Origin of the sequence: Paraburkholderia sp. EG287B (assembly GCF_040965595.1) — a bacterium.
Lineage (GTDB): Bacteria > Pseudomonadota > Gammaproteobacteria > Burkholderiales > Burkholderiaceae > Paraburkholderia.
Genome location: NZ_JBFRCG010000007.1, coordinates 228,197 through 285,607, shown reverse-complemented (window position 1 = coordinate 285,607; position 57,411 = coordinate 228,197). Strand labels below are relative to the sequence as shown.

Below are 57,411 nucleotides of genomic sequence, written 5' to 3'. Positions count from 1 at the left end.
GATTTTGGCGATCGCTTCGGCGAGGGTTTCGGCCGCGGCTTCGGCGGTTTCGGCGACGGCGACGGTTTTGGCCGTGGCCGCAAGTTCACGTCCGAAGACCTGCAACTCATGCTGCTCGTGCTGCTCGCCGAGCGCCCGAGCCACGGCTACGAGCTCATCAAGGCACTCGACGCGCGTTCGAACGGCTTCTACAGCCCGAGCCCCGGCATGGTCTACCCGGCCCTCACGTACCTCGAAGAACTAGGCAATGTGAGCGTGACGCTCGAAGGCAACCGCAAGCGCTACGAGCTTTCGCCCGAAGGCCGCGCGTACCTCGAGACCAACCGCGAACGCGCGGACCTGATCCTCGCGAAACTCACGCACTTCGGCCGCAAGATGGAAGTCATGCGCCGCGCCATGGCCGGCGAAGATCCGGCCGAAGGCAGCGGCTGGGTGCGCGAGCTGATCGAGGCGCGCCGCGCGCTCAAGCGCGCGCTGCTGCGCCGCACCGACGTCGCGCCGGATGAGCAGCGCCGCATCGCCGCGATTCTTGCGCGCGCCACCGAGGAAATCGAAACCGGCAGCGACAACAGCGACGTTTGACCGTCCGCTTGCACGCGCCACGCGGCGGCCCGCGCCGCGCCACCCCAACATCATCGGAGCCCTACATGCAGAACCCGTCCCAACTCGAAGTCGTCCGTGTGCGTCACCCGCTGAAGTTCCGACTGTTGCGTGTGGCGCGCGTCACGGCGCTCTCGCCCTCGCTCGTTCGCGTGACGCTCACGGGCGATCTAAGCGACTTCGTCTCGGCGTCGTTCGACGATCACATCAAGGTGTTCTTTCCCGCCGCCGGCGAGGAAAAGCCAGTACTGCCAACTTTGGGTCCCGACGGCGTCGTGTTCCCCGAAGGCGTCGAGCGCCCCGCGGCGCGCGACTACACGCCGCGCCGCTTCGATACGCAGGCGAATGAACTCGATCTGGAATTCGCGCTGCACGAAGCCGGCCCGGCCACGGCATGGGCGGCACAAGCGCAGCCCGGCCAGTATCTCGGCGTGGGCGGCCCGCGCGGCTCCATGGTGATTCCCACGGGCTTCGACTGGCATCTGCTGATCGGCGACGAAACGGCGCTGCCCGCCATTCAGCGCCGCCTCACGGAGCTGCCGCCCGGCGCGCGTGTAGCGGTGGTCGTCGAAGTGGCGAATCGCGAGGCCCGCATCGAACTGCCCACCGATGCGGATCTCTACGCCACGTGGTGCTATCGCGACGAGAGCGAGTCGGAGCATCCGCTCGTGGACGGCGTGTCCGAAGTTTGGCTGCCGCCGGGCGAGGGCTACGTCTGGGCCGCCGGCGAAGCCTCGGCGATCCGCGCGGTGCGCGCGCATCTGTGCAACGAGCGCGGCGTCGAAAAGAAGCGCATTCGCGCTTCCGCCTACTGGCGCCGCGGCGCGCAGGGGGCCCACGAAACGATCGACGACTGATCGATCACGCTGGCGCGGCAACACTGCCGCGCCTTTTTACTTTCAGGCGCCAAGCCCATACATGACCACTTCTCTCACACCGCTGCGCGAACGCACCCTGCTCTGGCTGCTGGCGCTCACGCAGTTCACCGTCATCATGGATTTCATGGTGATGATGCCGCTCGGCCCGCAGATCATGCACGCGTTCGCGATCACGCCCGCGGCGTTCGCGACGGCCGTGTCCGCGTATTCGCTCTGTTCGGGTCTATCAGGACTCCTTGCTGCGACGTATATCGACCGTTTCGATCGCCGCCGCCTGCTGCAGGTGGCCTACGCGCTGTTCGCGCTCTCCAATCTCGCCTGCGCACTCGCCACGAACTTTCATCTGCTGCTCGCCGCGCGTGCGTTCGCGGGTCTCACCGGCGGCGTGCTCGGCTCGATCGTGATGGCGATCGTGAGCGACGTGATTCCCGCCGCGCGGCGCGGCGCGGCCACGGGCGTCATCATGACGGCGTTCTCCATCGCCGCCATCGCGGGCGTGCCGGCCGGCGTGCTGCTCGGCGCGCACTACGGCTGGAGCGCGCCGTTCATGTTGCTCGTGGTGCTCTCGGTGGCGATCTGGCTCGCGGGCTCGCGCGTCGTGCCGTCGCTCACGGCGCATCTCGGCCAGCGCACGCCGCTCGCGCACGTGCTGCCGAACCTCTGGCGACTGCTCACACTGCCGCGTCACCTGAAGGCCTTTGCGCTCACCTTCACGATGATGGCCGGGCACATGCTCGTGATCCCGTTCATCGCGCCGATGCTCGTCGGCAATCATGGCATCGCGCCGCAGCAGCTCTCGTGGCTCTATATGGCGGGCGGCGCGGCGACGTTCGTGACCTCGCGCGCGGTGGGCCGTCTCGCGGACCGCTACGGCAAGCGCCGCGTGTTCCGCGTGATGGCACTCGTTTCGCTCGTGCCGGTGCTGTTCGTCACCCATCTGCCCACGCTGCCGTTCCTCGCGCTGGTGGCGTTCTTCGCCCTGTTCATGATCTCGATGTCGGGCCGCATGGTGCCGATGCAGGCCTTGCTCACGACGATTCCCGAGCCCGCGCGGCGCGGCGCGTTCCTGAGCGCCAACAGTGCGGTGCAGGCGCTCGGCACGGGCATCGGCGCGTGGCTGGGCGGCCAGTGGCTCACGAATGGCGCGCATGGCGCGATCATCGGCTTCGGGCAGAACGGGTGGATTGCCGCGGCGCTCACGTGCGTGGCGGTGCTGTGGGTTTCGCGGGTGCGGGGGGCATCGGAAGACGTGCCGAATGACGTCGCCGTGTCGGCAAGTGCAGTGCCTGCGGCTGCGACCGCTGCTGCGGCAGCCGCAAAATCCTGAGCCACAAAAGAAAACCGGTTCGCAGCCGTGGCGCGCCTCATGAGCGCGCCACGCACCGCGAACCGGTCGTGCTTCAGGTAGAAAGCGGATGAAACCGCGGGCCTCGGGTAGATTCGCCCGCGTGCAGCGCGGGACCCGACCGGCCGATCGGGTTCCGCGCTGCGTCGCTCCACGAGGGAGCGAGCCAACGATGCTTAGAAGCGGTGACGCAGACCCACCGTTGCGGCGACCTGGTTCTGCGAGGTCGACGGCGACAGCGTGTTGATCATCGCAACGTTCGCGCCGGCGTCGCCGAGTTCGCCCGAAGCGTGCTGGTACACAGCGCCGGCGTAGACGTCGGTGCGCTTCGAGAGCGAGTAGTCAGCCGTCAGCGAGACGGTGTGCCACTTCGGATCGCCCGAACCGTTCGAACCCGTGACCTTGCCGTCCGTGAACGTGTACGCCGCGTTCAGGGCGAGAGCCGGCGTCAGTGCGTAGGCGCCGTTCAGCTCGAAGTTGTCGAGGTGCAGGTTCGTGCCCGTGGGGATCGAGAACGTCGTGCCGCCCTGACCGCCGGCGATCAGGTTCTGGTACTGCGTGTGCGTCCACACGAAGCCAACCGTTGCCGGGCCGTAGTTGTAGTTCGCGCCTGCGCCGAACGTGCGTTGCGTTTGCGCCGACAGGTTGAAGTTGTTGCCGTTCGATGCCGAGCTCGCGCCGTTCGTGTTACCGGTGCGCGTGTTGTTGATCTGCAGGTAGGCAGCCGAGAAGTTCAGCGGGCCGTTGCCGTACGATGCGCCTGCGCTCCATGCGCGGTTGTTCGCGAACTGGCCGGCGTCATTGCTGAAGCCATACAGGCCGCCAAATTTGAAGCCCTGGTAGTTGACGCTCTGGTACTTGACCGAGTTCTTGATCGAGAACGAGTGGTCGAGGTTGTCGTTGTCGAACGGGTGAGCCGCGAGGTTGTTGCCGTAGCCGCTGCCGGTTGCCGAGAGCGGTGCCAGGTAGTCGACCATCGAGTCATACTGGCGGCCGAGCGTCAGCGTACCGAAGCGGTCGCTTTGCAGACCGACGAACGCCTGGCGGTTGAACATCGTGCCGCTCTCGGTGTCCTTGCCGTTGTTCAGGTTGAAGCCGTTTTCCAACGTGAAGATCGCATGCAGACCGCCGCCCAGGTCTTCGCTGCCCTTCAGGCCGAAGTACGTGTCGCCGACGGTGCCGCTACCCTGGTTCCATGCGGCGTGACCGCCTGCATTGTTCGCGTAGACGATACCCGCATCCAGTGCGCCGTAGAGAGTAACGCTGCTTTGTGCGTGAGCGGAGGCTGCGAATGCGCCGAGGACGCCCGCGATAATCAAAGTATTCTTCATGACTTTCCTTATGACATTCAGACCGCGCTGACGCGGCTCCGGGTATTGGAGCCACACCGGCAATCCCGGGCGAAGTCTACGTGTCAAAGGCTTTAAATCGCCTTGGCAAACGATGTAACAGTTATTTGCTGAATCTGGAAATATCGGAATAGTAATCCGTAAGTCATTGTGGCAAATAGGAAATACGGAGTAATACTCAGACCGGCCCGAACAGGCCGTGTGGCAAGCACGCGACGCCCGCTTCAGCGTGGAAAATCGATTATTGTGGAAACTGGATTAATCGCAGGCGATTTCGCGAGATTAAAATCTTCGCGGCCGATGAAACTTTATGACCATGATCTTGGTCATATCGCGCGCGTGCATTATTGCTATATACGGCGATTATTATTGCGCGAAATCACGATTAACAAACGGATGATTTTCGGCCTCCTCTACGGTGCTCGCCGTCGCCCCTCGCGCGGCACGCGCGCGGGCGCGGGCGCGCGCATCCGTTAAAATCCCGGAACGCGCGCGCACCGCGAGCGCGCCATCCGCATCGACGCCACTTCTACCGAACGGCCGCGTCGCCCTCACCCGTCCGGCGCGAGACCCCGTCATGACAAACAAAGCCACTCCTACGCAAGCCCAGCCCTTCAGCGAGCTGCCGCTCGCGCCCGCCATGCTCGAGAACCTCACGCGCCTCGGTTACGTCGACATGACGCCGATCCAGGCCGCGAGCCTGCCCATCGCTTTCGCGGGCCACGACCTGATTGCCCAGGCCAAGACCGGCAGCGGCAAGACGGCGGCCTTCTCGCTCGCGCTGCTGTCGCGCCTCGACCCGCGCCGTCAGGACGTGCAGGCGATGATCCTCTGCCCCACGCGCGAGCTGGCCGACCAGGTCACGCAGGAAATCCGCCGCCTCGCGCGCGCGGAAGAGAACATCAAGGTGCTGACGCTGTGCGGCGGCACGCCCATGCGTCCGCAGGCGGCGAGCCTCGAACATGGCGCGCATATCGTCGTGGGCACGCCGGGCCGCATCATGGACCATCTGGAGCGCGGCAACCTCGCGCTCGGCGCGCTCAATACGCTCGTGCTCGACGAAGCCGACCGCATGCTCGACATGGGCTTTTTCGACGACATCGCCACCGTGGCGCGCCAATGTCCCAAGGAGCGCCAGACGCTGCTCTTCTCGGCGACCTATCCCGAAGGCATTACGAAGCTGAGCCAGCAATTCCTTCGGAACCCGAAGGAAGTCAAGCTCGAAGAGCATCACGACGACAGCAAGATCCGCCAGCGCTTCTATGAGGTCACGGAAGACGAGCGCCTGCATGCCGTGGGCATGCTGCTCAACCACTTCCGCCCCGTGAGCACGCTCGCGTTCTGCAACACCAAGCAGCAATGCCGCGACCTGCTCGACGTGCTGCGCGCGCAAGGCTTTCACGCGCTCGCGCTGCACGGCGAGCTCGACCAGCGCGAGCGCGACCAGGTGCTGATCCAGTTCGCCAACCGCAGCTGCTCGGTGCTCGTGGCGACCGACGTGGCCGCGCGCGGGCTCGACATCGCGCAGCTCGAAGCCGTGATCAACGTGGACGTCACCCCCGACCCGGAGGTGTACGTGCACCGCATCGGCCGCACGGGCCGCGCCGACCAGGACGGCTGGGCGCTCAGCCTCGCGAGCATGGACGAGATGGGCCGCGTGGGCGGCATCGAGCAGGCGCTCAAGCGCGAAGTCGAGTGGAGCCCGCTCGCGCAACTGAAGCCCGCCAGCAACGAGCCGCTGTTGCCGCCGATGGAAACGCTGCAGATCCTGGGCGGCCGCAAGGAAAAGATCCGACCCGGCGACGTGCTGGGCGCACTCACGGGCGAAGCCGGCTTCAGCGGCTCGCAGATCGGCAAGATCAACGTGACCGACTTTTCGACCTACGTGGCCGTGGAGCGCAGCATCGCGCGCGACGCGCTGCGCAAGCTCAACGCGGGCAAGGTCAAGGGCAAGAAGGTCAAAGCCCGTATGATGGACGAATGAACTGACGAATCCTCCCCGCCGGGTGCGCACGCTGCTTGCGCACCCGCGCTGCACCGCGCCTCAGTTGCCCGGCGTTCAACCGGATCAGGAAAGCCATGAAACAACCGCTCAGAATCGATTTCGTCTCCGACATCGCGTGCCCGTGGTGCGCCATCGGCCTCTCGTCGCTGAACCTCGCACTCGAACGGCTGCGCGACACCGTCGACGCACAGATCGTCGTGCACCCCTTCGAACTGAATCCGCAGATGGGCCCGGGCGGCGAATCCGTGGTCGAGTATCTCGGCAAGAAGTACGGCCGCACGGCCGAGCAGATCGCCGAAACGCAGGCCATGATCGGCGAGCGCGGCGCGAGCGTCGGCTTCGCGTTCGGGCCGCGCGAGCGCGTCTACAACACCTTCGACGCGCACCGTCTGCTGCACTGGGCCGGCATCGAAGGCAAGCAGTTGCCGCTCAAGCTCGCGCTGTTGCGTGCGTATCACGGCGAGGGCAAGGATACGAGCGACCACGCGGTGCTCGTCGCGGCGGCGCAGTCCGTGGGGCTCGACGCAGACAAAGCGCGCGCCGTCCTCGAAAGCGGCCAGTATGCCGACGAGGTGCGCGCCGAAGAGCACGAATACCAGGCGGCCGGTGTCCAGTCGGTGCCGGCGATCATCTTCAACCAGCAGTATCTGGTCAGCGGCGGCCAGCCCGTCGAAACCTTCGAGCAGGCGATCCAGCAGATCCTGGCCGAGAGCGCCAAGGCCTGACGGCTCAGGCGCCTGAAGCCCCCGCGCGGCGCGGCCTCGCGCCCGCGGGCGCCGCGCTTTCACGAGCCGCCGCGCCGTCGTTCCGGCGCCCGGCAGACGGCCGATGCCGGCCGCCCCCTCGCGGGCGTGTAAACTAGCGGGTTTTTTGCCCAGGTGGAAAAGTGCTAGCCCCGCAGCGCCTCGCGTTGAGCGGCCCGACGCTCGTTCGCTTACTTGCCCGCTTCGGCGACGCCGAAGTGCCCGAATCCCGGCAATCGATCTCGGACCAGCTGAGCCAGTGGCTCGGCTGGACGGACGCCATCGCGCTTTCAACGGCGCTGAGCGTCCAGACGCCGGGCGGCGAGCCAGCCACGCGCGTGGGCGCCAGCGCCGAACAAAGCCAGAGCGAGCGCGTGCGCGCAACGCTGAGAAAGGCCATTGCGGGCGAAGGTGCGCCTGCGCGGCGCGACGGACGACGCACGCAGGCCGCCAGCCAGCCTGCCGATGTGGAACCCGATTTCGCGGATTTCCGCCAGCGCTACCTCGCCCTGCAGCAGGCGATGGAGACCGACATCGCCACGCTGCGCGCCCGCCTGCGTGCCGCGTTGGCCGCCCGTGCGCCTGCGCTCGCGCGCCTCGCGACGGTGGACGCCGTGATGGAGCAGGCGCTCGGCACGCGCGAGCGCAGCCTGCTCGCCGGCGTGCCCGCGCTGCTCGGCGCGCATTTCGAGCGGCAGCGTGCAGCCGCAGCGGCCGCGGCGGAGTCCGCCGGAGAAAGCGCGGCGCCGCACGCCTGGCTCGCCGGCTTTCGCAAAGATATGCAGAGCGTGTTGCTCGCCGAACTTGAGATTCGGTTTCAACCGGTGGAGGGGCTGCTTGCCGCCCTTCGCACCAGCTAACCCAAACGCTATGTCCCGCGCTATGTCCCGTTTTCGCATTGAACCTGTTGTCTTCGTCGTCGGTCTCGCCGCCGTGTGCTGGATCGGCGCCGGCTACGCGGTCACGAACCCGCTTGCGAGCGCCGTCACGCTGCTGATCGGCGCGTGCTATGTCACGGGCGCCTGGGAGCTTTATCGCTTCCAGCAGGCCACGACCACGCTCGCCCGGGCCGTCGCGCAACTGAACGCGCCGCCCGCGCGCCTGGCCGGCTGGCTCGACACGCTGCATCCGGGTCTGCGCAACGCCGTGCGCGCGCGCATCGAAGGCGAGCGCGTGGCCCTGCCGGGCCCGGCGCTCGCGCCCTATCTCACGGGCCTGCTCGTGCTGCTCGGCATGCTCGGCACGCTGCTCGGCATGGTCGTCACGCTCAAGGGCACCGGCGCGGCGCTGGAAAGCGCCACCGACCTCGATGCCATCCGCGCGTCGCTCGCCGCGCCGGTGAACGGCCTCGGCTTCGCGTTCGGCACCTCGATCGCCGGCGTGGCCACCTCCGCCATGCTCGGCCTGCTCTCGGCGCTTTGCCGCCGTGAACGCATCGAAGCCGGGCAGCAGCTCGACGTGAAGATCGCGACGACGCTGCGCGCCTTTTCGCCGGCCCATCAACGCGAAGCCTCGTTCAAGCTGCTGCAGCGCCAGGCCGACGCCATGCCCGCGCTGGTCGACAAACTCGGCGCGCTGATGACGCTGATCGAACGCCAGGGCGCCGCGCAGCACGAACAGCAGATCGCGACCCAACAGGCCTTTGCCGCAAACGCCGAAGCCGCCTGGAGCCGCCTCGCGGCTTCCGTGGGCCAGTCGCTCAAGTCGAGCGCCGCCGAAAGCGCACGCGCCGCGGGCGCGGCGCTGCAGCCCGTAGTCGAAGCGACCATGGCGGGCCTCGCGCGCGAATCGGCATCGATGCAGGGCGCGCTCACGCAGGCCGTGCAGCAACAGCTCGAAGGGCTCTCGCGCGGCTTCGAGGCGTCGACGACAAACGTCGCCGAGATCTGGAGCCGTGCGCTCGCGCAGCACCGCCAGACCAATGAGACGCTTGCCGCCGACCTGGGCGGCGCGCTGGAGCGCTTCAACGCAAGCTTCGAGCAACGTGCCTCAGGCCTGCTCGATGGCGTGTCGACGCGCTTCGAAAGCGCATCGGGAACGATGTCGCAGGCGTGGCAGGCAGCGCTCGAACAACAAGAACGCGCCGGCGAGAAGCTCGCCGCGGGCAACCAGCAGGCGCTCGCCACGGCAGCGGCCGCGTTCGAACAGCACGCGGCGTCGCTGCTGCGTGCGGTCGATGCATCCCACGCGGACCTGCAGACGAAGCTCGGCGCGCGCGACGAAGCGCGCCTCGCGAGCTGGGCCGAAGCGCTCGCGGCGATGGCCGCCACCTTGCGCACGGAGTGGGAAGCGACCAGCGCGGTGTCGGCGCAACGCCAGCAGGAAATCTGCGCGACGCTCGCGCAAACCGCGAACGACATCGCCGCGCAAGCGCAGCAGCACGCCAGCAAGACGATCGCCGAGATCGATCGCCTGGTCGAAGCTGCCTCTGAAGCGCCGAAGGCCGCAGCAACCCTGCACGCGGAGATTTCCGCGCGCGACGATCAGCGCATCGAAACGTGGACCGCATCGCTCGCGACGATGGCCGCCGGGCTGCGTAAAGAGTGGGAAGAAACCAGCGCGGCAACCGCCCAGCGTCAGCAGGAAATCTGCGCCACGCTCGCGCAGACCGCGAACGAAATCGCTACGCAATCGCAGCAGCACGCCAGCAAGACGATCGCCGAGATCGATCGTCTGGTCGACGCCGCCGCCGACGCGCCGAAGGCCGCCGCGAACCTGCACGCGGAAATCTCCTCGCGCGACGAGCAACGCCTCGAGGCATGGAGCGCGTCGCTTGCCACGATGTCGGCCGCCTTGCGCGAGGAATGGGAAGCCACGAGCGCGGCCACCGCGCAGCGCCAGCAGGAAATCTGCGCAACGCTCGCCCAGGCCGCCAGCGACATCACCACGCAATCGCAGGCTCATAACGCCAGCACGATCGCCGAAATCGGCAGCCTCGTGCGGGCCGCGTCGGCCGCGCCGCAGGCCGCGGCCGAAGTCATCGCCGAGCTGCGCCAGAAACTGTCGGACAGCATGGTCCGCGACACCGCGATGCTCGACGAGCGCAACCGCCTGCTCGCCACGCTCGAAACGCTGCTCGACGCCGTGAACCGTGCCTCCACCGAGCAGCGCTCGGCGATCGACGCGCTCGTCTCCACGTCGTCGGATCTGCTCGAGCGCGTGGGCGGCCAGTTCAGCGCGAGCGTCGAAACCCAGAGCGGCAAGCTCGGCGCGATCGCCGCGCAGGTGAGCGGCAGCGCCGTGGAAGTGGCGAGCCTCGGCGACGCGTTCGGCGCGGCCGTGAGCGTGTTCGGCGAATCGAACGACAAGCTCGTGGCGCACCTGGAGCGCATCGAGGCCGCGCTCGACAAGTCGCTCGCGCGCAGCGACGACCAGCTCGCCTATTACGTGGCGCAGGCGCGTGAGGTCATCGACCTGAGCATGCTGTCGCAGAAGCAGATCGTCGAGAACCTGCAGCAGCTCGCGAGCCAGCGCGCCACCGCCGGAGCGGACGCGGCATGAACGACGAAATCGACGGCGGCGCGGCCCCCGCTGCGCCGGTCTGGCCCGCGTTCGCCGACCTGATGTCGGTGCTGCTGGGCGCGTTCCTGCTGATCCTCGTGGGCGTGGTCGGCATGCAGCTCGAACTGTCGAGCCGGCTCGCCAACGAAGTGAAACAGCGCAAGGCCGAAACGGCGCGCCGCAAGACGCTCGAAGAGGCGCTCGCGGGCCCGCTCGCGGCGGGGCGCGTGACGCTCGTGAACGGACGCATCGGCATTAGCGGCAGCGTGCTGTTCGCGCTGAACTCGGACCAGCTGACGCCGCAAGGCCGCGATCTGCTCAAGAGCCTCGCGGGGCCGCTCACGGCGTATCTGAAGAGCCGCGACGAAATCCTGATGGTGAGCGGATTCGCCGACGACCAGCAAGTCCACGCAGGCAACCGCCGCTTCGCCGACAACTGGGAGCTTTCGGCCGAACGCGCGCTGACGGTCACGCGCTCGTTCATCGACGCGGGCGTTCCCGCGTCGTCGGTGTTCGCGGCCGCGTTCGGCTCGGAGCAGCCGGTGAGCGCCAACACGGACGAAGCCGGCCGCGCGAAGAACCGCCGCGTGGAGATCGCGCCGGTGCCGCGGCCGACCGTCGGCGAGGGCAAGCATGGTCAATGATGCGGGCCTGCAGGTCGAACGAACCGCTGCGCCCGACGCCCGCGCCCTGCTCGATGCCTGGCGCGCCCGCGGCGCCGACCAGCTCGACCCCGTGCGCTTTCACTTCATCGAGGCGCTGGAACGCCGCGCCTCCGCACACGCGGGTGAAGCGCGCCGGCTCCTCGACGCGCGACTCGCACAACTACTGAAAGCCTTTTCAGACGACCTCGCGCGCGAGGCATCGAAAATCACGCACGGGCTCGACACAGATACGCAGAGAAGCGAACTGGGCCGCCTCGTCGATTCGCTCGCGCGTGTGGAACCGGCCCAACCGGCGACGCGTGTGCGGCACGAGCCGGACCCGGAGCTGGTCGAATACTTCCGGCAGACGTGGTCGCGCGTGCGATCAGAAAAGCAGCTGCGGCAGTCGCTGGACCAGGTGCCGAGAAACGCGGGGCCGCTCAATTCGAGCAGCCTCGTGCATCGCGCGCTCTCGCTGATGCGCGAGGTTTCGCCGGGCTACCTGCAGCAATTTCTCGCCTATGCCGATGCGCTTTCGTGGCTCGAGCAATTGAATGCGAGCGTGGGAGTGGCGGCGCCGGTGAAAGAGGCGCAGCGGGCAACGTCAGCGAAGAAAGGCTCGCGCAAGGGGCGCTAGCGCCCTCACCCCGCCTTGCGGCGCTCGCGCACGGCCTGGGCCAGCCCATCGAGCACCGGGGCCGTCTGCGCCCAGCTGATGCACGCATCGGTGATCGACACGCCGCGCTTGAGCGGCACGCCCGGCTTCTGGTCCTGGCGCCCCTCTTCGAGATGGCTCTCGATCATCACGCCGACAATGCGCTTGTCACCGCCCGCCAGCTGCTCGCCGATATCGCGCGCCACCTCGATCTGGCGCTGATGCGCCTTGTTCGAGTTCGCGTGCGAACAGTCGATCATGACCTGCTCGCGCAGCCCCGCCTTCGCCAGCGCCGCGCAGCACGCCGCCACGGAAGCCGCATCGTAATTCGGCCCGCTCTTGCCGCCGCGCAGGATCACGTGGCAGTCGTCGTTGCCGCGCGTTTCGAAGATGGCGGCCATGCCCATCTTCGTCATGCCCATGAACGCATGGCTCGCGCGCGCCGCGACGATGGCGTCGGCGGCCACCTGCACGCCGCCGTCGGTGCCGTTCTTGAAGCCGATCGGGCACGAGAGGCCCGAGGCGAGCTGCCGGTGGCTCTGGCTTTCGGTCGTGCGCGCGCCGATCGCGCCCCACGCCACGAGGTCGGCGATGAATTGCGGGCTCAGCAGATCGAGGAATTCCGTGGCCGTTGGCAGGCCGAGCGCGTTGATGTCGAGCAGCAGCTGGCGCGCGGCGCGCAGGCCCTCGTTGATGCGGAAGCTGCCGTCCAGACGCGGGTCGTTGATATAGCCCTTCCAGCCCACCGTGGTGCGCGGCTTCTCGAAGTACACGCGCATGACGATCAGCAGGTCGTCCTCGAGCGTATCGGCCTTCGCCTTGAGCAGCTTCGCGTACTCGATCGCCTGGTCGTGGTCGTGGATCGAGCACGGGCCCACCACCACCACGAGCCGGTCGTCGCGCTGCGCGAGCACCTCGGCGATCTCGCTGCGGCTCGTTTCGACCAGCGTTTGCGTCTCCTGCGGCACCGGCAGCTCGTCGAGCAGCAGCGCGGGCGAGATGAGCGGGCGCACGGCGCCGATGCGCGTGTCGTCGATGCGGGTCGTGTCCTGGGTGGCGTCGGCCACGCCGACTTCCTGGTCGTGCTGCGGATTGTCGATACGGCTCAAGATGTTCTCCAACTGCGCTTTTGACGCGCGCATCATGCATGCGTGGGGGATGAATGCGCGATTATCGCATCCGGCACGCCGTCGGTATCCGGAAACGTCATCCCGAAACGCAACGAGGCGGCCCGAAGACCGCCTCGCACGAGGAACTCCAACGAACGCCGCGCAGCTCAGCGCGCCGCGTCCCCCAGCGGATACCCCTTGCCCGCGAGGCGCCGCGCGATGCGCACGAGCGCGAACCACTGCTGCGCGAGCAGGCCTTCGCCATAGTTCGCGCCCCGGCCGTGCGGCGCGGGCAACTGGTCGCGAATGCCGGTCGGCTCATGCTCCTTGTTCCACGACGCCGTGCGGAACATCACGTCCCACCACGGAAACAGCACGCCGAAGTTGCAGCCGTAGCGCGTGCCTTCGTGGCCATAGCCGATCGCATGATGGCGGCGATGAAACGCCGGGCTCACGACGATGCGCTCAAGCAGCCAGCCAAAGTCGAGCCGCGCGTTCACGTGCTGCACGCTCTGCATGAAGTTGCTCACGGCCACGAGCACGACGAACTGCGAGGGCGGCACGCCGATAAAGAGCGAGATGCCCGCAAAGAACGCGGCCTGAACGATGTCGTCGAGGAAGTGGTTGCGATCGTCGCACCACAACGACATCTGCTGCTGGCTGTGATGCACGGCGTGCAGTTCCCACCACACGCCGAAGCGATGCTGCCAGCGGTGATACCAGTAGCCCGCGAAGTCGAGCACGACGAGATAGATCAGGAACGACACGATTGGCTTGTCGGTCAGGCCGGGCCAGAGGCCGTCCACGTCGATGTTCGGCACGCTGTAGATCGCCATCAGGCTCTGCCAGTGATTGAACACGGGCGTGAGCAGAAAGAAGAACGCGATGTTCAGAATGCCGAGTTTCGCGATCCACGTGTACCAGACGTCGGCGCGCAGCGCGCGGCGATCGCCCCAGTCTTCCGCGGGCCGCAGCGCTTCGAGCGGGCGCAGCAGCACATACGAGGCGCAAATCTGCAGCACGCCGACGATCACCCAGTAGAGCGCGTCATAGGTGTCCTCGTCGTAGCCCATCAGGCCGACCTTGTAGAAGATCGGCTGCACCACGTCCACGTAGACGAGCGTCTGCAGCCACGAAACGAGGTTGTCGGCCTGCGAAATCAGCGTATCGAGCATCGAGACTCCTCAATCAATCCGGGTTCGGCGCGTACACCGGCGCGCTGTTCGCGAAGTAGATACCGTGCGGCGAGCGGCCCACCGCGATCGTATCGATCAGTTTGCGCGTATTCAGGTCGATGATGCCCACGTGCTTCGCGAAACGGAACGTCACCCAAAGGTAACGCTTGTCCGCCGAAAGTTCCATGTCGTCGGGACCGGGGCGCAGGCCCGTGATGTCGGCGACTTTCGTGAGCGTCGTGTAGTCGAGAATGCTGATCGTGCTCTCCACGCGATTCGACACGGCGATATGTTTGCCATCGTCCAGATTGCGGAAGTTATGCGCGCCGCGGCCGGTCTGGATCTTTTTCACGACCGTGCGGTTGTGCCAGTCCACCACGGCCACGTTGTCCTCGCCCGTCATGCCCACGAGCAGGTACTTGTCGCCCGGGGTCATCCACAGGCCCGCGGGCGTGTTGCCCACGTGCAGCTTCCAGAGCACCGTTTGCGTCGGCAGGTCGATGGCGGCCACTTCGCCCGTGTCCTGCAGCGTGACGAATGCCGTTTTGTTGTCGGAGGCGAACGTGATGTGGCTCGGCGTTTTCCCGAGCGGAATGCGCTTGGCGATCGTGAGGTTCTTGCCGTCGTAGTGATAGACGTCCACGCGGTCGAGTCGCAGGCCCGCGGTCACGAACCATTTATGGTCGGGCGAAAAGCCGAGCTGGTACGGATCTTCGATCCCTTCGAGGCGGCTCTGCACCTGCCCCGTATGCGGGTCGAGGAACAGCAGGTCGTTCGACACCGAATCGGCGACGATGAGCGACTTGCCGTCGGGCGTGATCATCAGGTGGTGCGGTTCCTTGCCCGTGGGCTCGGTGCCGACCACGGTGCGGCTTGCCTGGTCGATGAGCGAGAGCTTCGCCTCGCCCGAGTCGAGCACGATGACCTTGTCGTCGGCGTGGGCGAGTGCGCCCCATGCGAGGCCGCCCATCAGCAGCGCAGTCGCGAACGGTTTCTTCATACGGACCGGTGTAAACGAAAAGATCGGGAATTCAGGCATTTCGTAAGGGAAAGAGAGCAGCGAAGGCGCGGCGCGCCGGTTTGTGCTGAGATAGCGCCAAGGCAGGCGCGCGGATTGCCTGCTTAACGCGTGAGGGCCCGATTCCGATGACGCACTTTCAACGTATTCACAAATGCTCGATGCGTGCCACAGGGCGATGGGCTGCGCCATCAGACCCCGGCACGCGTGAGAAGTTGCATGGATCATCGCGCCCGCGATGACGAGGTGCAGCGCGCCCCCGACGGCCTCACCCGCAACACGGCCGCCGCGGTGCGCGAAGCGCTCGAAGGACGCCGCCGCGGCGTCGCCCTTCTGCTGCCGCTCGCGGGTCCGGCCGTGGTCATCTCGGTGGCCTATATCGACCCCGGCAATATCGCGACCAACATCCAGGCCGGGGCGCGCTACGGCTACGCGCTGCTCTGGGTCGTGCTGCTCGCCAACGTCATCGCCATGCTGTTTCAGGGGCTTTCCGCGAAGCTCGGCATCGCCACGGGACGCAATCTCGCCGAGCTGTGCCGCGATAGCCTGCCTTCGCCGCTCGTGTGGCTCATGTGGGGCGTGAGCGAGATCGCGGCCATGGCCACCGATCTCGCCGAATTCCTCGGCGGCGCGATCGGCCTTGCGCTGCTCTTTCATCTGCCGCTGTTCGCGGGCATGGCGGTAACCGCCGTCGTGACCTACGCGCTGCTGTTTCTCCAGCGCGCGGGCTTCCGGCCGCTCGAACTGCTGATCGGCGCGCTCGTGGGCGTGATCGGCATCTGCTACATCCTGGAGCTTTTCATCACGCCGATCGAGTGGCAAAGCCTGTTGCGCCACCTCGCCACGCCACGCCTGCCCGACGCGCAGGCCGTGACGATCGCGGTCGGCATCATCGGCGCCACGGTCATGCCGCATGCGCTCTTTCTGCACTCGGGGCTCACCCAGGCGCGCGTGCTCGCGCGCAACGACGCCGAGCGCAAGCGGCTCGTGAAGTTTTCTAACGTCGAAGTGGTGGTCGCGCTTTCGGTGGCCGGGCTCATCAACATGGCGATGGTGGTGATGGCCTCCGGCGCGTTCCACCAAGGCTACGCGGACGTCGCCGAAATCGGGACCGCCTACCGCACGCTCGCGCCGCTGCTGGGCGCGGCGGCCGCCAGCATCTTCCTCGTTTCGCTGATCGCCTCGGGCATTTCGAGTTCGGTGGTCGGCACGCTCGCGGGGCAGATGATCATGCAAGGCTTCGTGAACTTTCGCATTCCGCTGTGGCTGCGCCGCGCGGTGACGATGGTGCCGAGCTTTGTCGTGGTGGCGCTGGGCGTGAACGCCACCGACGCGCTCGTCATGAGCCAGGTCGTGCTGAGCCTCTCGCTGCCGTTCCCGATGGCCGCGCTCGTGTGGTTCACGTGCCGCGGCGACGTGATGGGGTCCCATCGTAACCGCGCGCTCACGGCTGCGGCAGCCGGGGCGGGTGCGGCGGCGGTGCTCACGCTCAATGTCGTGCTGGTGCTCACGACCTTCGGCGTGGCGGTGCCGGGGCTCGGGTAAGGATCGGCTCGCTACCGCGCGATGGATGCATGAACGGCCGGTCGGTTTATCGACGACAGGGCGTCTCGCGCGACGCCTCGTTCGCGCCATGCGTGCAAACTCGCGCGAAACCATGCACCATTAGCGTTTTCGCCGCGCCCCGCTCTTGCGACCGGTGCGGGTTCTGCAACCGCGCGCTAGCGGTCGTGCTCAACCACGTTGCCCGAGCGCGCGTCACCTCCGACCTGCCATGACGAATCAGCCTGCCCAAGCCTTGCCCGAACAGCCCGTCGACATGATCATTTTCGGCGGCGGAGGCGACCTGGCCGCGCGCAAACTGCTGCCCGCGCTCTACATGGCGCACCTGCACGGCAACCTGCCGCCGGAAACGCGCATCATCGCCGTGGGCCGCAAGAACTGGACGATCGACGACTATCGCAAGTTCATGGAAGAGCAGTCGCGTCCGTTTATCGACGCGAAAGCGTTCGATGCGCAAGCGTGGGACCGCTATCTGAACCTGTTCCAGTACGTGATCATCGACGTGAACGATCCCGGCAACTACGCGAACCTGAAGGCGGCGTCGCGCGAGCATGCCCTGCGCGTGTTCTATCTCTCGACTTCGCCGGAACTGTTCACGACGATTTGCGACAACCTCACGGCGGGCGGCCTGATCGACGGCAGCTCGCGCGTAGTGCTCGAAAAACCGCTCGGCCACGATCTCGCCTCGGCGCAGGAGATCAACGAGTCGGTGGGCCGGCATTTCTCCGAATCGCAGATCTACCGGATCGACCACTATCTGGGCAAGGAAACGGTGCAGAACCTGATGGTGCTGCGCTTCGGCAACCCGATCTTCGGGCCGCTGTGGCAGGCGCCGTATATCCGCAGCGTGCAGATCACGGTGGCGGAAACGGTGGGCGTGGGCAGCCGCGCGGGCTTCTACGATCACACGGGCGCGCTGCGCGACATGGTACAGAACCACCTGCTGCAACTGCTGTGCATCGTGGCGATGGAGCCGCCCGTCTCGCTCGACCCAGACGCCGTGCGCGACGAAAAGCTCAAGGTGCTGCGCTCGCTGCGTCCCATGTCGCTCGCCGATATCGCGCGCGACACCGTGCGCGGCCAGTACGCGGCGGGCGCCGTCGACGGCCAGCCGGTGAAGGGCTATCTGCAGGAAGACAACGTGCCGCCCGACAGCAAGGCGGAAACGTTCGTGGCGCTGCGCGCGCACATCAACAACTGGCGCTGGGCCAACGTGCCGTTCTTCCTGCGCACGGGCAAGCGCATGCAGAAGCGCCAGTCGGAAATCGTGATCGAATTCGCGGACCTGCCGTTCTCGATCTTCCCGAGCGGCCCGCGCAATTACGGCAACCGTCTCGTGATCCAGCTTCAGCCGGAAGAGTCGATCCAGCTGCAGATGCTCGCGAAGGAGCCGGGCAGCGGCATGAACATGCTGCCCGTGAGCCTGAATCTCGACCTGCAGCAGGCCATTCCCGAGCGCCGCGCGGAGGCCTATGAGCGCCTGCTGATCGACGTGATTCGCGGCCGTCTCACACACTTCATGCGCCGCGACGAACTGGAAGCCGCATGGACGTGGGTCGAGCCGATTCTCGACGGCTGGAAGGAACTGAACGACCGCCCGCGCACTTACACGGCGGGCACGTTCGGACCGGCGGCATCGTCGGCGCTGCTCGCGCGCGAGAACATGTCGTGGGCCGAAGAGATGTAATGTGAAGGACCGCGAGCGCCGCGCTGCATGCGGGGCGCTCGCAGCATGTTTTTGGCATTACTGATCGCCCGAATCCGGACGAAAAAGGTCGAAGCCGGCGAATACGATCACACCGCTGAGCGCCATCAACGGCACTGAATGACGCCCGAGAAAAAGAACCGCGGCTGCAAGCCAGGTTGAAAGACAGAAAGCGCCGATGCGCCGCATGATGCCACTCCCTACTCTTTAATGCCCTTCTGAAGCGTGGCTGCGCATAACGCGTGCCGCGCGATTTCAACCCAACATCAGCCCAATGTCGCGCGCGCCGTGCGCAGACGCGACACCGTATCCACGAACGCCTCGCCGCCGAGCGTGCGCTTCAGGCGGCTCGCGACCGTCGCGCTCGCCGCATTGAGCGCCTCGCGTATCGCGATGGCCTGCGCCGTGGGCACGATCGCCACTTCGCGGCCGTCGCCATCCGTGCGCTGGCGCTCGACGTAGCCGCGCGCCTCCAGGCCGTCGAGCACGCGCGTGGCCGTGGGCCGCGCGATGGAGAGCAGCTCCGCCAGTTCGCGCTGCGGCAAACCTGGACGCTCCAGCACGGCGCGCAGCATGAAACCCTGCGGCGGCGTGAGTTCGAAGCGCTCGAAGGCTTGCGCCCATTCGCGCTCCAGGCGCCGCGCGAGCGCCGTGGTGTTGAAGTAAAGGCAATGATCGAACATGGGCACAGGATAACCCAATATAGTTAGCTATGCAACGATCTGCGCAGAAAGCGCATGTCTGCCCGCTGACAAATCAAGCGCACAGCAGCACAAAATAGAACGACCGGACGAATTTAGATCGCATCGGCTATGATGCAAAGACGCCGCAATCGTCTGGGCGGGCATGGCCGCCGTACACAACACTCACGGAGACATCGATGCAAATGCGCTGTTACTGCGTTATCCATCACGGCAAGCCGCTCGAACTGGTCGAGCGCGACGTGCCCGAGCCCAAAGGCACCGAGGTATTGCTGCGTGTGAAGGCCGCGGGCCTGTGCCATTCCGATCTGCACATCTGGGAAGGCTATTACGACCTGGGCGGCGGCAAGAAGCTCTCGCTCGCCGACCGCGGCATCAAGCTGCCGCTCACGCCGAGCCATGAAATCTGTGGCGAGGTCGCGGCGCTCGGCCCCGACGCGCAAGGCGCGCCGGAGGCGCTCGCGGCAGGCACGGCGGCAGTCGTGCATCCGTGGATCGGCTGCGGCGCATGCGCGGCCTGCCAGCGCGGCGAAGAGAATATCTGCGCGAAGCCGCAGTCGCTCGGCGTGCTGCGCGACGGCGGCTTTGCGGATTACGTGATCGTGCCGCATCCGCGCTATCTCGTGGATCTCGCCGGCCTCGATCCCGTCAAGGCCGCGCCGCTCGCCTGCGCGGGCGTGACGACGTATTCGGCCGTGAAGAAGTTCGGCGCGCGCATCCACGAAGGCCCCGTGGTCGTGATCGGCGCGGGCGGCCTTGGCATGATGGCGCTCGAAGTGCTCAAGGCGATGGGCGCACTAGGCGCGATCGTCGTGGACGTGGACCCCTCCAAGCGCGAAGCCGCGCTGGCGGCGGGCGCGCTCGCGGCCATCGATGCGCGCGCGGAAGACGCCGTGCAGCAGATCATCGCGGCAACGGGCGGCGGCGCACGCGCGGTGCTCGACCTCGTGGGCGCGACGCCCACTGTCAAGCTCGCGCTCGACGCCTGCGCGCGCGGCGGCCACGTGGTGATCGTCGGGCTGATGGGCGGCGACCTCACGGTCTCGCTGCCCATCATCCCGATGCGGCCGCTGAAGATCGAAGGCAGCTACGTGGGCACGCTGCCCGAGCTGCGCGAACTCGTGACGCTGATGCGCGAAGGCAAGATGCAGCCTTCGCCCGTCTCCACGCGGCCGCTCACGGAAATCAACGAGGCGTTCGAAGCGCTCGTGCAGGGCAAGGTGGTCGGGCGGCAAATCCTGGTGCCCTGATGCATCGCGCGCGGCCCGGTGCGGCGCGCGCGATGTTGAATCGTTCGGAATTCGAATCAATCGAGGAGATCGGCTCACGGTGACGATCTCCCGTTCTACGCGCGCAAGCGCCCCCGAAGCCCTCCTACGGTCTACCCCCGGTGCTCGCTCCATTTTGCAAGCCATCTGCAAGCTTTTGCGGGCCAGATGCGCTTATCGCCCGAATAAGCGCACCGGATGCGCTCAATTCGCGCCGTTGACTGAGCACGAGCTGTCGTAATCTCGACACTGCCGCATTGTCCGTGTCGCCCACGCGCCGCGCCCCGTCTCTTACGATTTTCACTGTGACCATTTCGACGCCCCTCGCGCCCGCCCTCGACGACATCCTGCGCGCAGCCAATGCGCACTGCGAAGCGCACCGCTTCGCCGACGCGCTCGCGTTGCTCGAACCGCATGTCGGCGGCCAACCCGGGGCAACGGACGACGCCGCGCTCGCGCCGGCGCTCAATCTCGCGGCCCTGAGCGCGATGGGCACGGGCGACGCGGCGCGCGCCCAGGCGCTGTGGCAGCGCTGCCTCGCGGCAAAGCCCGACTTCGCGCAAGCGTACAGCGGCCTCGCCGCACTCTTTGCGGCGCTCGGCGTCCTCGATCAGGCCCAGGTGCTCTATGAACGGCTGCTGAGCCTCACGCCCGCCGATGCCGACGCACGCAGCAACCTGGGCGTCGTCCTGCAGCGCCAGACGCGCCACGCAGAAGCGGAAGCCGCCTTTCGCGCCGTGCTCGCGCACTGTCCCACGCACGCCGACGCCCACTACAACCTCGGCCTCCTGCTGCAGGGACAAGGCCGCCACGCAGAAGCCGAAAGCGCGTTTCGCGGTGCCATCGCCGCGAATGCGCGCCATGCGAAGGCGTACAACGCAATGGGCACCCTGCTGCGGGATCAGGCGCGCGGCGATGAAGCCGCCGAGGCCTTTCGCCAGGCCCTGCTGATCCACCCGCAGTATCCGGAGGCACTCAACAATCTCGCCACGCTGCTCAAGGCGTCCGGCAAGCTCGCCGAAGCGGAACTCGCGGTTCGTCTGGCGCTGCAGATTCGCCCCAACTTCATCGATGCGCTGAACAACCTCGGTTGCGTGCTCACCGACCTCAAGCGCGTGCCCGAGGCGGAGGTGGCGTTCCGCCAGACGCTCGCACTCGCGCCGAATCACGCCGAAGCGCAGTACAACCTCGGCGTCGCGCTGCATACGCTCGAGCGGCTGCCCGAGGCCGAGGCGGCGTACCGCGAAACGCTGCGCCGCCTGCCGGGCCGCGTCGAGGCCTATAACAATCTCGCCTGTGTGCTGATGGCGCTCGGGCGCCGCGCCGAAGCGTTCGAGGTGCTCCACGAAGCCGTGGCCGTGCGGCCCGATTTCGCCGAGGCGCACTTCAATATCGCGAGCCTGCACAAGGAGTACGGCCGGCTCGACGAAGCGGAGGCCGGCTACCGCCGCGCGCTCGACGCGAACCCGGAATACGGCGATGCGAAATTCCGCCTCGCCACACTGCTCATCAGCATGGGCCGCTTCGTAGAAGGCTTCGCGCGCTACGAATGCCGCTACACCATGCCCGGCTTCGTGCATCACGCGACGCAGCGTCTGCTGCAGTGTCCCGCCTGGCAGGGGGAGCCGCTCGCCGGCAAAGCGCTGTTGCTGTGGCAGGAGGACGGCCTCGGCGACATGCTGCAATTCGGACGCTATGCGCGCGTACTCAAGGAACAGGGCGCGGCGCACGTCGCGTTCGCCTGCCAGCCGCCGCTGCAGCGGCTCTTTCGCGGCGTGGACGGCATCGACGTCGTGCTCGGCCATGAAGCCGGCGCGGCGGCAGCCGGCCAGTTCGACTACTGGGTGAGCCCGATCAGCGTGCCCCACCGCCTGGGCACGACGCTGGAGACGATCCCCGCGCCGCTCGTCTACATGCCCGAGCCGGCGCTAGTCGAGCACTGGGGCGCGCGCCTCGCCACGCTCGCGCCGGGCCCGCGCATCGGCATCGTCTGGAAGGGCAACCCGAAGCATTTCAACGACACGCACCGCTCGCTGCCCTCGCTGGCCGCGCTCGCCCCGCTCTGGAACCTGCCGGGCGTGCAGTTCGTGAGCCTGCAAAAAGGCCAGGGAGAAGACGAAGCGCAGAATCCGCCTGCGAGCCTGCCGCTGCTGCACCTCGGCAGCGACGTGCACGATTTCGTCGACACCGCGGCGATCATCGCGCAGCTCGATCTCGTGATTTGCGTGGATACGTCCACGGCGCATCTGGCGGCGTCGCTCGGCAAGCCGTGCTGGGTGCTGCTGCCGCAGTACGACCTCGACTGGCGCTGGATGCACGAGCGCGAAGACTCGCCGTGGTATCCGGGCACGATGCGCCTGTTCCGCCAGCGCATGAACGAAGCGTGGAGCGCCGTCGTGGAGCGCGTGCGCGCGGCGTGCGCGGAACGCTTCGGCGTTTGAAACTTCGCGGGATTTCGGGGGATGAGGGAGGCGCTCGCGCGCCTCAATCCCAGATGTTGCGGAACGCCACGGCGGCGATCACCGGCACGCACATCACGAGCGGAATGGCGAAGTACGGAATCTCCAGATCGACGACCCACTTGTAGACGATCCAGCCGATACCCAGCGCGAGCGTGAGCACGCCCACGAGCGCCGTGAGGGTGTTCAGCAGCCACGTGGGCGGCTGCTTGCGCGCGGGTTTATTCTCGGGTGACGGGTTCATGGCGGCGATGGCGGAAAGCGAAGGCGTCTCGATCCGGAGTGCGGATGGTGGGTATTTTACCCCGCGGCACGCCTTCAGCCTAAGCCCGCCGCACCCGCGGTCTTTACCTCCCAGGTAATCGATTCCGTGCCCGGCGCGCCCTATTCTCGCAAGCGTGGCCCCACCCTTTCACGCTCACGAGACCTGCCATGACCGCCTACGCCATTGCCCACCTGCGCGACGTCGAACCCTGCCCCGCCATCGTCGAATATCTGGAGAAGATCGACGCCACGCTCGCCCCTTTCGGCGGCCGCTTCATCATTCACGGAGGCCGCGCGGAGCGGCTCGAGGGCAAGTTTTCCGGCGACCTCATCATGATCGAATTTGCGAGCCGCGAGATCGCGCGCGCGTGGTATCGCTCCAGCGCCTATCAGGCGATCCTGCCGCTGCGCGCGGAGCACTCGCGCGGCGAAGTGTTCCTGATCGATCAGGTCGAGATGCCGCATCGCGCGACCGATGTGCTGCGTCCCGCTCACGAAAGCGACTCCGCAAAGTGAAAGCATTTCGTTAGCTCGCAACCGACAGCGAATGCTTTCCGCGTAGTCCGTTTGCAAAGGAAATTCATCGCATGCAAACGTTTTCGTACGTTTCACAATTCTTTCTTCATCGACGGCGAAACTGTGCGCGACCCATCCCCACAGAACGGATGCGCACATGAGAATACGCCTTCAAAACCGCGTGTCGACGACCCTGTCGACCGCGGCGATCGTTGTACTCGCAACCATCATGCTCGATGCATGCGGCCCGGGCTACGGCTCGTCGGCGGCTTCGTCGACGCCGGATCCATCGGAAAGCCAGAGCGCCGCAACGCAATCGCCATTGGCGAACAGCGCGCGCATCACGCCGCTGCCGACCGACACGAACACGGCGGCGAATACGTCGGCGAATGCATCGACAAACACCTCTGCGAACCCGAGCGCCATACCCGCTTATGGCGCGAACGCGGCAACCGCCGCGAACACCGCGAGCGACCCCGTGCAAGGCGCACAGGCCAGCCTCGCCGCCGACAGCGACCAGGTCACGCCGGTCCTGAGCTACGCGCCTGGCGACAACGCGCAGACCCAGGCCAGCAACGGCAACGATTCCAGCAGTCCCGCAACATCCAGCCATTGAAGCATTGCACCTGCGTGCCCTTGCGCCAGTGCGCCGTCGGGGCACGACACTCCAACCCCAAGCAGAAAGGTGAGCAACAATGACGTCAAACAGCCGTCGCCGTTTCCTGCAGACCGTCGCGCAATCGGGCGCCGCCGCCGCAGCGATGACCGTTCTTCCCGAATCGATTCGCAATGCGCTGGCCATTCCGGCCAATTCGCGCACGGGCACGATCCGCGATGTCGAGCACATCGTCGTGTTCATGCAGGAGAACCGTTCGTTCGACCACTACTTCGGCCATATGCGCGGCGTGCGCGGCTATAACGACCGCCTGCCCATTCCGCTGCCGGGCGGCCTGCCGGTGTGGTATCAGCCGTCGAAGGAAGACGCCACGAAGCCCGTGCTGCCGTTCCACCTCGACACGTTCAAGACGAGCGCGCAATGCGTGGGCGACCTCGACCACTCGTGGTACCCGACGCAGTACGCGATCAACAACGGTCTGTACAACCAGTGGCCGCAGTACAAGACCGACATGACGATGGGCTACTACCTGCGCGCGGACATTCCGTTCCACTACGCGCTGGCCGACGCCTTCACGGTGTGCGACAACTACTTCTGCTCGCTGCCTGGCCCGACGCACCCGAACCGCTCGTATCTGATGACCGGCATGGTCGATCCGACCGGCACGATGGGCGGCCCGCTGCTGGACAACAACGACTACGTGGATGGCGACGTGCCGCCCACGTACCAGGAGCTTTCGTGGACGACCTACCCCGAGCGCCTGCAGGCAGCCGGCATCTCCTGGCAGATCTACCAGCAGGGCACGAACGGCAGCGACCCGCTGAACGGCAACTACGGCACCAACATCCTGCAGAACTTCGCGAACTTCATCAACGCGCAGCCCGGTTCGGCGCTCTACCAGCGCGCGCAGACGGTGCGCACCATCGCCGACCTCAAAAACGACGTACTCCAGAACAATTTGCCGCAAGTCTCGTGGCTGCTGCCGCCCGCCGCGTTCTCGGAGCACCCGAAGTACACGCCGGCCTATGGCGCGGAATACACCTCGCAGATCATCGAAGCGCTGACTTCGAATCCCGATGTGTGGAGCAAGACCGTGCTCTTCATCATGTATGACGAGAACGACGGCTTCTTCGACCATATCGTGCCGCCGCAGCCGCCCACGACGTCCACGCAGGGCAAGTCGACGGTGAGCGTGGACGGCGAAATTCACAACGTGATCAACCCGGCGGGCCGCGGCGGCAAGTACACCGCCGACGGCCTGCCCTACGGCCTCGGACCGCGCGTGCCGATGACGGTCGTCTCGCCGTGGACCAAGGGCGGCTTCGTCTGCTCGCAGGTGTTCGACCACACGTCGGTGATCCGCTTCATCGAGGCGCGTTTCGGTGTGCAGGAGCCCAACATCACGGCGTGGCGCCGCGCGGTGTGCGGCGACCTCACCACGTGCTTCGACTTCCGCACGCCCGACGCCACGATGCCGACGCTCCCCGACACGAGCAACTACATGGCGCTCGCCGACAACCAGTGTTCGGCCAACTCGGCACCCACGGTGCCGGCCACGCCGCTGCCGATCGACGCGCAGGAGCCCGGCGTGCGCTACGCGCGCGCGCTGCCCTACGAGCTACATGTGAACGGGAAGGCCGAAGCGCAGAACAACACGCTGTCGATCACGTTCGCGAACAAGGGCCGCCAGGGCGCGCACTTCTACGTTTACGGCACGAACCGCAGCGACGGCCCGTGGCGCTATACGGTCGAAGCCGGCAAGGCGCTCGACGAGACGTGGGACCTCACCGTGACGAACGGCGTCTATGCGTTCGAGGTGCATGGCCCGAACGGCTTCGTGCGCCGCTTTGCGGGCACGGCCGCGCAATCGGGTCCGGGCAGGTCGGGCCGCGCCCCGGCGCCCGCCGTGACGGCACACTACGACGTGGCCAACGGCAACCTCTTCCTCAGGTTCTCGAACGCGGGCAGCAGCGTCGCGCACCTGAACGTGAGCGACAACGCCTATGGCGCGCACGAGCGCAACGTGGTCGTGCCGGCCGGCGCGCAGATCGACGAAGTCTGGGTCCTCGCCTCGAGCCATCACTGGTACGACCTCACGGTCACGAGCCGCGACGACGCGACGTTCGCCTGGCGCTTCGCCGGACACATCGAGAACGGCCGGCCGAGCATCAGCGATCCGGCGGCCGTTGCGCCGGTCACAAAGCTGAACTGAGCCCGACGCAAGCCACGGTTTGACGATTTCTTTTCTGTTTCCCTGGTTGCGGCGCCTTCGGGCGCCGTTTTTTTTGCTTTCGCGCAGCGGATCCGCTCCGTCTCAAAGTGTGGGTAAAAGGGGCCAACGACACCTTCGCGATGGCATGCCCTGCAGCCTCGGCAAACCAGTGGCACAATGGGCGCTCCGCATTTTCCGGCGCCCGCCCGCGCGCATTGCCGTGCGCGCGGCGGGCGCCTGTCGTTGAACCGTTGACAAGGATCGTCCCATCATGAGTTCCAGCGTGAAGCCCTATCCCGACACCCAGATCTACATCGACGGCGCATGGCGCGCCGGCGCGAAGACGATTGCCGTGATCGACCCCGCGACCGAAGCGGAAATCGGCCGCCTGAGCCTCGCCAGCGAGCAGGATCTTTCGGATGCGGCCACCGCGGCCGAGCGCGCCTTCCGCGAATGGCGCAAGGTCTCGCCGCTCGAGCGCAGCAAGCTCATGCGCCGCGCCGCGCAGCTGCTGCGCGATCGCGCGGACGACATCGCTGCGATCATGACGCGCGAACAGGGCAAGCCGTTCGGCGAAGCGAAGCTCGAAACGCTCGCGGGCGGCGACACGATCGACTGGTTCGCCGAAGAGGGCCGCCGCACCTATGGCCGCGTAATCCCGTCGCGTTCGGACGCCGTTCGCCAGATCGTCACGCGCGAGCCGGTGGGTCCGGTCGCCGCGTTCACGCCCTGGAACTTCCCGCTCAACCAGGCCGTGCGCAAGGTGTCGGCCGCACTCGCCTCGGGCTGTACCGTCGTGCTCAAGGGACCGGAAGAAACGCCGGCCAGCTGCGCCGAACTCGTGAAGGTGTTCGCCGACGCGGGCCTGCCCGCCGGCGTGCTGAACCTCGTGTTCGGCGTGCCCGCGGAAGTGTCGTCGTACCTGATCGCGCATCCGGCGATCCGCAAGATCTCGTTCACGGGCTCGACGCCGGTGGGCAAGCTGCTCGCCTCGAAGGCCGGCGAGCACATGAAACGCGCCACGATGGAGCTGGGCGGCCACGCCCCCGCCATCGTGTTCGCCGACGCCGACGTGCCGCGCGCCGCGAAGCTGCTCGCGAGCGCGAAGTTCCGCAACGCGGGCCAGGTGTGCATCTCGCCCACGCGCTTCATGGTGGAAGACGCTGCGTACGACGAGTTCGTCGAGCACTTCGTCGCGACGACGCGCGCGATCAAGGTCGGCAATGGTCTCGAAGACGGCGTGCAGATGGGCCCGCTCGCGAACGACCGCCGCCTCGCCGCCATGGAACGCCTCGTGGCCGACGCGCGCGAACAGGGCGCGAAGGTGCTGACGGGCGGCGAGCGCGTGGGCCGCGAAGGCTACTTCTTCGCGCCGACCGTGCTCACCGACGTGCCGCTTTCCGCGCGCATCATGAACGAAGAGCCGTTCGGCCCGATCGCACCGATCTCGCGCTTCTCGAGCTACAAGGACGCGATCGCCGAAGCGAACCGTCTGCCGTACGGTCTCGCCGCGTATGCCTACACGCGTTCGAGCGCGACCTCGGCCGCACTTTCCGACGACGTAGAAACCGGCATGCTGTCGATCAACCATCACGGCCTCGCCCTGCCGGAAACGCCGTTCGGCGGCGTGAAGGACTCGGGTTACGGCTCGGAAGGCGGCAGTGAAGCGATGGAAGCCTATCTCGTCACGAAGTTCGTGACCGAGCATCGTTGATCGCTTCACGCTGAAAACGCGCGCGCTTCTCTGGCTTACGGCCCGGGAAGCGTACGCGGATATTGCGGCAAGCCGTCCGCGAGATGCACCCAGGCCAGCTTTTGCGAGGTCCAGCTGTGATTTTCGGGCGGCGCGTCGTCGGGACGATCGAGCGTGCCGGTCGCGACGTCGATCTCGCCCGCGAACGCCGCATGCCGGTAGGTGAGCGGCGTGCCGCAATCGGCGCAGAACGCGCGCTCGACACCGGGACTCGACACATGCGTTTTCGTTGCGCCCGCAACGAGCTGGAATGCACTCCACGGCACACTGAGCCAGCCGACGAACGGCGCACCCGTTGCGCGCCGGCAATCCGCGCAATGGCATACCGTGCTGCCAACCGGCGCAGCCGAAATCTGGTAGCGGACCTTGCCGCATAAACAGCCGCCAGTCAGCATCGCTCTCTCCTTCGCGCATCTGTTTCGCTTAACACTTTCAGCGCTGCAAACCCGCCCGCCCGAGCATCGTTGCACGATTTCGATTTGGGCATGGAATAAACCGCAGTGACGTGTTGTTGACGCCAGTAACGCCCCTCGCGGGCCATCGACTGGATCCATCATGCATACACTCGCACACTTTTCGCTTTCGCATGCGTTGCAGCACGCGGGCAGCGGAGCCCGCCCGTGAACCGCGCCCCGATCTGCGTGCCATGCCGGCTCGCGGCCATTGCGGTGGTGGTGGGTTGCGCTGGCGCGGCATTTGCATGGACGGCCGGTTGGCTCACGCCGAAGCGCGTCACCGCGCCGCATATCATCAATACGTTCGAGTCGAACTACGGCATCCATACGGGCTATCGGCGCAATCACGCCAAGGGGCTCTGCGTGGAAGGCTGGTTCGAAAGCAACGGCAACGGCGCGCAGGTCTCGCGTGCGGCCGTGTTCGCACCCGGACGCACGCCCGTGATCGGACGCTTCGCCATTCCCGGCAGCAACCCGGCCGCGCCGGATGCAAGCACGCCCGTGCGCAGCATGGCGCTGCTGTTCCAGTTGCAGGACGGCGAGCAGTGGCGCACCGGCATGAATTCCGTACCGATCTTCGTCGTTGGTACCCCGAAGCAGTTCTATAGCCAGCTGGTCGCCTCGAAACCGGACCCGGCAACGGGCAAGCCCGACCCCGCGAAGCTCGACGCCTTCTTCCAGGCTAACCCGGAAACGCTGCCGTTCCGCCAGTGGCTGAAGGCGCACCCGCCCGCCTCCAGTTTCGCGAATACAGCGTTCTATAGCGTCAACGCGTTCGTCGCGACCGATGCCGCCGGCAACCAGCATGCCGTGCGCTGGCAGACGGTGCCCGAGGTGGCTTATGCACCGCAAACGCCGGCAGAAAAAGCCGACCCGAACTTCCTCGCCGACGACTTCACCACGCGTTTCGCGGGGGGACCGCTACGCTGGCATCTGGTGCTCACGGTCGCAGCCCCCGGCGACCCCACGAACGACGCCACGCAGTCATGGCCCGCGGACCGCCAGCAGATCGACGCCGGCACGCTGGTCCTGCAGCGCGCCGAACCGCAAGCCAACGGCATGTGCCGCGACGTGAACTACGATCCGACCATCCTGCCCAACGGCCTGAAGCCTTCTGACGACCCCTTGCTCGCCGCCCGTTCGGCAGCGTATGCCGTTTCGTTCAATCGACGCACGCGCGAGGAAGCCAACCTCGCGCCAACGCATGGAGGCGCGCAGCCATGAAACAACCGGGCCAACACTTCAGCGCGCTCCAGCGCCTGCTGCACTGGTCGATGGCAGTCCTGATCGTCACGATGCTGTTCGTCGGCGTGGGGATGGTCTCGACCGTCTCGCGGCTGCATGACACACTGCTCGCGCTCCACCGGCCGCTGGGTATCGCACTGCTCGCGCTCGTGCTGCTGCGCGTGGCCGTGCGGCTCGCACGCGGCGCGCCGCCCTTGCCCGCCGATCTGCCCATCTGGCAGCGCCTCGGCGCGCACGCCTCGCATCTCGCGCTCTATGCATTGATGATCGCCATGCCGCTGATCGGCTGGTCGATGCTATCGGCGGGCGGCTATCCCATCATGATGTTCAGCGGTGTGCACCTGCCGCCGATCGTGCCGCATAACGTGACGCTCTATGCATGGCTGCGCGCCGCGCATACATGGCTCGCCATGGCGCTCTATGCGACCGTGCTGCTGCATCTGGGCGCCGCGCTCTTTCACGCGCTCATTCGCCGCGACGGCGTGCTCGCCAGCATGGCGCGCGGAGAGGCACGCAGTTGACGTGCAGTTCCTGCGCGTGCAAAGCGCGCAGGAACCCGGCCTGTGAATCAAACGTGCGCATCACGCCCGGCCACTGGCGGCACGGGCGGTTCCATGAGTTCCTGAAGCAGCGCCTCGCGCGCGCTTCGGCGGCGCACCCATAGCGCCGTGAGCATCGGCACGAGGATCGCGGTCACAAGGCAGGCGGTGGCGACCATCGCCGTTGCCGCTGGAACGAGCGGCTTGAAACGCGGAATCATCTCGCCGATGATGGCCGGATTCGCCACCGCCGCGCCCGCCGTGGACGAAGCCGCGAGCCCCGCCGCACCGTTGCCGCCCGCAATCAGGCGATCGGCAAGAATCAGCGGAATGCCGGTCACGAAGATCACGCCAAGCCCTAGCAGCACGCCCGGAATGCCGCTCGTGACGATCACGTTGAGATCGATGCCGTTGCCAAGCGCAAAGCCAAAGAACGGGATGAGCGGATGCACGCAGCGGCCGAACAGCTCGCGCAGGTCGCTATCGAGATTGCCCAAGGCAAAGCCGATCAGAAACGGTAGCACGGCGCCCACGAAAAGCCGCGGCTCGAAAAAGGCCACGCCGGTCGCGCCGAGGATGATCATGCTGACGAGCGGCCCCGACTCGACCGACATCAGCACGAACGCGCCCGCCTCTTCCTTCGTGCCGTATTGCTGCATCACGGCCGCGTAGAGACCGCCGTTGGTCATGTCCATCGAGGTCGTGATGGCGAGCACCGAGAGCCCGGCGAAGAGCCCGGTTTGCACGCCGTCGACGGGGATGAAATGCGCGGCGACCAGCGTGGCGACCCAGGCCACGATCATCTTCGTGACCAGCAGCGTGCCGGACTTGCGCAGCACGGTGCCGGTCGCGCGCAGGTCGATCGTCGCGCCCATGCAGAAGAACCAGACCGCGAGAATCGGGACGGTGCCGGTGATCAATCCATTGGTGAACGAACCAAAGTATTTGCCCGCGCCCGGCGCGAACGTATGAACACAGGCGCCGAGCAGCAGCGGCACCAGCATCAGGCCGCCTGGTATGCGGTCTATGGCCTTCTTGAGCTTCATGCCTCCTCCGTGGACTTTGTATCCGGTTGCCGGATCGGCACGTCGGCGCGTCCGGCTTTTTTCTCGCGGTGCTCCCTTTCCGGAAACAGGATAGCAGCGTGAAAGGAACGCCGTTCCGATTTTTACGTGGAAAATCGTCCACGTTTACCCGCTAACGCCTCACTATGTGGGCAGAGCGCTTGCCAAACGCACTATGGCGTCGCAACATTTCCGGACCGATGTTCCGAAAATGCGAATCTGCTCTATAGTCCACGAGAGACGGGGCACCGCCCATCCGACGGAGACATGGCATGGAAGTCAGACAAAGCCTCAACAGCGAATACGCGAAGACGCTCGACACGGCGGGACTGCGCCGCGAGTTCCTCATCGAACGCGTGTTCGAGTCCGATGCGCTGACGCTCACCTACAGCCACGTGGACCGCATCATCGCGGGCGGCGCGATGCCCGCCACGCGCGCGGTCGAGGTGAGCGCCGCGCTCGGCAAGTCGATCGGCGTGAGCTATCTGCTGGAGCGGCGCGAACTGGGCGCGATCAATATCGGCGGCGACGGCTGGGTCGACGTGGACGGCGTGCGCCACGCCGTGCGCAACGAGGAAGCGATCTATATCGGCAAGGGCACGCAGGCCGTCGCATTCGGCAGCGACGATGCGGTGCGGCCCGCGAAGTTCTACCTCAACTGCGCACCCGCGCATACGGCGTATCCCACGCGCACCATTTCGCTATCCGAAGCATCGCCGCAAGCGCTCGGCGAGGCTGCCACGAGCAACCGGCGCACGATCTACAAGTTCATCGTGCCGGAGGTGCTGCCCACCTGCCAGCTTTCGATGGGGATGACCAAGCTCGAACCCGGCAGCCTCTGGAACACCATGCCGTGCCACACGCACGAGCGGCGCATGGAGGTGTACTTCTATTTCAACGTCGCCGACGACGCCGCCGTCTTCCACATGATGGGCGAACCGCACGAAACGCGGCACCTCCTCGTGCACAACGAACAGGCCGTGATTTCGCCGAGCTGGTCGATCCACTCGGGCGTCGGCACGCGCGCCTATACGTTCATCTGGGGCATGGTCGGGGAGAACCAGGTATTCGGCGACATGGACCATCTCGCCGTGCGCGATCTGCGCTGAACTCCACACCGGCATCGACCGACGACACGAGGTCCGCGCATACATGGCATCCAGCACCTTCAATCCGTTCGATCTCAGCGGCAAGATCGCCATCGTCACCGGCAGCAACACGGGCCTCGGCGCGGGCATGGCGCTCGCGCTCGCGCAGGCCGGTTGCGACATCGTCGGCGTTTGCAGGGGCGAGCCCGGCGACACGCCTGCGCGTGTCGAGGCCCTCGGGCGCCGCTTCGTCGACGTGCGCGCCGACCTCGGCTCGATCGCGCCCGTGGAGGACATCGTGCGCGCCGCCGTCGAAGCCTGTGGACGGATCGACATCCTCGTGAACAACGCCGGCGTGATTCGCCGGGAAGACGCCCTCGCCTTCGGCGAAGACGACTGGGACGCCGTCATGGACGTCAACCTCAAGAGCGTGTTCTTTCTCGCTCAGGCGGCCGCGCGCCGGTTCGTCGCGCAGGGCGGCGGCGGCAAGATCATCAATATCGCGTCGATGCTGTCGTTCCAGGGCGGCATTCGCGTGGCTTCCTATACGGCCTCGAAAAGCGGCGTGCTGGGCCTCACCCGACTGCTCGCCAACGAATGGGCCGCCCACGGCATCAACGTCAACGCGATCGCGCCCGGTTATATGGCGACCGCCAACACGGCCGCGTTGCGCGAGGACACCCAGCGCAACGGCGAGATCCTCAGCCGCATTCCCGCCGCGCGCTGGGGCGAGCCGGACGATCTCGCCGGCCCCGTGGTGTTTCTCGCCTCGGCGGCAGCGGATTACGTGCATGGCCATACGCTCGCCGTGGACGGCGGCTGGCTTGCGCGCTAGCCCACGCGGCGCGCACGGGACGCGGTATGCTCCCGTCAGGGAGTCACATGGACCAGCAACAATGGCAGCAGGCGTAGAAAAAACGGCAAATCCGGGCAAGGGGCAGCGCAGCGCACAGGAGCACGCAATGAACGAAATGGACGGCGGCACGGAGAAAGGCGAATCGGTTTCGTCGATCGGCCGCGTGTTTGCGATCCTCGGCGCGCTGGGCGAGAACGGGCCGATCGGCATTAGCGAGCTTTCGCAGCGTCTTGCGCTTTCGAAAACCACCGTGCACCGCGTGCTGCAAACGCTGAAGGCGCTAGGCTACGTCGCGCAGGAAGTCGAAACCGACCGCTATCGCCTGACGATCCGGCTGTTCGAACTCGGCGCGAAGGCGCTCGAAAGCGTCGACCTCGTGCGCGAGGCCGACATCGAGATGCGGCGCATTGCGCAAGCCACGCGTGAAGCGGTTCATCTCGGCGCGTTCGACGAAGACGCGATCATCTACATCCACAAGATCGACTGCGATTACGGCCTGCGCATGCAGTCGCGCATCGGGCGGCGCAATCCGCTGCATAGCACGGCAATCGGCAAAGTACTGCTCGCGTTCATGCCGCCCGCCGACGCGCAGGAAACGCTTTCGCATGTGGAATTCAGGAAGTCGACGCAGAAAACGCTCACTTCCGCCGACGCGGTGCTGAGCATTCTTCCGCACGTGCGCGAGCAAGGCTACGGCGAAGACAACGAAGAGCAGGAAGATGGTTTGCAGTGCCTGGCGGTGCCGGTGTTCGACCGCTTCGGGCATGTGATCGCCGGCCTCTCGATCTCGTTTCCGACCATGCGCTGCGGCGCGGACACGAAAGCGCACTACGTCGCCCTGCTCAAGCGCGCGGGCGCAGCGATCTCGGCGCGGCTCGGCTATCGCGAGCCGGCCGCGCACGAGCATGCGCCCGCCGAACCCGGCTAGCCCGGCGTGGCGGCGGTCGCCGCCGTGGCTGCCGCAGTGGTCCGCCAGCCGAGACCGAGGCTCTTCTGCAGCGACACGAAGTCCTTGAGCAAATCGGCCTGGCCCGACACCACGTTCTGCTGCGCGGCGAATTCCGTGCGCTGCGTGTCGAGCAGATCGACGAGGCTCGACGCCCCCGCGCGGTAGCGCTGGCGCATGAGCGTCGCCGAACGCTCGGCGGAAACCTGCACCTTCTGCAAGGTCACCAGATGCTCGCGCTGATAGCCATAGCGCGACAGCGACGCGTTGGCGTCCTGCAATGCCGCGAGCACGGCCTTTTCGTAATGCGCTTCGGCTTCGTCACGCGACGCTTGCGCGCCGTGCACCGCGCCCAGCGTGCGCCCGAAGTCGAACACGTTCCATTGCAGATACGGCGCCCCTACCCAGCTGAAATTGCTCTTGCGGAACAGGTGCCCCGGCTCCGCGGCCGTAAAGCCGAGGTCGCCGAACAGCGTGAGCTTGGGCAGAAAGTCCGCCACGTGCTCGCCGATCTGCGCGTTGCTCGAGGCGAGACGCCGCTCCGCCGCGCGAATATCGGGGCGCTGCGCGAGCATCGTGGTGGGATCGCTCACGGGCACGCTGGCCGGCATCGTGGGCAGCGGCTGCGCCTGTGCCAGTTCCATATCGAGCGCGCCAGGCGCCTTGCCGGTGAGCACCGCCAGTTGATCCAGCGATATTTCGACTTGCGCCGCGAGCGGCGTGATCGTGGAGCGCGTGTTTTCCACCTGGGTGGTGAGCCGCTCCACGTCCACCTCGGCCGCGGTGCCGCCCGCGCGGCGCTGCTCGGTGAGCGTGAGCATCTCCTGCTGCAGCTGCGCCGTGTGCTGCGCGATGGCGAGGCGCTGCTGCTCGTCGCGCAGGTCGATATAGGCCTGCGCGACTTCGGCCGCGAGCGAAACCTGGGTGTCCGCAAGATCGGCGTCCACGGCATCGGCCTCGTCGCTTGCCGCTTCCACGGCGCGGCGCGTGCCGCCGAACAGGTCGATTTCCCACGAGGCATCGAAGCCCGCCGTGTAGAACGTGATCGGGCCGCCGCCCGAAGAGCCGCCCTGCCCCGAGCTGCTGCTCGACGATGTCAAGGCACTCAGGTTCGGCTGGCGCATGCGGATCGCCGCCGCGCTCGCGCCGACCTTCGGCAGCTCGGCGGCGCGTTGCTGCTGCAGTTGCGCGCGCGAGGCGCGCAAACGCGCCTGCGCCGCGCGCACATCGGGATTGTGGGCGAGCGCCGCGTCGATCAGCGTGTTCAGTTGCGGGTCGTTCAGCGCAAGCCACCATTGGCTCGGTGCGCGCGCGGGCGTCACGCCTTGCGCGGGCGTGCGCAGGAACGAAGTGGCGTTCGCCGCTTCGGGCGCGACGGCCGGTGCGCCGTGATAGTCGGGGCCGACAGTGCAGGCGGCCAGCGCGCAGGCAGCGGCGCACGCGCTCAGCGCGGCGTAGGAGAGTCGGGAGTAACGGGTTGCCGTCATGAGTCAGTGATAATCTTCAGTGGCCGCCAGACGGCGCTTGAGCGCCAGGCTGCGGCTTCTTGAGCAGGAGCGCGAGCGGCACGCACGCCGTCAGGGCGATGCCGAGCACCCAGAATGTTTCGGAGTACGTGATGACCATCGATTGCTGCGCGATTTGCGCCGCGATCTGGCCGAGCGCCTGCAGTTGCGAGTGCGCCATGTCGCCCGTCTGCGTGAACCAGCTGGCCGCGCTCCCGGCCACACGCTCCTGGCCGATGACCGAGTTGGCGCTGAGCGATTCGCGCAGCACGGCCGTATGGAACGCCTCGCGCCGGTCGATGAGCGTGCCGATGATCGCAAGCCCCACCGAGCCGCCCAGATTGCGCGCCATGTTGTAGAGCCCGGCCGCGTCGCCGGAATCTTCGCGCGACACCGCCGCCATCGAGGCCTGGTTAAGCGGCATCATCGCGAGCATTTGCGCCACGCCGCGCACGAGCTGCGACCAGACGAAATCGTGACCGACGCTCTGCGCCGTGAGCGAAATGTCGAGCATGCAGCTCAGCGTGAAGAGCAGCAGCCCGGACACCACCAGGATGCGAAAGTCCACCTTGCCCAGCAGGCGCGGCAGAATCGGCATCACGAGGAACGCGGGCAGCCCCGAAAGCAGCATGATCGCGCCGGACTGCTGCGCGTTGTAGCCGGCAACGAGGCTCAGAAACTGCGGCAGCAGGTACGAAATGCCGTAAAGCCCGGCGCCCACCGCGAACACGATGATGATGACGCTCGCGTAGCGCGGATTGCGCATGAGCGACAGGCGCAGAATCGGCTTTTTCGCGGTGAACTGCGAAAGCGCGATGAGCACCATGCCCGCGAGCGAGACCCACGTGAGCGTGACGATGAAGTTCGACTCGAACCAGCGTTCGCGCTGGCCCTCTTCGAGCACGACGGTCAGCGAACTCAGGCCCACCGCCAGCCCGGTAATGCCGAGCCAGTCCGCCTTGAGAAAGGCTTCCCAGTGCGGCCGGTCGGGTTCGAGGCCGACGATAAGCAGCGTGATGAGCGCGAGACACACCGGCAAATTGATGAAGAAGCACCAGCTCCAGCTGATGTTCTCCGCGAGCCAGCCGCCCACCACGGGCCCGAGCAGCGGGCCGAGCAGCACGATCAGGCCGAACACCGTCATGCCCACGGGCAGCTGCGAGAGCGGCAGGCGCGTGCGGATGATGGTCTGCCCGGTCGGGATCATCGCGCCGCCCGTGAAGCCCTGGCCGATGCGCCCGGCGATCATCATGCCGAGCGTGGTCGACCAGCCGCACATCATCGAAAAGGCGATGAAGAGCGCCGAGTTCGCGAGCAGGAAATTTCGCAGCCCGAACACCCGCGTGAGCCACGCGGCGAGCGGAATCATCACGATCTCGGACATCAGGTAGCCCGTGGAGATCCACGTGCCCTCGGTGCCGGTCGCGCCAATCTGCCCCTGGATCTGCGGCAGCGCCGAGTTCGTGATGGAAATATCGAGCGTGGCCATCAACGCGCCCAGCGCACCCGCCGCGACGGCGATCCAGTCCGCCGCGCTCGCGCGCTCGCCATGCGGATGCGGCACCGCTGCGCGAGCCGTATTAGCCACGGTGGTTCTCTTGGTCGATACGGCGGTCGTCCTCGCGCGCGGAGCGCGTGTCGACATCGACGGTCACCGACATGCCCGGCAGCAGCACGCTGCGCGTTTCCGGCCCGGTTTCGAGGCGGATGCGCACCGGCACGCGCTGCACGATCTTCGTGAAGTTGCCGGTGGCGTTCTCGGGCGGCAACAGCGCGAACTGCGCGCCCGTACCCGGCGAGAAGCTGTCCACCACGCCGTGCAGCGTGTGGCCAGGCAGCGCGTCGACGTGCAGCTCCACGGGCTGGCCCGCGCGCATCCGGCCGATCTGCGTTTCCTTGAAGTTCGCCGTGAGGTAGGTGCGCTGCACCGGCACGACGGTCAGCATGCGCGTGCCCGGCTGCACGTACTGGCCCACGCGCACGCTACGGTCGCCCACGCGGCCCGCCAGCGCGCTCTTCACCACAGTGTTGTCGAGGTCGAGCTGCGACTGCGCAGCGTTCGCACGCGCCGCCTCGAGCTGCGCGCGCGCCTGCGAGAGCTGCGCGTTCAGCGCCGAGATTTGCGAGCGTGCGGACGTGACGGCGGCTGCGTCGGCGGCGAGCGTGGCCTGCGCCTTGTCGCGTTCGCTCTTGAGTTCGGCGAGCCGTTCGGTCGTTTCCGCACCCGTGGCCGCGAGCGGCGCATAGCGCGCCACTTCGTCGTTCGCGTGGCGCAGGCTGACCTGGGCGACTTCCTGCTGCGCCTGTGCCTGAGCGACGTTCGCGCGCTGCTGCTCGATCTGCGCCTGTGCATGCTCGATGTCCGCCGTGCGCGCGTCGACGGTGGCCTGCGCCTGGTCGAGCGCCACCTGATACTGGCGCGCGTCGAGCTTCACGAGCGGATCGCCCGCCTTCACGGCCTGGTTATCGGCGACGTAGACGTCCGTCACATAGCCGCTCACCTTCGGCGCGACCGTCACGCTGTCGGCCTGCAGATAGGCGTCGTCAGTGGATTCGATGAAGCGCCCGACGACCCACCAGTGGCCCAGCCACACCGCCGCGGCGACGAGCGCCGCCAGTCCCAGCAGGATCAGAAGGGTTCGTTTCGCGCCGCTGCGCGCAGGTGCAGCGGCGGCGTCCGGCACGTCGCGTCCGGGCGCGCCTGCAGTCGTAGACATGTTGTTGATTCTCAATTTATTCCAGTCGGCAAAATTATTCCACTTGGAAAAATTGTGTCAAGTGTTATATTTCGCAGGGATACGAAAGGAAATGCATGAGCGAAGGTAAGAAACTGCGACGTTCGCCCGAAGGAGGCTATGCGCGTGGCGACGAGACACGTCGCAAGATCATCGAGGCGGCCATCAGCCTGTTCGGGCAGCACGGCTTCGACGGCGCGTCCACACGCGACATCGCCGCGAGCGCGGGCGTGAATGCACCGGCGCTGCAGTATTACTTCGAAAACAAGGAAGGCCTCTACCGCGCCTGCGCGGAGTCGATCGCCGACGAGTCGTGGCAATCGTTCGCGCCGGCCGTGCTGCGTGCACGCGAAGCGCTCGAGCGCAACGCGGACATCGAAGCGCTGATCGACGCCTTCATCGACATCCAGTCGGCCGTGGCCGACCGTTCCTTCGTCAAGCAGCACGGGCCGGACCAGCGTCTCTTCTTCGCGCGCGAACAGGGCGGCGGCGAACCGGAGATCGGCTCGGAAATCCTGCGTGAGCGCGTGCGCTCGCCGCTGAACACCATCAACGTGGAACTGCTCGAACGCATTACCGGCATGCCGGCCGACGATCCGCTCACCGTGGTGCGCATGTTCAGCCTGTATGGGCAGTTTCTGCTGTTCTTCATCGCGCGCCGCTCCACGCTCACGATGCTCGGCTGGGACGACATCGACAGGGCAAAGGCCGACTTTCTGAAGGTGAGCATCGCGGAACAGACGCGCGTGCTGTTGCGCCACTGGAATCGCGAGCGCGACAAGCCCAATCGCTCAAGATAACTAAGCACTATTCAGGCGGCGGGCACGATCACGCGGCGCCAGTGGGGAATCCACGTGGCGCCTCCGCGCCCATGTTAGGGTGCGGGATTCCCTCCCGCATGGAGCCGCCAGCATGTCACCCCTCGCAGCCGTTGCCAGCATTCTCCTCGCTGTTCTACTCGGGGCCATGAGTCCCGGCCCGAGCTTCGTGCTCGTCGCGCGCAACTCGATCGGTCTCTCGCGCCGCGACGGCGTCGCCACCGCGCTAGGCATGGGCACGGGTGCGATCTGCTTCGCGGGCATCGCGCTCGCCGGGCTCTACACCCTGCTCGCCACCGTGGCCTGGCTGTACGCCGCGCTCAAGATCGCTGGCGGCGCCTATCTGCTCTACATCGCTTCGCGCATCTGGCGCGGCGCGGGCTCGCCCGTCACCGTGAGCAGGACGGCCACACCGGACGAGCGCCCCGGCAAGTCGTACTGGAGCGGCCTCACCACCCAGTTGAGCAACCCGAAAACGGCCATTGCCTACGGCGGCATCTTCGTGGCGCTGCTGCCGCATAACCCGCCGCTGTGGTGCTACTTCGCGCTGCCGCCGCTCGTCTTCGCGATCGAAACCGGCTGGTACACGGTCGTCGCGCTGTGCTTTTCGAGCCAACGTCCGCGCGATCTCTATCTGCGCGCCAAGAGCTGGATCGACCGCATTGCGGCCGGCGCGATCGGGGCGCTGGGCCTGCGCCTGATTTTCAGCGCCGGGCATCGCGGGATCTGACGTCGCCCCGCCGGACGCGGCCAGCAGGTCGCGCCCCGCGCTCCGGAATTTATTTCGTGAGGCGCTTGACAATCTATCTTCCAGTAGATAAATTGGAGCCCATGAACACGAAGCTGACAGTGCGGGAGCAGGTTCTCGACCACGCCATCACCCTCATGATGCTGCGCGGCTACAACGGGTTCAGCTACCGCGACCTGTCAGAACTGGTGGGGGTGAAAACGTCGAGCATCCACTATTACTTCCCGTCGAAAGACGACCTGGTGCTCGAAGCGGTGAGCCAGTACAGCGGCGAAGTCATGGCGGGATTGCAGTCGATCGACGCGGCGCTGCCGGCGCGCGAAAAGCTCGCTACGTACACGCGGCTGTTCGGCAAGACGCTGGGCGACGGCAACCAGATCTGTCTGTGCGGCATGCTCGCCGCCGACATCGAGTCGCTGCCGGAAACCGTGCGTCACGCCGTGCAGACGTTCTTCCGCGCCAACGAAAGCTGGCTGGCCGAGGTGCTGGCTCAAGGCGCGAAAGAAGGCACGCTGGTCGTGCGGGGCAAGCCGGAAAGCTCGGCCCGTACGCTGTTCGCGGCCTTGCAGGGCAGCGTCCTGGCGAGCCGGCTGTTCCACACGAAGTCGCGCCTCGAAGATGTCGAAGCCATGTGGCGCGTGGCTCAGTAACGTACTCTGGCCTGTCATACGGGGCGGCTCATCGCCCTTTTATTGGGTCGCGAATTCTATCTTCTGATAGATAGCTAGAAAGAGGAGCATCATGAACGTGTTTCGACGGCCGGAAATCTATCTGGTAATAGATAGAATGCAGAAATTGACGACCGGAAATTCGCAAGCGCTGCTCTTCTGCTGGACCCTGGTGCACATGGCTGTCGCCTTGCACCACTAAATTGAATGCCGTACTCCGCCGTACCTTCAACGAACCGTCTTTGCTCAAAGGAGCCTGTCATGTCGATCGAAAAAGTCCTCTACCGCGCCGAAGCCAACGTCACCGGCGGCCGCGACGGCCGTGCCGTCATTCCCGCCAGCAACCTGGACCTCAAGCTCACCACGCCGCGCGAACTCGGCGGCGCGGGCGGCGACGGCACGAACCCCGAGCAGCTGTTCGCCGCGGGCTACAGCGCATGCTTCATCGGCGCGATGAAGTTCGTGTCGGCGCGCGACAAGATTGCCCTGCCTGCCGATGTCTCGATCACCGGCAATGTCGGTATCGGCCAGATTCCGAATGGCTTCGGCATTGAAGTCGAACTGAAGATTTCGCTGCCCGGCATGGATCGCGCGGCTGCCCAGGCGCTCGTCGACAAGGCCCATATCGTGTGCCCGTACTCGAACGCCACGCGCGGCAACATCGACGTGACGCTCACGATCGTCTAAGCCGCGAGCCGCATGCAGCACGCGCCGAGGGCCGCCAAAAGCGGCCCTCGGCTTTTTTGCCCGCCGCTCACGCGGGTTCACTCAGGTTCTCGCAGCCTGAGCGTCGCGCGCGAGTCCCGCCATGAGACCGCTTGCGCGCTGCACTTTGGCGAGCACTGCGCGATCGAGCACGGAGCGCCCCTCGGGCACCGCGAGCGTGAGAAACGAACGCGCACGCGTGATGCCGGTGTAGACGAGTTCGCGCGTGAGAATGGGGCTGTACGTATCGGGCAGCACGAGCGCGGCGTGAGTGAACTCCGAGCCCTGCGATTTGTGGACGGTGAGCGCGAACACCGTCTCCACGCCCTGCAATCGGCTCGGCGACACCCACTTCACGCCGCCCGACCCATCGCCGGCCGGGAACGCCACACGCAACACGGGCGGCTCCCCCGCCGCAACGGGCAGTTCCAGCGCGATGCCGATATCGCCGTTCATGAGCCCGAGCTCGTAGTCGTTGTGCATGACGAGCACGGGCCGGCCCGCGTACCAGTCGCCGTACGGATCGATGAGCCCTTCTTCGTGCAGCAGGCGCGCCACGCGGCGGTTCAGGCCTTCGACGCCCCACGGACCGCGCCGCAGCGCGCACAGCAGCTGAAACGCGCCATGCGCCTTGAGCACGCCAGCGGCCCAGCCGGCAAGCGCCTCGGGCGCGGCGCCAGGCTCGGGCCGGGTCGTGCGCATCGTTTCGAGGTAGTGGCGGTAGCCCTTGCGCTGCGCGTGCGCGGCGCCGTGTTCGCCCACGCGGCCATCGACGATCAGCGAGCGCAACGGGCCGTCATCGTCGGCGGGACACACGAGGCGCGCGAGATCCTCATAACCGCGCGACCAGATCTTCGCGACTCCCACCGCATCGCCCAGGTTGACGAGCTCGGCCAGCGCGCCGATGCCGCTCTCCGATGCGAAACGATGGCTCTCGCGCAGCATCGCGATGGCCTGGTCGAGCGGCAGGCCGTGCGCGTCGAGCATGGCCGCGTCGATGCGCTCGCCGGTGGCCGCTTCGAGCCACGCCCGCGACGCCTGCGTGTAGTGCCCTTCGCGCGCGCGGTCGCACAATTCGCCCAGCACCGCCCCGGCCTCGACCGAAGCGAGCTGGTCCTTGTCGCCAAGCAGGATGAGCCGCGCGGAGGGCGGCAGCGCGTCGAGCACGGCGGCCATCATTTCGAGGTCGACCATCGAGGCCTCGTCGATCACGAGCACATCCACGGGCAGCGGATTCGCGGCGTCGTGCCTGAAGCGCCGGCTGCCGGGCCGCGTGCCGAGCACGCGATGCAGCGTGGTCACGACGGTCGGAATCGCGTTGCGCAGCGCCACGGCGTCGACGTGCGCCTGCAGCGCGCCGAAAGGCAGCCGCTCCACCGCGCCCGCGATCGATTCGTTCAAACGCGCCGCGGCCTTGCCGGTGGGCGCGGCAAGGCGGATCCGCAACGGCCGAGCGGCACGCGCTCCCTGCTCCGCACGGCCGAGCGCGAGTGTCTGCAGGAGTGCCAACAATCTCACGACGGTCGTCGTCTTGCCTGTGCCCGGCCCGCCCGTGACGATGCTGAACGCGCTGCGCGCGGCGAGCGCGCAGGCGAGCTTCTGCCAGTCGGCGGCGCGCGCAACTTGACCGGCGCGTGGCGCAAACAGCGCATCGAGCGCCGCGCGCGCGATATCGAGCGGCAACGCGGCTTCGAGCTGCGAAGCGCGTGTGAGGCGGCGCTCGATGCCCTCCCGCACGTCCTGCTCGTATTGCCAGTAGCGCCGCAGATAAAGCCGTGTGCCCGCCAGCACGAGCGGCGCATTGCCTTGCGCCACGTCGGCGATCGCTGTCTCCTCGCTCACGAGATCGGGCACCGCGAGCGCCGCGCGCCACTGCGCGAGTGTCACGCCCGCGAGCACTTCGGCAGGCGGCTGCGCCGGCACCGCGGCCAGCATTTGCGGCCCGTCGGGCGGCAGGGACAGCGCGAACGCCGGGTCTTCCAGCGTGGCCTTCAGGTCGAGACACACATGACCGCGCCCAAGCTGATGGCTCGCAAGCGCGGCCGCGAGCAGCAGCAACGGCGGACTGTGCGGCGCTTCCGTCCACAAGAAGCGTGCGAATGCGGCATCGAGCGTACGGAGCCAGCCGCGCTCGACCCAATTGTCGAGCACGCCGAGCATTTGCCCGGCCGTTTCGCGCGCGGCGCCGGGCCGCGGTTCCGGCGCGGCTTCCGGCATGTCCAGATGCTCGAACAGATCGCCGGTGAGGCCGTCCTGCCCCTTCGTGCGGCGCCTCGTCATGCCACATCCTCCAGAGCGTTGCGACGCGCGAACAGCGCGTCGAGTCGTTCGATCAACTCGCGCGGCGGCCGCTCGCAATGCAGCCCCTGCCCCGGCGCGCGGCCGCCGCGCAGGAACAGATACACGGCGCCGCCCACATGGCGGTCGTAGTCGTAATCGGGCAGGCGCGACTTGAGCAGCCGGTGCAGCGCGAACAGATAGAGCACGTATTGCAGTTCGTAGCGCGAATGCAGGATCTGCGCGCGCATTTTCGCGCTCGTGTACGACGCATCGTCCGGACCGAGCCAGTTCGACTTGTAGTCGGCCACGTAGTAGCGGCCTTCGTGTTCGAACACGAGATCCATGAAGCCCTTGAGCATGCCGTTGAGCGTGGCGGCGTCGAGCGCGGGGCGCGCTTCGCCGTCCAGCGTGAATTCGGTGACGAGCGCGTCGATTGCGAGCGTATCGACGGCATGCGCCGTGACCCAGAACTCCAGCTCGGCCATATACGCACCGGGTTCGAACTGCGCGAACGCCACGGGCGCCACGCGCTCGCCTTCGATGTCCGGCAGACGCAGCGGCGTGCGCACGAGTTCGAGCATCCACGCCGTGAGCGTCTCGATCCAGTGCGACCAGCCGCGCACGCTGCAGCGGCGCGCGACCATGTCGCGCACGCGCGCTTCGTCCTGCGCGATTTCGGCGAAGCCTTCGTTGGCGGCCCATTCCATCAGTTCGTGCAGGAAGGTGCCCGCGTCCGCGCCGCGCTCGAACCCGTGCATCGGCGCAAGCGCGGGTGCGACGAGCGTCTGGCCGGCGCTGGCGAAGGCTTCGTCGTCTTCAGGCGGCACGCTCGCCTCGAGCAGTTCGAGGAACACGTCCTCGCTGCGCGTGTCGGGCGCGCCGCGCGCATCGTCCGCTTCGACGGGCACGCCCGAACCGATCGACGTTTCGAGCGTCTTCAGGCTCGAATAGCTCGCGATCCACCAGCGTTCGCGCTCGCGATGCGCGAGCGTGCGCGCCTCGCCGCGCACGGCGCCGGTGTCGCGCAGCGCGAGCACATCGCGGCGCGCGTGGGGCGCAGGCGCGACGGCGATGTCCGTGCACGGGCCGCGCAACGTGTCGAGCCATGCTTCGGTTTCCTGAGCAGGAATGGCCGCGCCGCCGCCCAGCAGATACCCGAACGCGCTCGCCTCAACGCCCTGCACCGGTCCATAGCCGACCCACGTCGCATAACGCGCGCGCGTCAGTGCGACGTAGAGCTTGCGCAGATCTTCGCCGAGACGCTCGCGATCGGCCTGACGCAGCACGCGCGCGTCGGCCTCGAGTGTGACGCGCAATTCGCCTTCGTCGTCGTGCCACTTGAACGGCACGTCGTCGGGCTTGACGGCGCGGTGCGCGCAAGCGAACGCCAAAAACACGAGCGGATATTCGAGGCCCTTCGACTTGTGGATCGTGACCACCTGCACGAGTCCTGCATCGCTTTCCAGACGCAACTGGCGCGCGTCGCCCCCGCCGCCCGCGCTTTCGTCTTCGCGCTGCTCGTCGAGATAGCGGATCAGCGCGTGCTCGCCGTCGAGCTGCGTGCTCGCCTGTTGCAGCAGTTCGGCGAGATGCAGCAGGTTGGTGAGCGCGCGCTCGCCATTGAGCCCTGCGCCAGCCGCCTCGCCAAGCAGGCGCTGCGGCACGTGAAAGTCGTTGAACAAGCGGCGCAACATTGGCAGCACGCCCTTCCGGCGCCAGCATTCGCGGTACTCGCGAAACTGCAGCACACGCGACTCCCACGCGATCTCGTCGTGCCCGAGCCGGTCGAGTTCGGCCCATGCGAGCCCGAGCGTGGGCGTGGCGAGCGCCGTGCGCACGAGGCGGCCGTCGTCGGGCTCGGCACAGGCTGCGAGCCAGAAGCGCAGTTCTTCGGCCTGCGGCGTCTGATACACCGAGTCGCGATCCGAGAGATAGACGCTGCGCACGCCGCGCGCGGCCAGCGCTTCGCGTATCGCCTGCGCCTCGCTGCGGTTGTTGACGAGCACCGCCATGTCGGCGGGCTGCAACGGCCGCATGCCGCGTTCGCCCGAGAAACCCGCTGCCTGCTCCTGGCCGAGATTGAGCAGGCGCACCATCTCGGTCGCGCAGCTGCCGGCCATGCCCGCGAGATACGCGCCCTTGCTGAGCGGCTTGCCATCCGCGGGAGGCGACATCCACCAGACGTTGAGCGCGGGCAGCGCCGCACCGGCGGCAACCAGCTTTTCGGGCCGTCCATGCGCATCGGCAGCCACGAACGGCAACGCGTTTTCGCGTCCATCAGGGCTGCGAAACAAAAACGCACCGCTACCCTCGGGCCGCGATTCCGCCGCTTCGAAGCAGCGGTTCACCGCCTCGACCATGGCGCGCGTCGAGCGGAAATTCTTCTTGAGCGTATAGAGCCGCCCTTCGCAGGCACGACGCGCGCGCAGGTAGGTGTAGATGTCCGCGCCGCGAAACGCGTAGATCGCCTGCTTCGGATCGCCGATCAGGACGATGGCCGTTTCGGCGTCGTGCTCGGCGATCCGATAGACCGTATCGAAGATCTGGTACTGAACCGGGTCGGTGTCCTGAAACTCGTCGATCAGCGCGACCGGATACTGCTTGCGGATGATTTCCGCGAGACGCGGGCCGTTCTCGCGCAGCAGCGCCGCGCGCAGCCGCGTGAGCAGATCGTCGAAGCCCATTTGCGAACGGCGCGCCTCTTCTTCCTCGAAGCGCTTCGCCACCCAGCGCGCCGCGTGACACAGCAGGTCCTGTTTCGCCTCGGGCGGCGCAGCCAGCGACTCGCGCAAGCTTTCCATTGCCACGAAGGCCGCATGCACGGGCGGCTCGCCCTTCACCCAGATCTCGGCCAGACCGGCGGGCGTGAGGCGCGTCCACGCGGCGGCCTTGTCGTCGAAGCCCGGATGCGCGGATTCGGGATCGTTGGCCCAGTCGCGCAGCTTGCCGATCCATGTTTCGCTGTGTTTCGAATTGAGCTTTCTGGCGTCGAACTGCTTCGCCGCGCGCGCCGCGTTGAGCAACGCCTCGACCTCGTCGATCCAGACGCGCCACGGCGCCTTCAGCGTTTCGAGTTCGTTGCGTGCGCGCTGGCGGGCGTCTGCGAGCGCCGCATCGGGGTCGCATGCGTCGGGCAAGAGATCGGCGTGCGCGAGCAGCCCGCGTATCGCGTCGTGCAATTCGTCGGGACTCGCGAACCATGCCCTCACTTCGGCGGCGCTAGCCGCGTCGAGGGGCGCCATGAAGGTGCGCCAGTAGTCGCGCACGACTTCGGCGCGCAATTCCGTCTGGTCGGTTTCGAGCGTCTGCGAGAAGAGGCTGTCGCTGTCGAACGCGTGCTCGCTCAGCATGCGATTGCACCAGCCGTGGATCGTCGAGACCGCGGCCTCGTCCATCCATTCGGCCGCCAGTTGCAGGCGGCGCGCGCACGCGGGCCACTGCTCCGGCGCGTAGTCCTCGCGCAGATCGTGCAACAGGTCTTCTCCCGGCTCGCGCCCGGGCACGTCTTCGGGCTCGACGCGGAAGCATTCGGCGGCTTCGATGAGGCGCGCGCGAATGCGCTCGCGCAGTTCCTTCGTGGCCGCGTCGGTGAAGGTCACGACGAGAATTTCGGGCGGCGTGAGCGCGCGGCCTGCCGTGCGTGCCTCGTCATCGAAATCCGCTTCGTCGCTTGCTGCGTTGAGCGCGCCGTGCCCCAGCACGAGGCGCACGTACAGCATCGCGATCGTAAAGGTCTTGCCGGTGCCCGCGCTCGCTTCGATCAGGCGGCTGCCGTAAAGCGGGAAGCGCAGCGGCTCCAGAACTTGTGCGTCCATGTTCCCGAGCGGATTCATGCTGTCTCTCCTGCCTCGCTCGAGCCCCGCTTCGCACGCGACGACGCGAGCGGCGCGCGGCTCACCGGCAGCAGCAGCGTCGTGGCAAGCGTGATGAAATCGTCGTGGGCAACGAGCGCATCGAAATCGGGGAAAGCGCGGCGCAAATACGCGTTCGTCTCGCGCTCGCCCGGCGTGCGGGCATTGCCCTCGTAGGCCACGTGTGCGGCTTCCCACGCTTCGGCTGGCACCATCGCGCGTGTGCCGTCGAATGGATCGGGCAACTTGCGCAGCCATGCAAACGCGGTCTTCACCGCGAGCGGCAAGGGCCGGCGCGCGCCGTCGTCCCATGCGGCCAGCAACGCGAGCAGATAGTCGCGCGCAACCTGCGCGTCGAGCGGCGCGAACTCCACCACGCCCACCTTGCTCACGATCACCGTGGTCACCGGACCGGCCGCGATCTGCGCGGCCACGTGCGCGACCCAATAAGGTACGAGACGGTCGCTGCGGTAGCGGCTGTCCTTCACGAGCGTGCCCGGCTCCAGAATCACACGGCCGAGCGCGCCGTCCGGGCCCGCGCGCAAATCGTCGAGCCAGTCGTCGAGCGAGACGATGCGGCCTTCCAGCGTCGCATCGAGACGAATTTCGTATTGATGCTCGAGCGGTTCGGGCCAGCGCGCGAGCGCCTTGCGATATTCGGCGAAAAGCTCGGGCATGGGCGCGAGCAGTTCTTCGCCGATCACCTCGCCAAAGCCGCCGGTCGCAAGGTCGCCGCTGCGATGCATGCGTTCGAGGCGCGCGAGCGCGGCCGGTTCGAGATCGTCTTCGCCGCGCTCCATCGCCAGGACCTGCGCGTGGATCAGCTCGCCCTGGAGCTGCCACGCCTGCAACGCGTCCACCTCGAAGGGCTCGTGATTTTCGCTCGCCGCATCTTCGCTTTCGAAGGCCACGCGCAGACGCTGCCGGAAGAAGCTGCGAACCGGCTCGCGCAGGAATTCGCCGAGTTCGCGAATCGACAGCGGCTCGTCGCGTTCAGTCGGCGCGAGGACTTCGGCGTTCGCTTCAGCCGCAGGCCGCACCTGGGCAGGCTTGCCCCACTCGTGCGCATACGTGTAGAGCGTCGCCTCTTCGGGGCGCGGCGGAAAATAGTCCGGGCTGAACGGCTGCAGGCGATGCTCGATGGTCAACGCGTCGAGCAGCGCTTCGCCATCGTTGTCTTCATCGCCTTCGAGCCGCCAGCCGGCCTTCAGATGGTCGCGCAACTGTCCGACCAGCACCGAAGGCGGGCGCGGCGTGTTGTCGGTCACGCTGCGCCCGATCCACGACACATGCAGATGGTCGCGCGCCGAGAGCAGCGCTTCGAGAAACAGATAGCGGTCGTCTTCGCGGCGCGAGCGGTCGCCGGGACGATAGTCGCGGCGCATGAGGTCGAAGTCGAGCGGCGTGCGGCTGCGCGGATAGTCGCCGTCGTTCATGCCGAGCAGGCACACGCGCCGGAACGGAATCGCCCGCATCGGCATGAGCGTGGCGAAAGTCACCGCGCCCGCGAAGAAGCGCTGCGAGAGGCCGCCGCCTTCGAGCGCCGCGAGCCAGTTTTCCGCGACGATGGCGAGCGGCAGGGTCTGCGTGAGCGCCGCTTCATCGCAGGCCTCGCGCCATGTTTCGAGCGCGCCGTCGAGGCGATCGAGCGTGTAGGCGTCTTCGTCCTGCGCCGCGAAGAAGGCCGCCTTCAACGCGCGCAGACGCTCGCACCACGCTTCCACCGTGGCCGGTTCGCGCAGCGTACGCCATGCGTGGTCGAGTGCATCCACGAGGCGCGTGAGCGGGCCCAGCAACGCTGCGTCGAGCCCGCCGATTTCGCTGTACGGCTCGATGCCGCGCCATGCGCCCGCACGCTCGCCCGCGGCGTAGCCCAGCAGCATGCGGCGCAGACCGAACGCCCAGCTGTTGGGCGCGCTGAGTTCGTCGGCCTGGGGGAGCCCGAGGCTCGCGCGCTGGCCCGCGTGCAGGCCCCAGCGGATATTTGCGCCGTCGATCCAGTTGCGCAGCGTCGGCACGTCTTCGGCGTCGATGCCGAAGCGCGCGCGCACGGCCGGCACTTCGAGCAGATCGAGCACGTCGCTCACCGTCACGCGCGAGTACGGCAGCGCAAGCAGCATTTCCAGCGCGCCGATGAGCGGATCGAACGCGCGCTGCGCGCGGTCGGCCACGCTGAACGGAATGCTGCGCGGATCGTTGCCGTCGAGCAGGCCGAACACGGCCTGGATATGCGGCGCGTAGACCTCGATGTCGGGCACCATCACGATCACGTCGCGCGGACGCAGCGTGGGGTCCGCCGCAAATGCGGCGAGCAGGCGGTCGTGCAGGATCTCCACTTCGCGCTGCGCACTATGCGCGATGTGAAAGCGAATCGATTCGTCTTCCTGCGCATCGACCGGTTCCCAGTGCTCGCGCGTCTCGCCGAGCGGCCGCAGATCGCGAATGTCGTCCTGCAATTGCGAGAGCAGCGTGAGCGCGTCCTCGCCGTCGAACAGATCGATGCGCTGGCCGATGCGCGTGAAATGCGGCGTGTACGTCTCGCGCGCTTCGTCGCTATCGTATTCGTCGAGCAGGCCGATGAAGTCGCGCCCCTGCTTGCCCCAGGCCGCGAGCAGCGGCTGCGAATGCAGATGCAGCTGCGCCTCGTCGAGCTGGTTCGGTGCGCCCGCGCGGCGGCGCTGGCGCGCGTGGCGTGCGCGCAGCAGGTCCTGGTCGGCGACGATGTCGGCCCAGTAGTGCATGCAGGGGTTATGCACGCACATCAGTACCTGGCTCCAGCGCGAGAGCGCCGCGAGGACTTCCACCGACTGGCGCGCGAGGCTCGAAATGCCGAACACCACGAGCCGGCGCGGCAAGCCTTTCGGCCGGGCGTCGCCCTCCTGCCATGACTGCGCGCGCGCCATGAACGCTTCGTGCACGGCGGCGCGCCCGGTGTCACGCAGGCCGATGCCGTCTTGCGCCTGCGCGCCCACATCCGCGAGCAGCGCGCGCCAGAGCGCCGCCTGCCAGCGCGCCTCCTCGGGCAACGGTGTGCGCACGTTGCGCGCGTCGATCAGCACGTCCTCGTTCGCGGCCCACGCTGCGAGCCAGTCCGCGCGATAGACCTGGTACTGGTCGAGCAGATCCGCCACGCGCTGCGCGAGCTGGAAGCACTTGCGCTGGTCCTCGTCGTTGGCCATGAAGCGCTTGAGCGGCTGATAGCCCGGCTCGTCGAGCAGCGCCGGCAGCATGCGCATGAGACGCCAGACGAGGCGCGACTTGTCGAACGGCGAGACCGCGGGCACCGCGTCGTTGCCGAGCACGGCGCGATACACCTGCCACAGGAAACGCGACGGCAGCGACATTTCGAACGCCGCCGCGATCCCGCAGCCGCCCTCCTCGGGATCGGCGGCAAACGCGAGCTTGAGCCACTGCGCGATGCCGTTGCTCTGCACGAGGAACATTTCCTTTTCGAGCGGCGCGATCGGGTTCTGGCCGATCCAGCTCACGATCAGGTCGCGCATGCGCTCAGGCTGATTGCCGTGAACGAGCATCAGCCCGGTGGGCAGCTCGCGCGCGCTCAAGCGAGGCTCCGGCACGCCTGACACAGGTTACGCGCGGGTTGGGCAGATGGGGCGAGGAAGCGGAGAAAAGGAATTGCGGCCATGTCGCCTGTTCGTGTTTGGTGCCGGTACATACCGGTACGCGCTGGTGCGCGCCGGTATTTGCCGATATGAATGGCGCAGACGGCATTGCGCCCGCGCGATGCAACAGTTTACGACAATCGGGACCGCGGCGAGCGCCGCTTTCATGCGCAGGCTGCGGTGTGGACTCCGGCAGGCGCGACCTAGCCCAAACGCTTGCCGGTAGCCGGATCGAAGAAATGCAGGCGCGCCGGCGGCAGGTGCACCGCCAGCCGCTCGCCGGGCGTGGGCCGCGTTTCGTGCGGCAGACGCACCACCACATCGGCGCTGCCCCAGCGGCCGTGCACGAGATTGTCCGCGCCGAGCAATTCACAGGTCTCGACTTCGAGCGTGACCGGCTCGTTGGCGCCGCGCGCGTGCATATGCTCGGGCCGCACGCCCAGCACACATTCGGCGCCCTTCGGCAGCCAGGCCGGCGCATCGCCGAGCGGCAGATGCGGCCCGTTGCCCGCGATTTCGAAGCGCCGGCCGTCGTCGCTCACGCGCCCGCGCAGCAGGTTCATGGCCGGCGAGCCGATGAAGCTCGCCACGAACATCGAAGCGGGCCGGTCGTACACTTCGCTGGGCGTGCCGATCTGCTCCGCGCGCCCGCCGTTGAGCACCATCACGCGCTGCGCGAGCGTCATCGCCTCGATCTGGTCGTGCGTGACGTACAGGCTCGTCGTACGCAGACGCGCATGCAGACGCTGGATTTCAAGGCGCATCTGCACGCGCAGCTTCGCGTCGAGGTTCGAGAGCGGCTCGTCGAACAGGAACACCGACGGCTCGCGCACGATCGCGCGGCCCATCGCCACGCGCTGGCGCTGGCCGCCCGAAAGCTCGCGCGGCTTGCGCTCGAGCAGCTTGCCCAGTTCGAGGATCTCGGCGGCCGCCGCCACGCGCGCATCGATCGTCGCGCGGTCGAGCCCCTGCAGCTTGAGGCTGTAGCCCATGTTGCGCGCGACCGTCATGTGCGGATAAAGCGCGTAGTTCTGGAACACCATGGCGATGTCGCGATCCTTGGGCTCCACGCGATTGACCACTTTCTCGCCGATGGCGATCTCGCCCGACGTGATGGTCTCCAGCCCCGCGACCATGCGCAGCAGCGTGGACTTGCCGCAGCCCGACGGCCCGACGAGCACCATGAACTCGCCGTCCGCCACCTGCACGTCGATGCCGTGCAACACCTGTTGCGCGCCGTCGTACGACTTCGTGACGCCCCGTATGCTCAATGCCGCCATGCCGTCCCCCGAATTGCCTTCATGCTTATTTCTCCACGTCCACGAGGCCGCGCACGAACCAGCGCTGCATGGCCAGCACCACCACGAGCGGCGGCAGCATGGCGATCATCGTCGCGCACATCACGAGATGCCATTGCGTCGCCGCGTCGCCACTCGAAATCATGCTCTTGATGCCCACCACGGCGGTCGTCATCGAAGCCGTGCTCGACATGAGAATCGGCCACAGATACTGGTTCCAGCCGTAAATGAACGTAATGACGAACAGCGACGCGATGTTCGTTCTGGAAAGCGGCAGCACCACGTCCCAGAAGAAACGCAGCGGCCCCGCGCCGTCGATACGCGCGGCCTCGATCAACTCGTTGGGCAGCGTGAGGAAGAACTGGCGGAACAGAAACGTGGCCGTGGCCGAGGCGATGAGCGGCAGCGTGAGACCCGCGTACGTGTTCGTGAGATGCAGCGTGGCCGCGACCTGCACCGTGGGGAAAATGCGCACTTCCACGGGCAGCATGAGCGTCACGAAGATCAGCCAGAACGCGAGGCGCCGGAACGGAAAGCGGAAGAACACGATCGCATACGCCGAAATGATCGATATGGCGATCTTGCCCACCGAAATCACGAGCGCCGTGATGACGCTGTTCATGAGCATCACGCCGAACGGGCTCGCCGCACTGCCCGTGCCCACATTCCACACGGTGGCCATGTTCGCGAACAGATGGGTGCCCGGCACGAGCGAGAGTGGCACCGAGAAGACTTCCTTCTCGTTCATCGTGGCAGCGCAAAACGCCACGTACACGGGGAAGGCCACCACCGCCACACCGAGCAGCAGCATGAGGTGGCAGAACAGGTTGAAGTACTTACGATTCTCGACCATCAGTACTGCACCCGTCGTTCGATGAAGCGGAACTGGAAGATCGTGAGCGCCGTCACGATCACCATCAGCACGACCGACTGCGCGCCCGAGCTGCCGATGTCGAGGCCCCGGAAACCTTCGTCGAAGATTTTGTAGACGAGCGTGCGCGTGGCCTGGCCGGGCCCGCCGCCGGTTGCCGCGTCGATCACGGGGAAGGTGTCGAAGAGCGCGTAGACCACGTTCACCACGAGCAGAAAGAAGCTCGTCGGCGAAAGCAGCGGGAATGCGATGCCGAAGAAGCGCCGCACGGGGCCCGCGCCGTCGATGGCGGCCGCCTCGAACAGCGATTGCGGAATCGACTGCAGGCCCGCGTAGAAGAACAGGAAGTTGTAGCTGATCTGCTGCCAGACCGATGCGATCACAACGAGCGCCATGGCCTGCCCCGGGTTGAGCGCGTGATTCCACGTCACGCCGAAGCGTGCGAGCGCGAAGGTCACGAGGCCGATGCTCGGGTTGAACAGAAAGCCCCACAACACGGCGGCAATGACGGGCGCGACCGCGTACGGCCAGATCAGAAACGTTTGATAAAAGCGCTTGCCGCGCGTCACATGGTGCGCCATGGCCGCCAGCAGCAGCGAAATGGCGAGGCCGCCGAACGTGACGAGCGCCGTAAACACGAGCGTCGTCTGGACCGAGGCCAGATAGAGCGGATCGCGCAGGAGCCGCGTGAAGTTGGCGACGCCGACGAAGACCGACGACGTGCCGAAGGCGTCCTGGGCCTGGGTGGACTGCAGCAGCGCCACCCCGGCCGGCCACAGGAAAAAGATCACGGTCACCGCAAGCTGCGGGCCGACGAGCAGGTACGGCAGCAGGCTCGCCCCAAAACGGGAGCGTTGTTCCATTGCGTCACTCTCCTCGAGTGGCGGCGTTCGGACGAGCGCGAACACCGGTTGACGCGGCTTGTTGATCGAATTGAGCCGCCTCATGGGCGGCGCCGCGTTCGCATTCTAGCCGAGACTCGTGACAATGCGGGTCAAAGCACGGGAGTGGAGGCCGCGCTCGGGCGCCGGGAGCGGGATTGACGCGGGGAGGTATGGGGCGAGAGGGCTGCGCGGAGGGTCGATCCGGCGCGCAGCGTCTCCCGATCGCGAAAATAGCGGGGGCGTCGCGCGCCCCCTGGCTTCATTGTTCGACTCGCCGCTCAGGCAAGCGCCGCAGCGGCGAATTTGCCCATGTCCGTGGCCGGATCGCGCAGCGCATCGAGGTCGAGCTTCACGCCCTTGCCCACGAGTTTCTTGCCGCACAGGAAATCGGGCATCGAATTGACGGCGTCGACCGCGAGCAGCACGCGGTCCTTCAGGTAGTACACCGCGAAGCGCCGCGCTGCCGGGTCGCCGCGCACGATGGCCTCGTCATGGCCTTCGAGCAGGCCCACCGTCTGCAGCTTGAGGTCGTACTGATCGGACCAGAACCACGGCGCGTCGCACGCGGGGCGCGGCTTGCCGACGATGGCAGAGGCCGCGAGCTTCGCCTGCTCCACCGCGTTGTGCACGCTTTCCAGGCGCCCCGCGCGGCCATAGTGAGCAAGCGGCCGGTGCGCACAATCGCCGATCGCAAAGACGTCCGGGTCGCTCGTGCGCGCGTCGTCGTCCACCTGAATGCCGTTGGCGCACGTGATGCCCGCCGCCTTCGCGAGCGCCTCGTTCGGCAGGATGCCGATGCCGACCAGCGCGAGCGTGGCGGGGACGATCTCGCCGTCCGCGAGCTTCACGCCGGTGAGCTTGCCGTCCTCGCCCACGAGCGCCTCGATCTTCGCGTTCAGGCGCACTTCCACGCCCTGCGCGCGATGCTCGTTCGCATAGAACGTGGAAACGGTCTCGCCCGTCACGCGGCCCAGCACGCGCGGCGCGGCTTCGAGCACGGTGACTTCGTGGCCGAGCTGGCGCGCCGCCGCGGCCGCTTCGAGGCCGATATAACCGGCGCCGATCACCACGAGCTTTTCGCCCGGCTTCACGCGCTCACGCAGCACATCGGCGTCGGCGAGCGAGCGCAGCGCGATCACACCTGCGAGATCGTGGCCCGGCACCGTCAACGCGCGCGGCGTCGAGCCGGTGGCGAAAATCAGCTTGTCGTATTGCAGCGGGCTGCCGTCGGCGAGCGTGAGCGTGCGGCTCGCGCGGTCGAGCGACTGCGCGCTCGCGCCGAGCTTCAGCTCGATGCGCTGCTCGTCGTAGAACGCGCGCGGTTTGAGCCACAGGCGCTCGACGTCGGCCTCGCCCTTCAAATAGGCCTTGCTGAGCGGCGGCCGGTGATAAGGCGGCACCGGTTCTTCGCCGACCAGCACGACGCGGCCGCCAAACCCGTATTGCCGCAGCAGCGCAGCGGCGTTGCCGCCCGCGTGCCCTGCCCCAACGATCACCACCGTGCCGCCGTCTTCTTGCATGTCCGCTCCCGCTTTTTCCGCTTTCTACCCGTTGATTGATTCATTGCGCGCATCGGCGGCCACGACTCGTACGCACGCGTGAACCCTCGCGCCCATGAGCCGCCCGCGCCGTCCGCCGCGTCAGGAACGAGATCATCTCATGGTTCGCACTTGCACACGGCAATCAGTCGAAGGCGCGATCGTTCGGCGCGGCATAGAGCGCGCGCAGTTGTTCGCTCATCGGAAACGCGAAGTTCACGCCCTTGGGCGGCACCGGCTTCTCGAACCACTTCGCGTACATCGCATTGATTTCGCCGCTCTTCATGAGCGCCGCCATCGTGTCGTTCACGAGCTGCCGGAACTCGGGGTCGCCGTTGCGCATCATGAAGGCATAGGCCTCCGACGATTGCGGCGTGCCCACGATCACCCATTCGGAAGGCTTCGCTGTGAGCGAGCGCGTGCCGGCGAGCAGCACGTCGTCCATCATGTAGGCCACGGCGCGGCCCGACTCGAGCGTGGTGCGCCCCTCGCCATAATCGCGCGCGCTGATGACGCGCATGTTCATCTGCTTGTCGATGTTCATGCGCCGCAAGATACGCTCGGACGTCGTGCCCTGGTTGGTGAGTACGGTCTTGCCCGCGAGATCGGCGAAGTCGTGAATGCCCGAGTCCTTGCGCGTGAGCAGGCGCGTGGTCGCGACGAAGAACGTATTGGAGAAGCTCACCTGGGCCTGGCGCGCCTTCAGGTTCGTCGTGACGCCGCACTCCAGGTCCACGGTGCCGTTCTGCACGAGTGGAATGCGGTTTTGCGAAGTGACGGGAATGAAATGCACCTGCAGGTTCGGGCGCTTCGTCCTGAGCTTGACTGCGTCGATGACCTTGTCGCAGATGTCCTGCGAAAAGCCGATCACCTGGTTGTCGCCGATCACATAAGAGAACGGCACCGAAGTCTCGCGATAACCAATGGCGATGATGTTCGCCGAGCGGATCTTCTCGAGCGTAGGCTGCGCGACCTGGGCGGCCGCGGGCTGCAGCAGAGAGAGACACGGCACGATGGCCCAGCAAGCCAGTGACAGCCGCTTCAGTCGGTTCATGGGTCGGTCCTCGTCGTCACGCTTCGTCTGCCGCTGTTATTTCGCGCGGTCGAAGCATCCATTTGTCGCCACAATCGATCATCGCGCAACATGTGGGAAATACCACGCGTTTCCCGCGATGTTAAGCCGATCATGGAAAAAAGCAGGCGTGCATGGCCGCTGCTTTCATCGCTCATGCTGCGCAATCGTCACGGTGAATGCGATCAGCCGTTGACGAGCTTCCTCGGCTGCAGCAGCGCCAGTACCGCGCCCAGCACCATGGCCGCCGAAACGCAGTACATGCCCGCGTTCGTGCTTTGCGTCACGTCCTTCATCCAGCCGATGATCGACGGGCTCACGAAGCCCGCGAGATTGCCGATCGAGTTGATCATGCCGATGGCCGCGGCCGCCGAGCCGCCCGCGAGAATCGCGCTCGGCCAGGTCCAGAACACGGGCATCGTGGCAAGCATGCCGGCCGCGCCCACCGAAAGCGCGAGCATGGCGAGCGGCACGTTGTTGCCGAACACGGTGCTCAGATACAGGCCGATTGCCGATGCCAGCGAAGCGATCGCGAAGTGCCAG

At 66.8% G+C, this 57,411-nt stretch carries 49 protein-coding genes (2 of these 49 only partly in view); 27 read left to right on the top strand and 22 right to left on the bottom strand.

Annotated elements, in window-relative coordinates:
• The 3 genes from AB4Y40_RS14640 to AB4Y40_RS14630 form a co-directional block, all read left to right on the top strand.
• Positions 1-582 carry the 3' portion of a PadR family transcriptional regulator gene (locus tag AB4Y40_RS14640; RefSeq protein ID WP_368688418.1) on the top strand. 63 nt of this gene lie to the left of the window's left edge, so 582 of the gene's 645 nt are visible here — the last part of the coding sequence; its start codon lies off the left edge, out of view; its stop codon occupies positions 580-582.
• 65 nt (positions 583-647) lie between these two features.
• Positions 648-1,457, top strand: coding sequence for a siderophore-interacting protein (locus AB4Y40_RS14635; RefSeq protein ID WP_368688297.1), 810 nt, complete (start codon positions 648-650; stop codon positions 1,455-1,457).
• 61 nt (positions 1,458-1,518) lie between these two features.
• A complete protein-coding gene (locus AB4Y40_RS14630) occupies positions 1,519-2,805 on the top strand; it encodes an MFS transporter (protein ID WP_368688296.1) in 1,287 nt (428 codons plus the stop codon).
• Positions 2,806-2,999: 194 nt separating this feature from the next.
• Here the strand turns inward: AB4Y40_RS14630 and AB4Y40_RS14625 are convergent, their stop codons facing one another.
• Entirely contained in the window at positions 3,000-4,154 is a 1,155-nt protein-coding gene (locus AB4Y40_RS14625) for a porin (RefSeq protein ID WP_368688295.1), read from the bottom strand.
• Between the two features lie 219 nt (positions 4,155-4,373).
• On the opposite strand from AB4Y40_RS14625, the gene AB4Y40_RS14620 reads away from it, so the two are divergent.
• The 7 genes from AB4Y40_RS14620 to AB4Y40_RS14590 all read left to right on the top strand — a co-directional run bounded on the left by AB4Y40_RS14620 (position 4,374) and on the right by AB4Y40_RS14590 (position 11,702).
• Positions 4,374-4,649: a hypothetical protein gene (locus AB4Y40_RS14620; RefSeq protein WP_368688294.1), complete on the top strand. Its 276-nt coding sequence runs from the start codon at positions 4,374-4,376 to the stop codon at positions 4,647-4,649.
• Between the two features lie 100 nt (positions 4,650-4,749).
• Entirely contained in the window at positions 4,750-6,156 is a 1,407-nt protein-coding gene (dbpA, locus tag AB4Y40_RS14615) for an ATP-dependent RNA helicase DbpA (RefSeq protein ID WP_368688293.1), read from the top strand.
• A 95-nt stretch (positions 6,157-6,251) separates the two neighbouring features.
• Positions 6,252-6,902, top strand: a complete 651-nt coding sequence (locus AB4Y40_RS14610) for a DsbA family oxidoreductase (protein WP_368688292.1) — start codon at positions 6,252-6,254, stop codon at positions 6,900-6,902.
• Between the two features lie 161 nt (positions 6,903-7,063).
• The gene (locus AB4Y40_RS14605; RefSeq protein WP_368688291.1) at positions 7,064-7,780 is read left to right on the top strand and encodes a DUF3348 domain-containing protein; all 717 of its coding nucleotides are present in this window, start codon (positions 7,064-7,066) and stop codon (positions 7,778-7,780) included.
• Between the two features lie 22 nt (positions 7,781-7,802).
• Entirely contained in the window at positions 7,803-10,421 is a 2,619-nt protein-coding gene (locus AB4Y40_RS14600) for a DUF802 domain-containing protein (protein ID WP_368688290.1), read from the top strand.
• Positions 10,418-11,065 (top strand): OmpA family protein, encoded by a 648-nt coding sequence (locus tag AB4Y40_RS14595; protein WP_368688289.1) that lies wholly within the window; start codon positions 10,418-10,420, stop codon positions 11,063-11,065. The genes AB4Y40_RS14600 and AB4Y40_RS14595 overlap by 4 nt, the downstream gene beginning before the upstream one ends.
• A complete protein-coding gene (locus tag AB4Y40_RS14590) occupies positions 11,055-11,702 on the top strand; it encodes a DUF2894 domain-containing protein (RefSeq protein WP_368688288.1) in 648 nt (215 codons plus the stop codon). Before AB4Y40_RS14595 ends, AB4Y40_RS14590 begins: the two co-directional genes overlap by 11 nt.
• Positions 11,703-11,707: 5 nt before the next feature.
• Here AB4Y40_RS14590 and AB4Y40_RS14585 read toward each other — a convergent pair whose 3' ends face one another.
• The 3 genes from AB4Y40_RS14585 to AB4Y40_RS14575 all read right to left on the bottom strand — a co-directional run bounded on the left by AB4Y40_RS14585 (position 11,708) and on the right by AB4Y40_RS14575 (position 15,004).
• Positions 11,708-12,829, bottom strand: a complete 1,122-nt coding sequence (locus AB4Y40_RS14585; RefSeq protein WP_368688287.1) for a 3-deoxy-7-phosphoheptulonate synthase — start codon at positions 12,827-12,829, stop codon at positions 11,708-11,710.
• A gap of 167 nt (positions 12,830-12,996) precedes the next feature.
• Positions 12,997-14,004: a sterol desaturase family protein gene (locus tag AB4Y40_RS14580; protein ID WP_368688286.1), complete on the bottom strand. Its 1,008-nt coding sequence runs from the start codon at positions 14,002-14,004 to the stop codon at positions 12,997-12,999.
• Positions 14,005-14,017: 13 nt separating this feature from the next.
• Positions 14,018-15,004 carry a beta-propeller fold lactonase family protein gene (locus AB4Y40_RS14575; RefSeq protein ID WP_321927609.1) on the bottom strand — a complete coding sequence of 329 codons (987 nt, stop codon included), beginning with the start codon at positions 15,002-15,004 and terminating at the stop codon, positions 14,018-14,020.
• A 237-nt stretch (positions 15,005-15,241) separates the two neighbouring features.
• Between AB4Y40_RS14575 and AB4Y40_RS14570 the strand changes: the two genes are divergently transcribed.
• The gene (locus tag AB4Y40_RS14570) at positions 15,242-16,567 is read left to right on the top strand and encodes an Nramp family divalent metal transporter (protein WP_368688285.1); all 1,326 of its coding nucleotides are present in this window, start codon (positions 15,242-15,244) and stop codon (positions 16,565-16,567) included.
• 229 nt (positions 16,568-16,796) lie between these two features.
• Complete coding sequence (gene zwf / locus AB4Y40_RS14565) at positions 16,797-18,272, top strand: glucose-6-phosphate dehydrogenase (protein WP_368688284.1); 1,476 nt, start codon at positions 16,797-16,799, stop codon at positions 18,270-18,272.
• A gap of 57 nt (positions 18,273-18,329) precedes the next feature.
• On the opposite strand, the gene AB4Y40_RS14560 is transcribed toward zwf, so the two are convergent.
• Together AB4Y40_RS14560 and AB4Y40_RS14555 are read right to left on the bottom strand one after the other, a co-directional pair.
• On the bottom strand, positions 18,330-18,479 hold the full coding sequence (locus tag AB4Y40_RS14560) for a hypothetical protein (RefSeq protein WP_324151143.1): 150 nt from the start codon (positions 18,477-18,479) through the stop codon (positions 18,330-18,332).
• Between the two features lie 77 nt (positions 18,480-18,556).
• Entirely contained in the window at positions 18,557-18,973 is a 417-nt protein-coding gene (locus tag AB4Y40_RS14555) for a MarR family winged helix-turn-helix transcriptional regulator (protein WP_368688283.1), read from the bottom strand.
• 203 nt (positions 18,974-19,176) lie between these two features.
• Here AB4Y40_RS14555 and AB4Y40_RS14550 point away from each other — a divergent pair, with 203 nt between their 5' ends.
• Positions 19,177-20,241: an alcohol dehydrogenase gene (locus AB4Y40_RS14550; RefSeq protein WP_368688417.1), complete on the top strand. Its 1,065-nt coding sequence runs from the start codon at positions 19,177-19,179 to the stop codon at positions 20,239-20,241.
• Positions 20,242-20,564: 323 nt separating this feature from the next.
• Positions 20,565-22,700, top strand: coding sequence for a tetratricopeptide repeat protein (locus tag AB4Y40_RS14545; RefSeq protein ID WP_368688282.1), 2,136 nt, complete (start codon positions 20,565-20,567; stop codon positions 22,698-22,700).
• Positions 22,701-22,743: 43 nt separating this feature from the next.
• On the opposite strand, the gene AB4Y40_RS14540 is transcribed toward AB4Y40_RS14545, so the two are convergent.
• A complete protein-coding gene (locus AB4Y40_RS14540) occupies positions 22,744-22,962 on the bottom strand; it encodes a hypothetical protein (RefSeq protein WP_028206128.1) in 219 nt (72 codons plus the stop codon).
• A gap of 188 nt (positions 22,963-23,150) precedes the next feature.
• Here AB4Y40_RS14540 and AB4Y40_RS14535 point away from each other — a divergent pair, with 188 nt between their 5' ends.
• The 4 genes from AB4Y40_RS14535 (at position 23,151) to AB4Y40_RS14520 (ending at position 28,040) form a co-directional block, all read left to right on the top strand.
• Entirely contained in the window at positions 23,151-23,498 is a 348-nt protein-coding gene (locus AB4Y40_RS14535) for a DUF1330 domain-containing protein (RefSeq protein WP_368688281.1), read from the top strand.
• Positions 23,499-23,655: 157 nt separating this feature from the next.
• A complete protein-coding gene (locus tag AB4Y40_RS14530; RefSeq protein ID WP_368688280.1) occupies positions 23,656-24,114 on the top strand; it encodes a hypothetical protein in 459 nt (152 codons plus the stop codon).
• A gap of 79 nt (positions 24,115-24,193) precedes the next feature.
• Positions 24,194-26,326 (top strand): phosphocholine-specific phospholipase C, encoded by a 2,133-nt coding sequence (locus AB4Y40_RS14525; protein WP_368688279.1) that lies wholly within the window; start codon positions 24,194-24,196, stop codon positions 26,324-26,326.
• A 271-nt stretch (positions 26,327-26,597) separates the two neighbouring features.
• Positions 26,598-28,040, top strand: a complete 1,443-nt coding sequence (locus tag AB4Y40_RS14520) for an NAD-dependent succinate-semialdehyde dehydrogenase (RefSeq protein ID WP_368688278.1) — start codon at positions 26,598-26,600, stop codon at positions 28,038-28,040.
• Between the two features lie 35 nt (positions 28,041-28,075).
• On the opposite strand, the gene AB4Y40_RS14515 is transcribed toward AB4Y40_RS14520, so the two are convergent.
• The gene (locus AB4Y40_RS14515; protein ID WP_368688277.1) at positions 28,076-28,474 is read right to left on the bottom strand and encodes a GFA family protein; all 399 of its coding nucleotides are present in this window, start codon (positions 28,472-28,474) and stop codon (positions 28,076-28,078) included.
• Between the two features lie 225 nt (positions 28,475-28,699).
• Between AB4Y40_RS14515 and AB4Y40_RS14510 the strand changes: the two genes are divergently transcribed.
• On the top strand, positions 28,700-29,758 hold the full coding sequence (locus tag AB4Y40_RS14510; protein WP_368688276.1) for a catalase family peroxidase: 1,059 nt from the start codon (positions 28,700-28,702) through the stop codon (positions 29,756-29,758).
• Positions 29,755-30,300, top strand: a complete 546-nt coding sequence (locus AB4Y40_RS14505) for a cytochrome b (protein ID WP_368688275.1) — start codon at positions 29,755-29,757, stop codon at positions 30,298-30,300. The genes AB4Y40_RS14510 and AB4Y40_RS14505 overlap by 4 nt, the downstream gene beginning before the upstream one ends.
• 47 nt (positions 30,301-30,347) lie before the next feature.
• Here the strand turns inward: AB4Y40_RS14505 and kdgT are convergent, their stop codons facing one another.
• The gene (gene kdgT / locus AB4Y40_RS14500) at positions 30,348-31,364 is read right to left on the bottom strand and encodes a 2-keto-3-deoxygluconate transporter (protein ID WP_368688274.1); all 1,017 of its coding nucleotides are present in this window, start codon (positions 31,362-31,364) and stop codon (positions 30,348-30,350) included.
• A gap of 290 nt (positions 31,365-31,654) precedes the next feature.
• Here kdgT and kduI point away from each other — a divergent pair, with 290 nt between their 5' ends.
• The 3 genes from kduI (at position 31,655) to kdgR (ending at position 34,254) form a co-directional block, all read left to right on the top strand.
• Positions 31,655-32,491: a 5-dehydro-4-deoxy-D-glucuronate isomerase gene (gene kduI / locus AB4Y40_RS14495; protein ID WP_368688273.1), complete on the top strand. Its 837-nt coding sequence runs from the start codon at positions 31,655-31,657 to the stop codon at positions 32,489-32,491.
• A 43-nt stretch (positions 32,492-32,534) separates the two neighbouring features.
• Entirely contained in the window at positions 32,535-33,305 is a 771-nt protein-coding gene (gene kduD, locus AB4Y40_RS14490; protein ID WP_368688272.1) for a 2-dehydro-3-deoxy-D-gluconate 5-dehydrogenase KduD, read from the top strand.
• A gap of 127 nt (positions 33,306-33,432) precedes the next feature.
• Entirely contained in the window at positions 33,433-34,254 is an 822-nt protein-coding gene (kdgR, locus tag AB4Y40_RS14485) for a DNA-binding transcriptional regulator KdgR (RefSeq protein WP_368688271.1), read from the top strand.
• Here kdgR and AB4Y40_RS14480 read toward each other — a convergent pair.
• From AB4Y40_RS14480 to AB4Y40_RS14470, 3 genes are read right to left on the bottom strand one after another with little or no spacing between them, the layout of a single operon-like run.
• The gene (locus tag AB4Y40_RS14480) at positions 34,251-35,759 is read right to left on the bottom strand and encodes an efflux transporter outer membrane subunit (protein ID WP_368688270.1); all 1,509 of its coding nucleotides are present in this window, start codon (positions 35,757-35,759) and stop codon (positions 34,251-34,253) included. The genes kdgR and AB4Y40_RS14480 overlap by 4 nt on opposite strands.
• Before the next feature lie 16 nt (positions 35,760-35,775).
• The gene (locus AB4Y40_RS14475) at positions 35,776-37,365 is read right to left on the bottom strand and encodes an MDR family MFS transporter (protein ID WP_368688269.1); all 1,590 of its coding nucleotides are present in this window, start codon (positions 37,363-37,365) and stop codon (positions 35,776-35,778) included.
• Positions 37,358-38,494 carry an HlyD family secretion protein gene (locus AB4Y40_RS14470; RefSeq protein ID WP_368688268.1) on the bottom strand — a complete coding sequence of 379 codons (1,137 nt, stop codon included), beginning with the start codon at positions 38,492-38,494 and terminating at the stop codon, positions 37,358-37,360. Before AB4Y40_RS14470 ends, AB4Y40_RS14475 begins: the two co-directional genes overlap by 8 nt.
• A gap of 95 nt (positions 38,495-38,589) precedes the next feature.
• Between AB4Y40_RS14470 and AB4Y40_RS14465 the strand changes: the two genes are divergently transcribed.
• The 4 genes from AB4Y40_RS14465 to AB4Y40_RS14450 all read left to right on the top strand — a co-directional run bounded on the left by AB4Y40_RS14465 (position 38,590) and on the right by AB4Y40_RS14450 (position 41,433).
• On the top strand, positions 38,590-39,312 hold the full coding sequence (locus AB4Y40_RS14465) for a CerR family C-terminal domain-containing protein (protein WP_368688267.1): 723 nt from the start codon (positions 38,590-38,592) through the stop codon (positions 39,310-39,312).
• Between the two features lie 112 nt (positions 39,313-39,424).
• A complete protein-coding gene (locus AB4Y40_RS14460; protein WP_254356757.1) occupies positions 39,425-40,060 on the top strand; it encodes a LysE family translocator in 636 nt (211 codons plus the stop codon).
• A 101-nt stretch (positions 40,061-40,161) separates the two neighbouring features.
• Complete coding sequence (locus AB4Y40_RS14455) at positions 40,162-40,728, top strand: TetR/AcrR family transcriptional regulator (protein ID WP_368688266.1); 567 nt, start codon at positions 40,162-40,164, stop codon at positions 40,726-40,728.
• Positions 40,729-41,007: 279 nt separating this feature from the next.
• Positions 41,008-41,433: an organic hydroperoxide resistance protein gene (locus AB4Y40_RS14450; protein WP_069266029.1), complete on the top strand. Its 426-nt coding sequence runs from the start codon at positions 41,008-41,010 to the stop codon at positions 41,431-41,433.
• 81 nt (positions 41,434-41,514) lie between these two features.
• Here AB4Y40_RS14450 and recD read toward each other — a convergent pair whose 3' ends face one another.
• The 10 genes from recD to AB4Y40_RS14400 form a co-directional block, all read right to left on the bottom strand.
• Entirely contained in the window at positions 41,515-43,731 is a 2,217-nt protein-coding gene (recD, locus tag AB4Y40_RS14445) for an exodeoxyribonuclease V subunit alpha (protein WP_368688265.1), read from the bottom strand.
• Entirely contained in the window at positions 43,728-47,564 is a 3,837-nt protein-coding gene (gene recB / locus AB4Y40_RS14440) for an exodeoxyribonuclease V subunit beta (RefSeq protein WP_368688264.1), read from the bottom strand. The genes recD and recB overlap by 4 nt, the downstream gene beginning before the upstream one ends.
• Positions 47,561-51,145 (bottom strand): exodeoxyribonuclease V subunit gamma, encoded by a 3,585-nt coding sequence (recC, locus tag AB4Y40_RS14435; protein WP_368688263.1) that lies wholly within the window; start codon positions 51,143-51,145, stop codon positions 47,561-47,563. Before recC ends, recB begins: the two co-directional genes overlap by 4 nt.
• 263 nt (positions 51,146-51,408) lie before the next feature.
• On the bottom strand, positions 51,409-52,485 hold the full coding sequence (locus tag AB4Y40_RS14430; RefSeq protein ID WP_368688262.1) for a sn-glycerol-3-phosphate import ATP-binding protein UgpC: 1,077 nt from the start codon (positions 52,483-52,485) through the stop codon (positions 51,409-51,411).
• Between the two features lie 25 nt (positions 52,486-52,510).
• The gene (gene ugpE, locus AB4Y40_RS14425) at positions 52,511-53,356 is read right to left on the bottom strand and encodes a sn-glycerol-3-phosphate ABC transporter permease UgpE (protein ID WP_368688261.1); all 846 of its coding nucleotides are present in this window, start codon (positions 53,354-53,356) and stop codon (positions 52,511-52,513) included.
• Positions 53,356-54,237 carry a sn-glycerol-3-phosphate ABC transporter permease UgpA gene (gene ugpA / locus AB4Y40_RS14420; RefSeq protein ID WP_368688260.1) on the bottom strand — a complete coding sequence of 294 codons (882 nt, stop codon included), beginning with the start codon at positions 54,235-54,237 and terminating at the stop codon, positions 53,356-53,358. Before ugpA ends, ugpE begins: the two co-directional genes overlap by 1 nt.
• Before the next feature lie 299 nt (positions 54,238-54,536).
• Positions 54,537-55,778, bottom strand: coding sequence for an NAD(P)/FAD-dependent oxidoreductase (locus AB4Y40_RS14415; RefSeq protein WP_368688259.1), 1,242 nt, complete (start codon positions 55,776-55,778; stop codon positions 54,537-54,539).
• Positions 55,779-55,941: 163 nt separating this feature from the next.
• A complete protein-coding gene (locus tag AB4Y40_RS14410; RefSeq protein WP_368688258.1) occupies positions 55,942-56,850 on the bottom strand; it encodes a transporter substrate-binding domain-containing protein in 909 nt (302 codons plus the stop codon).
• Positions 56,847-57,026 (bottom strand): hypothetical protein, encoded by a 180-nt coding sequence (locus tag AB4Y40_RS14405; RefSeq protein ID WP_368688257.1) that lies wholly within the window; start codon positions 57,024-57,026, stop codon positions 56,847-56,849. Before AB4Y40_RS14405 ends, AB4Y40_RS14410 begins: the two co-directional genes overlap by 4 nt.
• Before the next feature lie 27 nt (positions 57,027-57,053).
• Positions 57,054-57,411 carry the final stretch of an MFS transporter gene (locus tag AB4Y40_RS14400; protein ID WP_368688256.1) on the bottom strand. Its footprint extends 950 nt past the window's final position, so only the last 358 of its 1,308 coding nucleotides appear in the window; the start codon falls outside the window, past its right edge — the gene reads right to left on this strand; the stop codon is at positions 57,054-57,056.

Bases quoted from the DNA above. Each gene is read 5' to 3' on its own strand.
- AB4Y40_RS14635 (WP_368688297.1), top strand. From the start codon at position 648: ATGCAGAACCCGTCCCAACTCGAAGTCGTCCGTGTGCGTCACCCGCTG.
- AB4Y40_RS14630 (WP_368688296.1), top strand. From the start codon at position 1,519: ATGACCACTTCTCTCACACCGCTGCGCGAACGCACCCTGCTCTGGCTG.
- AB4Y40_RS14625 (WP_368688295.1), bottom strand. From the start codon at position 4,154: ATGAAGAATACTTTGATTATCGCGGGCGTCCTCGGCGCATTCGCAGCC.
- dbpA (WP_368688293.1), top strand. From the start codon at position 4,750: ATGACAAACAAAGCCACTCCTACGCAAGCCCAGCCCTTCAGCGAGCTG.
- AB4Y40_RS14610 (WP_368688292.1), top strand. From the start codon at position 6,252: ATGAAACAACCGCTCAGAATCGATTTCGTCTCCGACATCGCGTGCCCG.
- AB4Y40_RS14600 (WP_368688290.1), top strand. From the start codon at position 7,803: ATGTCCCGTTTTCGCATTGAACCTGTTGTCTTCGTCGTCGGTCTCGCC.
- AB4Y40_RS14595 (WP_368688289.1), top strand. From the start codon at position 10,418: ATGAACGACGAAATCGACGGCGGCGCGGCCCCCGCTGCGCCGGTCTGG.
- AB4Y40_RS14590 (WP_368688288.1), top strand. From the start codon at position 11,055: ATGGTCAATGATGCGGGCCTGCAGGTCGAACGAACCGCTGCGCCCGAC.
- AB4Y40_RS14580 (WP_368688286.1), bottom strand. From the start codon at position 14,004: ATGCTCGATACGCTGATTTCGCAGGCCGACAACCTCGTTTCGTGGCTG.
- AB4Y40_RS14575 (WP_321927609.1), bottom strand. From the start codon at position 15,004: ATGAAGAAACCGTTCGCGACTGCGCTGCTGATGGGCGGCCTCGCATGG.
- AB4Y40_RS14570 (WP_368688285.1), top strand. From the start codon at position 15,242: ATGGATCATCGCGCCCGCGATGACGAGGTGCAGCGCGCCCCCGACGGC.
- zwf (WP_368688284.1), top strand. From the start codon at position 16,797: ATGACGAATCAGCCTGCCCAAGCCTTGCCCGAACAGCCCGTCGACATG.
- AB4Y40_RS14560 (WP_324151143.1), bottom strand. From the start codon at position 18,479: ATGCGGCGCATCGGCGCTTTCTGTCTTTCAACCTGGCTTGCAGCCGCG.
- AB4Y40_RS14555 (WP_368688283.1), bottom strand. From the start codon at position 18,973: ATGTTCGATCATTGCCTTTACTTCAACACCACGGCGCTCGCGCGGCGC.
- AB4Y40_RS14550 (WP_368688417.1), top strand. From the start codon at position 19,177: ATGCGCTGTTACTGCGTTATCCATCACGGCAAGCCGCTCGAACTGGTC.
- AB4Y40_RS14540 (WP_028206128.1), bottom strand. From the start codon at position 22,962: ATGAACCCGTCACCCGAGAATAAACCCGCGCGCAAGCAGCCGCCCACG.
- AB4Y40_RS14535 (WP_368688281.1), top strand. From the start codon at position 23,151: ATGACCGCCTACGCCATTGCCCACCTGCGCGACGTCGAACCCTGCCCC.
- AB4Y40_RS14530 (WP_368688280.1), top strand. From the start codon at position 23,656: ATGAGAATACGCCTTCAAAACCGCGTGTCGACGACCCTGTCGACCGCG.
- AB4Y40_RS14525 (WP_368688279.1), top strand. From the start codon at position 24,194: ATGACGTCAAACAGCCGTCGCCGTTTCCTGCAGACCGTCGCGCAATCG.
- AB4Y40_RS14520 (WP_368688278.1), top strand. From the start codon at position 26,598: ATGAGTTCCAGCGTGAAGCCCTATCCCGACACCCAGATCTACATCGAC.
- AB4Y40_RS14515 (WP_368688277.1), bottom strand. From the start codon at position 28,474: ATGCTGACTGGCGGCTGTTTATGCGGCAAGGTCCGCTACCAGATTTCG.
- AB4Y40_RS14505 (WP_368688275.1), top strand. From the start codon at position 29,755: ATGAAACAACCGGGCCAACACTTCAGCGCGCTCCAGCGCCTGCTGCAC.
- kdgT (WP_368688274.1), bottom strand. From the start codon at position 31,364: ATGAAGCTCAAGAAGGCCATAGACCGCATACCAGGCGGCCTGATGCTG.
- kduI (WP_368688273.1), top strand. From the start codon at position 31,655: ATGGAAGTCAGACAAAGCCTCAACAGCGAATACGCGAAGACGCTCGAC.
- kduD (WP_368688272.1), top strand. From the start codon at position 32,535: ATGGCATCCAGCACCTTCAATCCGTTCGATCTCAGCGGCAAGATCGCC.
- kdgR (WP_368688271.1), top strand. From the start codon at position 33,433: ATGAACGAAATGGACGGCGGCACGGAGAAAGGCGAATCGGTTTCGTCG.
- AB4Y40_RS14480 (WP_368688270.1), bottom strand. From the start codon at position 35,759: ATGACGGCAACCCGTTACTCCCGACTCTCCTACGCCGCGCTGAGCGCG.
- AB4Y40_RS14470 (WP_368688268.1), bottom strand. From the start codon at position 38,494: ATGTCTACGACTGCAGGCGCGCCCGGACGCGACGTGCCGGACGCCGCC.
- AB4Y40_RS14465 (WP_368688267.1), top strand. From the start codon at position 38,590: ATGAGCGAAGGTAAGAAACTGCGACGTTCGCCCGAAGGAGGCTATGCG.
- AB4Y40_RS14460 (WP_254356757.1), top strand. From the start codon at position 39,425: ATGTCACCCCTCGCAGCCGTTGCCAGCATTCTCCTCGCTGTTCTACTC.
- AB4Y40_RS14455 (WP_368688266.1), top strand. From the start codon at position 40,162: ATGAACACGAAGCTGACAGTGCGGGAGCAGGTTCTCGACCACGCCATC.
- AB4Y40_RS14450 (WP_069266029.1), top strand. From the start codon at position 41,008: ATGTCGATCGAAAAAGTCCTCTACCGCGCCGAAGCCAACGTCACCGGC.
- recD (WP_368688265.1), bottom strand. From the start codon at position 43,731: ATGACGAGGCGCCGCACGAAGGGGCAGGACGGCCTCACCGGCGATCTG.
- recB (WP_368688264.1), bottom strand. From the start codon at position 47,564: ATGAATCCGCTCGGGAACATGGACGCACAAGTTCTGGAGCCGCTGCGC.
- AB4Y40_RS14430 (WP_368688262.1), bottom strand. From the start codon at position 52,485: ATGGCGGCATTGAGCATACGGGGCGTCACGAAGTCGTACGACGGCGCG.
- ugpE (WP_368688261.1), bottom strand. From the start codon at position 53,356: ATGGTCGAGAATCGTAAGTACTTCAACCTGTTCTGCCACCTCATGCTG.
- ugpA (WP_368688260.1), bottom strand. From the start codon at position 54,237: ATGGAACAACGCTCCCGTTTTGGGGCGAGCCTGCTGCCGTACCTGCTC.
- AB4Y40_RS14415 (WP_368688259.1), bottom strand. From the start codon at position 55,778: ATGCAAGAAGACGGCGGCACGGTGGTGATCGTTGGGGCAGGGCACGCG.
- AB4Y40_RS14410 (WP_368688258.1), bottom strand. From the start codon at position 56,850: ATGAACCGACTGAAGCGGCTGTCACTGGCTTGCTGGGCCATCGTGCCG.
- AB4Y40_RS14405 (WP_368688257.1), bottom strand. From the start codon at position 57,026: ATGAGCGATGAAAGCAGCGGCCATGCACGCCTGCTTTTTTCCATGATC.